The organism is Desulfobotulus pelophilus, from assembly GCF_026155325.1.
Classification (GTDB): Bacteria; Desulfobacterota; Desulfobacteria; order Desulfobacterales; family ASO4-4; genus Desulfobotulus; species Desulfobotulus pelophilus.
The window spans coordinates 173,015-230,685 of the sequence record NZ_JAPFPW010000003.1 but is presented as its reverse complement, the minus strand read 5'-3'; the positions used below and the strand labels follow the sequence as shown (position 1 = coordinate 230,685).

The following is a 57,671-nucleotide window of genomic DNA, read 5'->3' as shown; positions in this document are numbered from 1 at the left end:
GTGGTTATCACTGTCAGCCATATACACACCGCCTGCGCCGTCGGAAGCAAGGGCACGGGGTGTATGGAGCCTTGCATCCAGAGCAGACCCCTCGTCCCCTCCAAATCCTGCCTCCCCTGTTCCCGCAACGGGAGTAAGGGTGCCTGTTCGGGAAAGGTGGAAAATACGGTGAGCGGCGGCCACCCAGAACCCGCCATCATCGGCGGGGGCAAGGGCACTCACACTCCCTGTTTTGGCCAGGGTACGCAGGGCCAGATCAAAATGAATCCCCTTTTCTTCCCTGGCATCCCCCGTGTAAAGGATACGGTTATTGGGGTCGTAGATATGGTGGGCTTCAAAGGACCACCCATTCAGGGGTGAAGCAGGCAACCCTGCGGACAAATCCACCTCATAGGTCTGCGTCATCACAACATCTGATCGTCCGATACGTCCAATAGACCCTCCCGCTGCCCCTACACGGGCAAAGGTCTGGGACCACCAGGTTCCGGGCGGATAATACACCGCCGGATAATGATAATAAACCGTTACCCTGGCGCTGTGATTTCCCACAAGCTTACGTCCGTAAACATCCCTGCCATTCCAGACATAACGCCACACGTCTGGAGAAAGCTCTTCACTGCGCTGAAGATGGCAGCCCGCAACCACCACACTGGCCGTTATATTCTGCAGTGAAGAGGGCAGAACCCCTTCACCCCGCACCCGAACATCCACATAGTTATTCCCAGCACCGGGGCTGCGCAGACTCTGGTAATGCAGGGTATGGGGGGTACCCACCACAGCAATCTCTTCACCAAGCCCCTGTGCCTGCACATCAATGACGCAGCCGGGAGCCTTGCAAAGATCCTTCGGTGGTGGAGGGGGAGGAAGTGTCGTTTCATCGGGCTTCGGCCTGGGCGGTAAAATGGCTTCCTCAGGCGGACCATAGGGCCAGTTGCAATCCCAGGGAGTAAAGTGGGGGATGGGCGTACGCCAGAGGCTCTGCCCTGAACCGTACAGGCTTGCCAGATGACGGAGCTCCGCTTCTTCAAGGTTCATGGCACGGAGGGCCTCCCCATCCGCGGCCTGACCGCTGCCGTCCACATCCAGAACGGCAAGGCCCGATTCTACGGAAAGAATTTTCACCACACGCCCATCACCGGAAGGAATCCAGGCAGCACGCTCCCTGTCATACCAGCCTGCGGGAACAATTCCGCCCACGGGAAAATCAAGAAAGTTTTCAAGGTAGAGATAAACGGGGCTGCTGAAACGTACCTCCTTTGCACCGGCGGCAATGGCTTCATCCAAAGAAAGCTCTGCCGCATAGGTGTATCCCGTTGTGGGAGGAAGTTCACCCGGCATGGCCGCAGGCCCGTTGGAACCCACGGTATATTCTGTGGCGCGTACCTTACCACTGCTCAGGGGACGACGGCTGCCGTCGGGCATCACCAATGCGGCATCAAGGCCGGGGGGAAAAAACAAAGTCGCCTGACGCCTGCCGTCCGCATCCTCTTCCACGCTGCCACGGGCCACCTGAAAGTCCGATGACGGGCCAAAATTCACCTCCGTAACCCGGCCGTCCAGAGGAATCAGGGCCACATCCTCAACAAGGGCATAATCCTGCCACACAGGCTGCACCTTACGCTGGGCCGGAAGGTATCCTTCCTTTTCATATTCCAGCACAAGGGTACTGCCGCCGTTTACAGCAAGATCAAACATGCCATCCCTCCGACTCAGGGTATGACCGTACTTCGGAGCATCCTTGACACGGACCCGAACCCCGGAAAGAACCTCTCCATCGCGGGTAATCGCACGACCGCGGATAACCGCAGCCCTCTCCACCTCAATAGTCCCTGCCAAAACTCCTCGCTGGACAGGATGGCTACCCATATAAAGAAAGCGGGATGCATCAGCAAGGCTGGTGACAACGCCTGCGTCCAGCGCCAAAGCCTGGGTGACGGGATCCGGCGGAAGCCCTCCTTCGCTACCGGGCCGCATATCCAGCACAGGACTCCCGTTGCCAGCCCGGTCTTCACACTCTATCTGTAACCGATCCCCATCCAGCGCATCAATGCGTACACGAAAAGACCCGTTTTCATCCGCCATGGCAGAAAAACGGTTTCCGGTCCGCACATTACGCACATACACCATGGAAAAAGCTTCCACAGCCCCGGCTGCACCGCACACAAGTACCTCTCCATGATCCATAAACTCCATACGGATCCGCTCTTCAACCGGGATATGGGGAGGAACTGTTTTCAGAACAACCTGTCTTGTCAGGTGGGATGTGTTGCCTGCCCTGTCCGTTGCCAGAAGCACTATCTCATTGTTTCCCTCCGTAAGAGTATGCAGGGTTCTGAAAGAATGATTCTCATCCAGCACCAGATATCTGCCGTTAAAACTGACAAGAGATGGCTCATTCACATAGCCGGACACCTCCAGACGCTCCGATTTCATCCAGACTTCTTCTTCGGAGAGTGTCACATGCAACACAGGAGGAACCGTATCCACGGTAAAGGAAAGGGGGTCAGCTTCCAGCAGCATGCCGGAGCTGTCCTTTATGGATGCCTGCAGCCAAAACCTGCCATCCGCAAAGGAATTCTCAGGCCGGCATTCGGCCCAGCCTTCTCCAAATATACAGGCGGCATGGAGGACTCTTCCATTGGCTTTTATTCCTATGGTTTCGGCATCAACATCAACGCCCCTGTCTCCGAAGGAAAAACCCATGGGGCAATCAGGGTCATTCACATAGCTTCCCGGTAAAGGGGAATGAAAAGCCATACCCGGTACAGGGATACGACTGAAATGGACCAGCTCCTGAACAGAGTGACGGCTTCCCATATCTTCCAGAGAAAACACCCTTACGGGATTCCCCGTGCTGGAAATCCGGGTCAGGGCTTTTTGACCGGCTATCCATACAGAAGCATCCTGCCCATCGGCTGTCATAGCCTTGATACGGCCTTCCGCCATCATGCCTGAAGCAGCCACTTCCACCGATATGTCGCCGGACGTACGCATCCGATAAAGCATGTCTTCCGTACTCAGCCAAATCCCGCCGTACCCATCCGGTGATATACTATGGATCCCTTCTGAAAAGCCTTTCTCAACAACAGGATATCCCGAGTCATCGTACAGACTCATCTTCCCAGACCTTGCCACCCAGAGCATTCCCAGACCCTCATCCCAGGCAAGAGAACCTTTTTCCCCACTGCTCCACAAATCCACAAGATCAAGCCCCATGGTCCCGTACCGGTACAAACTTTTCAAACCAAGAATCCAGACATTCCGGTCCGATGGACGTAAGGCAAGGGACAGTACCGTGTCATCAACAGGAATCCTTTCCAGCAAAGAACCATCCATGCCATAATGCCATACGGTACCTCCGCTTCCTAACCAGATATCAGCCGTGGCCAAATCGGCAACCATGACCCAGCCTTCCCCTGCCGGACCGTCTACAGAAACAACCATTTCCGCAAACATCTTACCCTCAAAATCGTACCCCCTCAGAACCCCATCCTTTACAGTCCAGATATGCTCCTCCCGGCTATTCATCGCATAGGCATCCACACCCTGACCATGGGCGAGAGAGAGAACGGTACGACCATTTTCCGCATTCACCAGCAGAACATCACCGGAATTTCTGATCCACAGGCCACTTAGCAGCGAATCCGTATCAAGACCGCTTTCGGAGCCTGTATCAGAGAAAAAACAACCGGCTATCATAACCGCAATGCATACAACAAGACCAAAAGGATTGAATTTTCTCATTTTTTCATTCCCTGCCAGCCATGGTAATTCACGACATCCGAAAAGAATTCTGCAAAATATCGTAACGCCAATCAAAACCAACGGCTGCTTTTTTAAACGGCACACGAAGGGCGGAAGGAGCGGCTACGGCAACACACCCGCTCATCATAATCGTCAACAGCTTTTTCTTTTTTTCTCAAAAATCGCAAGACAGACAAACGGACTAGCAATCTTCGGGCCACCAACAGCAGTCGCGATAACAGCGACATACCCCGCCTTTCCCACCCATCAAAACCAGCGAAAAAAACAACAGTGCATTGACATTTATTGTCGGCTTTTGACAAAAAATGTCAATGCACTGTTAAAAAAAACTCCTAGGCATTCTGGTTTCACCCATGAAAACAAAACAGAACAAAATCATCCGCCATTCATAAGCCAGATCCCGGACAGGCTTTTCAAAAAACGCCACATGGTGAAACATACCGGACCACCCCGGACCATAAGGGCTCCCTCGGTTCTCGGTGGTCAAATAAACGGCTCCAGATCCATTTCTGATTCTGCCACAGATCAGAACCACCCCAATGTCATGGGAAATCCGATCTCTACTGGACAACGCCCCGGTACATCCATTAAAGATAGAGCAGCTGTTGCATCCGCCAACCCACAGAACCAGACCGGAGCCGTCATGAATACAGCCCTCCCCCTCCTCCACATCCACACATCTACCAAGGCCCTTGCTGAAATAATCACCCACATTGAACTTCAGTGCCGGAACCTGCTGGTCATGCCCGCCGTTTCGCATAAAATGCAACTGGCAGCCGAAGAAGTCTCCACCGCACTGCCGGAAAACACCCCCCTTTCCATACAGGTACAGGAAAGGGCCGACCGCATAACGCTCAGGCTTACCTGCCCACCTGTGGAGATGGACCTTGCCGCATTCAACCTTGCCTGGCGGCCGGATCTGGAAAAAGAGGCATCGGGCCTTGGGCTGGCACTGGCCAGCCGGTGGGTAGACTCCTTTTCCCTGGAAAGGGACGGAAGCGGCCGCCTCCACATGCTTTTTTCCGTGGAAAAAATTTTTGCTCAGAACGTGCCTGCTCCACAGCCCCTGAACACTCACAGTTTTTACCGCCTCATCCGGCCAACCCCGGGAACCATGGCTGTCTGCGGACAAAGGCTTTTTCACCACCTGCGGAACAGAGGCTTTACTGCCAAAAACTTTCATCCGGCAAAACTTTCCGCCCTTACGGAAGAAGGACGGCTTTTCGGTGCTCTGGCAGAAACGGAATCCGGACATATCTGCGGTGCCGCCTTCTGTATTCCCGACGAAGGACGCCTGCTTACAGGCTATGGTCCCTTTGTCTTCTCCCACGGAGAAAGGCAACGCATGGCCGCAGACCTGGCCTGTCACTGCCTGGAGCGCGTGGGCCGTAAACCCTTTTCCGGCGTACTGACAAGGCTTTTCGATGAAGACTGTTTCCCGAAAGAATACTTTATCCCTGCGGGCGGCCACTCGGGCTCAGGGAGACGACCAGCCTGGCATTTCCCTCTCTCCGATGATGCGGGCGGCTCCCTCCACTATACACCGGAGATTGCCACTTTCATTGAAGCGGCGGTAAGCACCCAGGACCTGCCAAGAAAAAAAATTCTGATGGAAAAACCCCTTGCTGAAGCCAGAGGCCCCAGTGTATTTTCCACTGCCCTTCACAGAAAAGAAAAAAGAAGCCGCATGCGCCTTCTCATGGGCGGAGAAGACATGGCTTCCAACATTCAGGGCCACCTTGAGTGGCTTCAGAAAGAAGGGATAGAGTTCTGCGAAATGCACCTTGACCTTGCTATACCAGAAGAGGCATCCCTCATTCCCGCCCTCTCCCGACAAAACTTCACACCTGTGCTCCTGCTGCCCGGAGGGGGTGCGCAGGGAGATCTGCTCATACTGGAAACCCGGCTCCATGGGAAAGGAGATCTGGCATGAAAAAACACCCTTCCATGCTGGTTCCCCAGTTCATCCGGGAAATCGATCCGTACATACCCTCCCGCCCCGATCACTATCTGATGGAGGCCTACGACATCCCCGTTCTCCATCGCCTCAATAACAATGAAAATCCCCTTGGACCTCCGCCTGCGGCTCTGGAAGCCATCCGTACACTGAAGCCCGGTGAAATGGCCATCTACCCCAGCGGAGATGCCTTTGACCTTCGCTGCCATATGGCAGAACGGCTCGGCATCTCCCCGGATCAGATCCTCTGCGGCAACGGGGCCAACGAGATCATCCAGTTTGTCATTTCCGCCTATTGCGAAACCGGTGACAACATCATCACCGCAGACAAGACCTTTGCCGTATATGAGTGGGTGGCAGAATTTTCCGGTGTGGAAGCCAGGCTCACGCCCATGAAGAATCACGGTTTTGATCCGGAAGCCATGCTGGCTTTCATGGATGAGCGAACCAAAATTTTCTTCATCTGCAATCCCAACAACCCCACCGGAACCTTCTGGGACAGGGAAACCCTGAAAAATTTTCTGGAAGCCGTGGATGGCAGAGCCATGGTGGTGGTGGATGAAGCCTACTGCGAATTTGTGGACAATGTGGATTTTCCCGATACCCTCGCACTTCTGAGCGAACACCCCAACCTTCTTATTTTTCGTACCTTTTCCAAGATGTACGGCCTTGCAGGCCTGCGTATCGGGTACCTCATAGGCCAGAAAGATCCGGTTTTTGATATTTGCCGCACCCGTATCGTGTATTCCATCAACAGCGCCGCACAGCAGGCAGCCATGGCCGCCTTCGGAGACAAAGAACACATTGCAAAAACCCGCCGGATGGTATGGGAATCCAAATACTGGCTGAAATCCAGACTGACAGCAATGGGGCTCACCGTCATAGCCGGTGAAGGCAACTATATCATCGCAAGACTTCCGTTCAACGATCAGATTGCCTATCGCAAACTGATTCGTAAAGGGTATATGGTTCGCACCATGACGGGATTCCGCTACCCCAACCATATCCGCGTCACCTTACGGGAAAAATCCCTCATGGAAAGCTTTGCCGCGGCTCTGGAAGAAGTGCTGGAGGAAAGGGGGTGTCTGTAAGAACCCGACCTGACTCAGACCGTCTGTACCGACTGAAACAAGTCCCCCCTTTTTCATGGAGAAACAACGTGCAGATCCGAGACATGACAAAAGAAGATTTTACAAGCTTCTGGCCCGTATTCCAAAAAATTCTCAAGGACAGGGAAACCTACACCCTGAATCCGGATATGGACATGGAAGAGGCCCATACCCTCTGGTGTACTCTTCCTCTGGCCTGCTATGTGGCTGCAGAAGGGGAAGAAATCCTTGGCACCTATTACCTCAAGCCCAACGCCGCAGGCCCCGGCGCCCATATCTGCAACTGCGGATACATGATGGCACCACGGGCAAGGGAAAAGGGCATTGCCAGAGATCTCTGCCTCCACTCCCAGGAGATGGCCAGGGCAAAGGGGTTCCGGGGCATGCAGTTCAATGCGGTGGTTTCTTCCAACGAGGTGGCCGTCAGACTGTGGCTGAAACTGGGCTACAGCATTCTGGGAACCGTTCCCGAGGGCTACCTTCACCCTGTGCTGGGGTATGTGGATACCTACATTATGTTCCAGAAACTATAAAAAACGATACAGAAACAGACCAAGGCCCTATGTCACCGCAACTTGCTGTAAAAACATATAAAGGAATCCCAATGGGTTTTCCTGCTCCATCGGCTAAAGCCCCGGCGATGCAAAAAACCGGCTGATCAAGGAAAAAACAGCCACAGTAAACGCAGGATCAGTCAAACCCGAATCATACGGAGAAGCCATGCCCGCCAAAGTTCCCCCCCCATCCCGCTCCCCCATGACCATCGGCCATCCCCTGCCCAGGGGCGATGCCAGAGCCAAAGCCTGCGGCAGAGAACCCTATGCGGCCGATCTCTTTCCGGAGAAGCGGCTTCTGGCCCAGGCCCTGCGCTCGGGCCTTCCCTGCGGACGGCTTCTGAAACTGGAGCTGGAAGAAGCCCGGCAGATTCCCGGTATCGTGGCCATTCTCACGGCCAAAGACGTGCCGGGCTCCAACCGTCAGGGCATCATTCATAAGGATATGCCCGTTCTTGTGGAGGACCGCATCCGCTACTGCGGAGATCCCCTGGCCCTCATCATTGCTGACAACAAAGAGGCCATCCGCAGTGCCATGGCATGTATCCGCATCCATGCCGAACCCTCTTCCGGTGTCTTTGATCTGGATGAGGCCATGGCGGAAAATGCCCCTTTAGTGCACGAAGATAAACCGGGCAATATGCTGGCGAAAGCCACCATTCAAAAAGGGGAGCCGGATTTTAATACCTGCGCCGCCGTGGTGGAAGGCTGGTTTGAAACGCCCGTTCAGGCCCACGGCTTTCTCGAAACGGAAGCCGGTACGGCCTGCCTCCTGGAAGACGGCACCCTCCGCATGGAGGTTTCCACCCAGTCGCCCTTCAGGGATCGTTTTGAAATCAGCCACGCCTTAGGGATTCCCTTTATGCAGGTGCATATCCATGCCCCCTCCTTAGGCGGAGGTTTTGGCGGAAAAGACGGGGCCACCGTGCAGTGCCTCCTCGGCCTTGCGGCCCTGCACTGTCCCGGCCGTTCCGTCAAAATGCTCTGGGAAAGGGAAGAAAGCTTTGTGGCAGGCTACAAGCGCCATGCATGCCGCATGCACTACCGTCTGGGAGCGCTGGCCGACGGCAGCCTGCACAGCCTCCATGCAAAAATCTGGTATGACACCGGTGCCTACGCCCATCTGGGGCCGGAGGTCATGGAACTGGGCATGGAACACGCCGCAGGCCCCTACCGCATTCCCCACACCCTCACCGAAGGCTTCTGCGTCCATACCCATACACCCACGGGCGGTGCCATGCGGGCCTTTGGGGTCTGTCAGGTGAGTTTTGCCTTTGAGTCCATGATGGACATGCTGGCGGAGAAACTGGAGCAGGACCCCCTGGATCTGCGCCTTCGAAATGCCCTGCACCGGGGAGATATCAACGGCGCAGGTGTGCTGCTGGAATCCTCCACCAGCCTTGCCGCCTGCCTCGAAGGCATCCGTAACCATCCCCTCTGGCAGACCCGCAGGCAATGGCAGAAAGAAGCCCCGCCCTTTTGCATCCGGGGAACGGGCCTTGCCGCCGTCTTCAATGCCGCAGGTTACGGAGGCGGGGTGCGGGATGCGGCCATCGCCAAAATCGAGATGGATACCAAGGGTCTCTTCATTGTCCACAATGCCGTAACGGACATGGGACAGGGCAACAGCAGCGCCTTTTTGCAGATTGCAGGCCACATCCTCCGCCAGAGTGCCGAGGCCCTCCGCGTGCGCCAGCCCGATACCCGCAGCGCCTATCCTTCCGGTTCCTCCTCCGCAGGGCGCACCACCTACACCTTTGGAAAAGCCCTCATCAGCGCCTGCGAAGAGCTGGCAAGCCGCCTCATCAACCGGGCGGGGCTCATCCTCTTTCTTCACAATGATGAGGGTCTTGTGCTGGAACCGGGACGGGTGCGGCATGAACCCTCGGGCCGCTCGGTTTCTCTGGAACAGCTCGCTTCCTTCATGAGCCTTGAGGAAAGGGTCTGCCTTGGCCAGTTCATCGCACCGGTCTGCCGGGATGTGCCGGATACGTCCAAGGGCTTTTTCATCGGCTTTCCCCATGTGATTTTCGGCTACGGTGCCCACCTTGCACGGGTGGAAGTGGATACCCTCACCGGCAGGGTGCAGGTGAAGGATTACCTCGCCCTCACCGACGGCGGGGCCGTACTCAATCCGTCCATGTTCGATCAGCAGGTGCAGGGTGGTGTGGCCCAGGGCATCGGCTATGCCCTGTACGAGGATTTCATCACAGAAAAAGGGGTTGTGAAGACCAAAGATTTTACCACCTATCTCATGCCGGGGAGCCTCGATCTGCCGGACATCCTCTCCCTTGCCCCGCCTGTGGAGAAAGAGGAAAGCGGACCCTTTGGCATGAAGGGCATCGGTGAGGTGGCCATGAACGGCCCCCTGCCCGCCATTGCCAATGCCTTGAGGAATGCGGGATGCAGGCGCATCCACAAAGCGCCCATCCTGGCCGAAGCCGTGCTGGGGAGTCTGAAAAAGAGAAGCGCCCCATGAGCACCGTCATTCCTCCCAGAGAGACCCTGACCGTTGAGTTCAAAAGCGACCACAAACGCCTTTCGGATACAGATCTGATTGAGGCCATTGTCTGTCTGGCCAATGCCGAAGGCGGTGACCTCTGGCTTGGCGTGGAAGACGATGGCACCCCCACAGGTCTGCATCCCGAGCATTTTTCCCTCGATGGTCTGGCTGGCCTTGTGGCAGCCCGCACCTCCCCGTCCCTGACAGTGGCCGTGGAAGCCATCGAAATCAAAGGTATCCGGGTGGCCAGAATCCGCGTACCCAAAAGCCCGCAGGAAACCGCCACCCGCAGCGGTGTCTATCTACGCAGACGGCTTAAACATGACGGAACGCCGGAATGCGTGCCCATGCTTCCCCATGACCGCATCAGCCGGGCCAGTACTTTCGGCCTTCTGGACGTATCCGCCCGTCCCGTTGCCGGAGCCACACTGGCGGATCTGGACCCTCTGGAGCGCGAACGCCTTCGCCAGAATGTGGAAACCTTCGGCGGTGACAAGGTGCTGCTGGAACTGGAAGACGCGGATCTCGACGGCGTGCTGGGTCTCACCCATAGACAAGGGGACGGCACCCGGACGCCGACCCTCACAGGCCTTCTCCTGATTGGCCGTGAATCCGCCCTGCGCCAGCTGGTACCCACCCATGAACTCGCCTTTCAGGTCATGGCCCAGGAAGCCGTCAGACTAAACGAATTCCGGCGTTTTCCTCTGCTCAAGGCCCTGGACTGGTTAGAAACAAATTTCAGGCCGTACAATCCGGAAGAGGAAGTGCGCATCGGCATGTTCCGCGTACCTGTGCCCAAGGTGGACATGGATGCCTTCCGTGAAGCGGTGGCCAATGCCCTGATCCATCGGGATTATCACCGCCTTGGGGCTGTGCATGTGCGGCTGGAGGATGATGCGCTGGTGGTCAGCAATCCCGGCGGACTGGTGGAAGGCGTGACCCTCGCCAATATCCTCACCACAGAACCGCGCCCCCGTAATCCCGCCCTTGCCGATGCCCTGAAACGTATCGGTATTGTTGAACGCTCCGGACGCGGCGTGGATACCATTTACCGGGGTATGCTGCGCTTTGGCCGGGCCTTACCGGACTATTCCCGCACGGATGCCCATTCCGTTATTCTGCGCATGCCAACGGGTGCTGCGGATCTGGATTTTCTGAAACTGATTGTGGACGAGGAAAACCGTCTGAACAGCAGAATGCCCGTGGACAGCCTCATCGCCCTGTCCGCTCTGCGGCAAATGAAACGCCTGACCATTGAAGAACTGGCGGGGCAGATCCAGCGGGATGCGGCTTCGGCCAAGAGAACCCTGGAAGCCCTCATAGAACGGGGAATGGTGGAGGGGCATGGCACCACCAGAGGTAGAAGCTATACCCTGTCCGCATCCCTTTACCGGAATGCAGGGGACAAAGTGGCCTATACGCGGCAGGCGGCGTTTTCTGCGTTGCAAAATGAACAGATGGTACTGAACTATACGCGGCAACATGGTGGTATCAAACGCGCGGAGGTGGCGAATTTATGCCATCTGTCAGAGGATCAGGCTTCTCGGCTGCTGAATAAACTGCATAAAGACGGTAAATTAGAAAAGCACGGACAAAAAAGATGGACGTTTTACACCGTATTGGGGCAATGAAAACTATATTTTCTATACGCGGTCTATACGCGGTCTATACGCGGTCTATACGCGGTCTATACGCGGTCTATACGCGGTCTATACGCGGTCTATACGCGGTCTATACGCGCCTACACGCGGTTATGCACACAGAGGAGAAAGGCACCGTGGAAAGCATTGAAACCCTGTGATACTGCCGGGCCGTATCATCACTCCCATAGCTCCTAAAAGTTTCACATGAAAACAGCGGTGTCCACCCCTTCAGCGATAAAGGTCCGGAACGCAACAGACAAAGACAAAAAAAGGAGAAACGACCATGAAACCCATTGCCTTCATACTTTACACCCTCAGCTGCCTTGCTCTGGGAAGCCTGCTTTTTCAAAATAACAGCACTGCCGCCGGATATTGTTCCCAGAAATACTACGATGTGTATGAACTGGGAGCACCTGCCGGATACAAAGCCACTTTCGGTATATCCTTCAAGGAGGGCGTAACCAGAAAAGATGTGATCGTTGACTGGAAAAGCAATCAGAATTTTGTCGTATATATCAAATAGCAAAGTCTGGCCGCTGTCCTTTAAAAAAAGACAGGAAGCAATCCAGCCAAACTTTCCTTCCGGCAAACATAAGAGATAAAAACCATTTTCCCGGAGATATTCCCATGTCAAAACCCCCTGAAAACGCTCCCATCTCCTTTTTTCTGAACGGCAGTCCCCTTTCCCTGTCCGTCGCCCCCGGCCGCAGGGTGGTGGATCTTCTCCGGGAAGACCTTCCGCTCACAGGCACCAAGGAAGGCTGCGGAACCGGTGAATGCGGGGCCTGTACCCTCCTTGTGGATGGCCTTCCCATGCTCTCCTGCCTCATGCTGGCGGCCCAGCTGGAAGGCCGCAACATAGAAACCGTTGAAAGCCTTGAAAAAGATCCTGTGGGAGAAAAGCTCATCACCTCCTTTGAAGAAAAGGGAGCCGTGCAGTGTGGCTATTGCATTCCCGGTATGGAAATGACGGCTCTGGCCCTCCTGCGAAAGCATCCTGACGCAGATCGGGAAGATATCCGCAAAGGCCTTTCGGGAAACCTCTGCCGCTGCACAGGGTATGTGAAAATCCTCGATGCCGTGGAAGATACGGCAAAAACCCTTAAGGCCCCAAAGGAGATGCCATGAACCCCGTTCTCTTTCCCCGTACAAAGGAAATGCTCCTTTCCATGGTAAAGGCGTATCCCGAAGCCCGGTTCATGGCGGGCGGCACGGATCTTCTGGTGGCCCTGCGTCAGAAGCAAAAAGCCCTGCCCCCCCTCATCGGCCTTGAACGCATGGCGGGCATGGGAGATATCCTGAAAGAAGGAGAGGAGATCTCCATTGGAGCCGCCTGCACCCTGAGGGAAGTGGCAAGCCATCCCCTGACCCGCCAGCACCTGCCCCTGCTCTGTCAGGGGGCCGCATCCGTGGGCGGGCCTGCCCTCCGGAACATGGCCACCCTCGGGGGCAATCTCTGCACCGCTTCTCCGGCAGGCGATACCCTGCCCGCCCTCTTCCTGCTCGACGCCCGGCTGGATCTTCTTTCGGAAACGGGTCTGCGCACCCTTTCCATGGAAGCCTTTATTACAGGTCCGGGCCGTACGGCACTGTTACCCGGTGAGCTTTTGCACCGCATCCGCATTTCCATCCCCCAAAACACCCCCATCCAGCACTTTGAAAAGGTGGGCAACCGCAACGCCATGGCCATCGCCGTGGCAAGCCTTGCCGCCCTGATCCGCATGGAACAGGGCCTTGTGACGGAAGCCCGCCTGGCCTGGGGCAGCGTGGGGCCGAAGGTGATCCGCTCTTCCGAAGCCGAAGCCGCCCTCATGGGAAAACCCCTTCGGGAAGAAAGCCTGAAGGAAGCGGCCTTTCACGCCCAAAAAGCGGTGCAGCCCATCAGCGATATCCGGGCCAGTGCGGACTACAGAAAAACAGTGAGCGCCAGTCTCCTGCAAAGGCTGATCCTGTACCGGGATTCTGATGACAAAGGAGAGCAGTCATGACAGCCATGGAAATCCTCAGCGCCTGCATGGAAATCCTTAAAAAAGAAGACCCCGCCTGCCTTGTGGCCATCATCTCCCATACAGGCTCTGTGCCCGGCGATGAAAAGGCCCTCATGCTGGTGAAAGGGGATGGCAAAACACAAGGCAGTGTGGGCGGCGGCGCACTGGAAATGGAGGCCATGGCCCAGGCCAGACAAACAATGGAAGAAGGAAAAGCCCGGCACATGGAAGCCCGTCTCACACCGGAGATGGCCGGAATGCCCTGCGGTGGCAGTGCTTCTCTCCTCCTTCTTCCCCTGAAAAAAGGGGCAGGCCCGGAGCTTTTTCTTCTTGAAAATCTTGTGAAAAATCTGGGGGAAAGGCGTGCCACAGGTTTTCAGGTTTCTTTTTCCCATGAAAGAAAAGAGGAGATGGAAAAGAGATCCAAAGCTTTTCCCTGCCGTATCCGCATTCTGGAAGAAACGCGCTTCTCCATGGAAGAAAACAGCCCCTCCTCATCCGGCAGTTTTTTCATAAGCCTTGAACCTCAGGCCAGCCTCCTGATCTTCGGAGCCGGTCACATCGCCCAGGCCCTCTGTCCCATGGCCCTTGCCGCAGGCTTTGACCCCGGCATCTTCGATGACCGCAAAGACTACCTTGGGACCATCTCCTTTCCTGAAAATGTTCCCGTCCACAGCATCGAAAGTTTTGAGGGCTGCATGGAAGGGCTTTCCGTCACCCCTTCCACCTGGATTCTCATTGCCACCTATGGCCACAGCCATGACCACATCGTGCTGGAACAGGCCTTAAAAACCCAGGCCCGCTACATCGGCATGGTGGGCAGCCGCCGCAAGCGGGAAACCCTTTTTGCCAAGCTTCGGGAGAAAGGTTTCGGGGATGAGGCCATCTCCCGAGTACACTGCCCCGTGGGCCTTGCCATTGGGGCCCAGACACCGGGGGAAATTGCCGTGAGCATTCTCGGGGAAATGATCACCATCCGCAGGAAATCAGGCCTGTGAGGAAAAATGCCCGCCCCCATCCCAAAAGAGACTGTGCGGTTCTTATCCTTGCCGCAGGAAAATCCAGCCGCATGGGCCAAGACAAGGCAGGGCTTCCCTTCGGAAACCGGACTGTGGTGGAGCATCTCATTGCCCTCTACAAAAAGGCAGATATCCATGCCATCACCGTAATCAGCGGAGACAATACCCCTGCCTTGGAGGCGCTGAGCCTTGAAGCCCGCATCCTGCCCAATCCCGCAGCGGAAAGGGGGATGTTTTCTTCGGTGCAAAGGGGTCTTGAAGCCCTTTCTCCGGAAACGCAGGCCTTTTTTGTCCATCCCGTGGATATTCCCTTAGTGTCCTGCCCCACCCTGCTGGCGCTGATGCATGCCATGGAAACCCATCCCCACAAAAAAGCCTTCATCCCCGTTTTTCAGGGAGAAAGGGGGCACCCGCCCCTGCTCCGTGCGGAACTGGTCCCCGGCCTTCTTGCCTTTTCCGGCGAAGGCGGACTCAGAAGTTTTCTCGAAACAACGGCTTTTCTTGAAATTCCCTGTCCGGATGCGGGTATTGTAAAGGATATGGATACACCGGAAGCCTACCAGAGCCTCTTCCTTGTAGAGAGACTTTCCGGCTCCCCCTGTCCGCCCTCCGACAGATCCGCCCATCCATCCCCCACTCCATGAAAGGAAAAAACATGGATCTTCAGATTCGTCTCATGCAGAAAGAGGATGCCCCCGGTGTTGTGGAACTGTACCGGGCCGTGTATGGCGACCATTACCCCGTTGCCAGTGTGTATGACCCCGAAGCCATCCTTGCAGCCCAGGAAGCCGGGGATTTCTTTCGGGTACTGGCCATCCTTGATGGGCGGGTGGTGGGGCAGACAGCCGTTTACCGCTCCGGCCCGCCCAACAGGGATCTCTACGAAGAGGGACAGGGCATTGTACTCAAAGAGCTCCGCAATCAGGATATTCTGGGAAAAACCATGGGCCTTGCCCACAGCAGAATCTATCCGGAAAAAGGGCTGCACAATCTCTGGGGAGAAGGGGTCTGTAACCATGTCTTTACGCATAAAGCGGGAATCCGTCTGGGCTATATCTCCACAGGCATAGAAATTGATCTCATGCCAGCCGATGCCTATGACAAGGAAAAAAGCAGTTCCGGAAGGGTTTCGGCCCTGATCGGCTTTAAAATAAAAGATAGCGAACGCCGCAAGGTACATCTCCACCCCGCCTATGCTCACATCCTGCCCGCTTTCTATGAAGGCCTCAATCTTTCAAGGGATTTTGTTGCGGCATCTTCTCCCCTGACGGATACGCAAAGCAGGGTCACGGAAAGCATCTACGCAGGCGCCGGTGTGGCCCGTTTCACCTTCCTTGAGCTGGGCGGAGATTTCGGGAATATCCTGAAAGAAAAGGAAAAAGAAGCTGAGGATCAGGGCTGCACCGTGATTCAGGTCTTTTTGGATCTCAGCAGGCCGGAGGTGGTTCCAGCCATAGACATTCTCCGCCATCAGGCCTATTTCCTTGGCGGTGCCCTGCCCTGCTGGTACGGAGACGACGGCATTCTCATGCAGAAACTTCTCCATGAACCCAACATTGAAGGCATAAAGCTGTATGGAGAACGGGCGGAAAATATTCTGGCTGCCCTCGTAAAGGACAGGGAGGCCACCCGCAGGGGCTGAGATCTCCCAGACTTTCATGGGGCCGCCAGCCGCCGTATGGACCAGATCCAGAACATTCCCATGGCCGGAAGCAGGGCAAAAAGGGAAAAAAGACCGGCATAGGAGACGCCCGCTCCAAGGAGAAATCCTGCCAGAAGCGGCCCCATGAAAAAGCCTCCGTCCATGGCAAAGAGCATGAGATTGCTGTTCATCCCTTTGAGATGCAGAGGGGAGATGTCAAACATGAAGGCATTGAGCTGGGGCATGAGAAAGCCGATGACCATGCCGTAAAAAAGGGCCAGCCCCAAAACCAGAACAGGCACTGTGGAAAGGGAAAAAAAGCAGAGACTAAAAGCCAGAAGACAAAGAAAAGAAAGCAGCATCCCGGCCCGGTTGATGCCGTCCATAAATTTTCCGCAGAAAATACGCACCAAAAGGGTGGCGGCCGTTGTCAGGGTGAAAAAAAGCCCCGGATTGGAAGCCCCCAGACGCAAAAGATGATCCTTCATGTAAAAAAAGACCATGGTAGTTGCCGTAAAAACCAGAAAGTTCACCCAGAGAAGGGGGAGAACGCCGGGATGCTTCAGGCCTGCAACCATATCCTGAAATCCCGGCTTTTTCATGGCTTCAGCGGGCAGACTCACCCATCGTTTCTTCAGACGGGAAGAAAGGGGAAGAAGAAGCAGGAGGGCGGCGAGAAAAAGGGGGGCACCCAGTACGTAAATCCTCACCTCACTTCCCGCCCAGGGCAGAAGCCTCTCCATCAGAGGCGGCAGCAGGGCGTAGGGAAGAAGGGTCATGACCGTAAAAATCCCAAAACCCTGACCGCTTCTTTTTTTGGGGATCAACAGCACCAGCACATGGATCACTGCGGAAACCAGCAGCACAAAACCCAGACCATGGCAGATTCTCACCAGAACCAGATAGCGGATATCCTGAGCAAGGGCATATCCCCCAAGGGAAAGGGCCAGAATACCCAAGCCCAGCCCCATGATTCTGATGCCGTTACGGGGAGAAATGAAGGTGCTGACAAGGGGCCTCAGGGCAAAGGCCGTAAAGGGCTCCAGACTGATCAGTACCCCGCGCCACACCGCAGGCACGCCTGCCTGCTCCAGATAGGCATTGAAGCCGTAAAACATGGAGATGTTGCAGAAGGCAAGAAAGGCAATGAGACTTAAGATGATGAACTCAAAAGAAAAAAGAGACTGCTCGATGGATGCTGAAGATGGCATGGGCAGACCTTTCCCATTATTGAAAGCAACTGTATCAACCGGAAGCAGTGACTCTGCGTCCCTTTTCCCCGAATGCGGACAATCTCAGGCCTATACTTTTTCTCGCCAAAGAAAACAATACCAGCAGAAAAATCGGGCTTTGCGAAACCGCGGCCCAATGCACCACCAGCAAACTCCATGGCCGCCCCGGCTTGTCAATATGTGCCCGGCCTGCTAGATTCCCTCTGCCGGGCCACAGACCCTATGGCAACAGACCGCTGCTGCACCGGCAAACCCAGCCTTGATTGCTGAAGCAACAAGGCTCCATCCGGCAGAAAACATGGCCCCATACAGGGCTGCTAAACCCCATGAATGGAACAAAAAACAAGGTGGCTGGGATACGGGACGCAAAAACCTGCCACCCAATAGCCTGCAAACAAACAAAAACATTTGCTGCGGACAGGCCATTTTCACCACAGTTCCCTCAGCAGCGGGCAATCGGGTCATAAGGTCCCACCATGCCCGCATCCATAACCATTGTAAGGACCTCCCATGAATCTTTCCAGGGCTCAGCAGGATGCCGTTGTCCACAAAGACACCCCTGCCCTAGTCATTGCCGGAGCCGGTTCCGGTAAAACACGCACTCTGACAGCCAAAATCGCCTACCTGCTTGAAAAAGGCTTTTCTGCGGATCGCATCCTTGCCATCACCTTCACCAACAAGGCTGCCGAAGAAATGAAAACAAGGCTGATCCGGCAGACAGGTCTTTCTCCGGACAACTTCCCTTGGGTCCGCACCTATCATTCCGCCTGCCTGCAGATCTTAAAAAAGCATGCAGAGCGGGCCGGATATACATCACCTCTGCAAATTCTGGCGGGATATCAGCAGCAGAAAACCCTGCAGGAAATCCTGGTTCGGCTGAATATAGACAAAAAAGAGACTTCACGGCTTCAGTATAAAATATCCATGGCCAAAAACCATGGGAATCCGGAAACCTTCATCCAAAATCTGCCGGAAATTGAAAGGGTTCAGACCCTTGAAGTCTACCGCCAGTATGAAAAAACCCTGCAATCCATCAATGCTGTGGATTTTGACAATATACTTCTCAAAGTACGGGACATGCTCAGGGACCAGAAAGACATCAGGGAAACCTACCGGGAACTTTTCCAATTCATCCTTGTGGACGAATATCAGGATTCCAACAACCTTCAGGAGGAACTGACAAGGCTCCTCCTTGGTCACGGCAATCTCTTCTGCGTGGGAGATGACTGGCAGGCGGTGTACGGCTTCCGGGGCAGCAATGTCAACCACTTTCTCCGTTTTAAAGAAACCTATCCCGATGCCAGACTCTTCCGGCTGGAAGAAAACTACCGCAGTGCCGATGAAATTGTTCAGGCCGCAGGTGCCTTGATCCAAAACAACCCCCACCGCATGGATAAGCACTGTTACTCCGAAAAAATGGGAGGTACGGTGGAACTTTATTATTTCTACAATGAAAATGAAGAAGCCAAGTGGACGGGAAGAAAAATAGCCAAACTGGTACAGGGCGGCGTTCCTCTGGATCGGATTGCGGTGATTTACCGCACCAAGTTCTGCTCCCTTGCCTTTGAAAAAGTGTTCCGGTCCATGAACATCCCCTACCGCATGCTGGGTTCCAAAGGCTTTTTTGAACGAATGGAAATTCTGGATATCAATGCCTACCTCACAGCTGCGGTCTTTCCCAAGGATGACGCCAGCTTCGAACGTATTCTCAATACACCCAAACGGGGAATCGGACCGGCCATGGTCAAAAAAATGCAGCAGGTTCGCTCCTCCGGAGACAGTCTTCAGGATGCAGCCCGCCATCTTTTGGGAAAACGCATGCTTACCCCCAAAATTCACAGTGCTCTGGAAAATCTCATCGGTATTCTGGACAGCATCCGGGACATGACACCGGACACGGCCATACGGGAAATTCTTGCCCGCAGCGCTTATCTGGATTATCTGGAGCAGCTTTCCAAGGCAGACAAGGGCGATTTTACGGCACGCCAGGAAAATATTGAAGAACTGATCTATACAGCAGGGCAGAAAGAAAACCTTGTGGCCTATCTGGAAGAAGCGGCCCTGGTAAGGGAAGACAAAGAAGAAGATGAGGAAAAAAAAGGACGGGGAGTCAATCTTGCCACCGTCCATGCCAGCAAAGGACTGGAATTTCATTCCGTGTTCGTGGTTGCCTGCGAGGAAGAACTCTTCCCCCACTGGAAATCCATGCAGTCGGCAGCAGAACTGGAAGAAGAAAGGCGCCTGATGTATGTAGCCATGACCCGGGCGGAACGCTGCCTTTTTTTAAGTGCTTCGGAATTCCGCCGTGGCAGACCCTCGGAATCCAGCCGCTTTCTTGCGGAAGTTCAGGCCGTTATAGCTAGCTGAAAGAAGTCAGCTTTACGCCCGTTTACAAAAAAACAACCTTTGTGCATTGTCGCACAAGGGTTATTTTTTTCTTGCATCCCTTTAAAAAAGGGCGTAAGGTTACTTCATTATTGTTTGCAGCACCACAGACTCGGCCAGAACTTAAAAAGCCCGACCGTAGCCTGCGTGCGCTGTCCGTTTCTCTACCCTGAAAGCCGGTATCCGGACGAAGGAAACGTGCTGCCATGCGTCGTTACATAACCGACCTCCTACTTATTCTTCCTCCCATCTCCCATGCTGTTCCCTGTCTTCACGGTCCACCCTGCATAGCCACCTGAACCGATCTACGGATCAGTATAGCCATATCCAAAAACACCTTGCAACAAGGGCTAAAAGCCAGCTTGTATCAGAACCTGTATTTTAGCCGCGTACAATATGCCATGAAACCGGGAACTTGGAGTGCTTTCTTCAGCCTCCCTCCAACCATGGAACAGCAGTGACAACAGAACAGCCCATACCCGTTCTGATTCCTGTTTTTCTCTGTATTTTTACTGCGCCGCCCTCCGCTATTCAGCAAAAGACGACGCACCACCTTATTTTACGTTTTTTGAAACCGGAGGTTTTTCCGATGAAAAAGCATCCTGTCATTTCCTTTCACGCTTTTCAGCCCATGCACCCGCTGAATGCCCTGAGCAGAGGCCTTCATGACCTCCTTCACCCTTATGAAATCGGCAATAAAGACGAAGCTGGTAAGCGTGAGGCAGTACTTCGACAGAAGAGACGGGCTCAGAGGCTCAACGTTATCTCCAAAACTCTCTTCTGAATGCATCCTGCTTTTTTCTGCCGGGGTTACACATCGTAAACCCCGGTTGGGTTGTATCTACTGTGGCCTTTTTTCATTTTCCCATACGCAAAGAAGGCCGCAGGTTCAGCTGCGGCCTTCTTCATTATAGAAGCCTCCATCAAGGAGACGTTTTCTTTATATAATTACCCTATGGGGAGGACAATCCGGCCGAACTGTTCATTCAAAACCTCGGCCATGGCCAGATAAATGGCGCTGATCCCGCAAAGGATACCTTCAAATCCGGCAATACGGCCAATGATATCTGACCCCGTAAAATCTCTGGCTGCCAGCAGAAAAAACAGGATGGTAAGACTCAGAAAAACAAACTGTAAACCACGGCTTGCCACCAGTGTTCCAAAAAACATGAACAGGGTAAAAACGCCCCAAAGCAGCAGATACCAGGCCATATAACCGTGGGGGGTTGGATCTGCCCAGCCCATCTTGGGCATCACCATCAGAAACACCAGGGTAAGCCAGAAAAGGCCATAGGATGTGAAAGCTGTGGTTCCGAAGGTATTGCCCTTTTTAAACTCCATAACCCCCACAATAATCTGTGCGGCACCACCATAAAAAAGGCCCATGGCCAGTATCATGGCACTGATGGGGTAAAACCCCGCATTGTGAATGTTTAGTAAAATGGTCGTCATACCAAAACCCATGAGGCCCAAAGGACCGGGGTTCGCATACGCCTTCTCCATTTCTTTTCCTTTCTTTCTTTTTTAAGAAACAGTTGAGGTTCTGCCGGTATGGGTCACGGCGCCATCGGTCCGCCCACGCAAAGCAATGCGTATACGGTGTTAAGGGCCGGTGGTGGAGGATCCGTACTACGGCTAAATGAGCGCTCTCTAGCACGGCTCAGGCAGGTTCTCAAGCAATATCTTACAGAGAAGGCAAATATTTTTTTAAAAGATTTCAGCTGGATGCCCTTTTGCCATAAACTCGTATTCTTAGAAAAAGAGACAGACCGGTCATAAAAACCACGTAATAAAAAAAGCTGGCCCCAAAAATCCACCCAGCACCGTTTGTGCCCAGGAACCCTCTTTCAGCGGTTCAACCCTAAAACAAACCGTGCCACCACACTGACAGGCCGGGCCTTTATTCAACGCAAGACAAGACCCCGTACCGGCCCTGCCCTCCAAGCTCGCCAGCGATAACGAAAAGAGCCCCCTGCCGGTATACGACAGGGGGCTCTTTTCCAGACTTAAAACTCATGATCCCAGATGGCCGTACCACCGCCATCCAGGGTTCTTTTCTTAAGCAGCTTCCATTTCAGCACAGTTTTCAACATTCTCACACCTGCGGGGAGGACGCAGCAATACCGTCAGGACCCCCCCCATGATGCAAAGAACGCCACAAATGGTGAAAGCCAAAGCAAAATTCCCCATTCCCCCCATCACCCCGCCCAAATTGGGTCCCAGAAGGGCCCCTGCACCATAGGCAAGGAAAACCAGGGGATAATTGCGGCCCACATTCTGAGAACCGAAGGTATCTGCCGTAAGAGTGGGGAAAAGGGAGAGGGTGCCTCCAAAATTAAAGCCAATCAGGGCAGCTCCAATGTAAAGAAGCATGGGGGTTCCAGCCATGTAGGTAAAGGCCATTACCCCAAGACCCTGGGTAAAAGCCAGAATAATCAGAGAGTTTTTACGGCCAAGGATATCGGAAATACTTCCCCATGCAACACGGCCAAGGGCATTGGCAATGGAAAAAAATACGGCCATGGCCGTTCCGGCAACGGCAACGGCAGAAGCTCTGTCCATACCGTTATTCATTAAAGCTTCCATGGGATAGAGCTGCATCAGCCCTATGCTCATCAATCCCGCACTGGCCAGAAAAGCAAAGGTGAAAAAAATCATCCAGAACTGAGGCGTTTTCACCATTTCGCCCGCACCATACTCGACGCCAGCAACCTGCGTACTTCCCGCTTCACCGGTTTCAGGGACATATCCTTCCGGAAGCCATCCTTCCGGAGGAAAAACCATAAAAAGACCACCAATGGTTACAAAGACGGCAAAAAGCACACCAAGAATTACAAAGGTGGTGGGGAGACCGAAATTGGCAATCAGATTACCCGTTGTTCCAGCCAGCTTCACCCATAACATAGCTCCCAGGCCAAAGCCCGCCACGGCAAGGCCGGTAATCAGCCCCTTTTTATCGGGGAACCAGCGCATGCCTACGGCAATAGGGACCACATAGCCGACACCAATACCCGTACCGCCGACAATCCCTATGAAAATAAGGAGCATCCAGAAATTTGTCCCACCGAAAAGACCGGCAATAATATAGCCGGTACCCAGAATCAGACCGCCCAGAATAGCCATCTTGCGGGGGCCTACCACGTTCAGCTTAAAACCGGCACCTACCATGGACAGGGCATAGGATACCAGAGCCACGGAAAAAACAACCTGGGTCTGCGCAGCCGTCCATCCGGCTTCCTGCAACGCACCCGTAAAAACGGACCAGGCATAAATGGCACCCAGACACATCTGAACCATGACAGCTCCCATCACAACGAGCCATCGGTTCATCACCTTCTCTTCCATCATACACTTCCTCCTTCAAGATGCTGTCGCCCCGGCTCTGACACCGGCCGGATGAACTTCCGGCATCGATACCAACGGGGATATTGTCGTCTTGGGTGTGGATTACAATACTTTTTATTCTTACATATGTTCCGTCAGCACTTCTTTCTTCATGGTTACCCCATTTTCTGCAGCTACAAAACGGAGCACACGGAATATCGGGCCCCTTCTGGACTGTCGGAACCCTGCAGGAACTCACCAGGATTCTCCAGGCAGCGTCTCCTAGGCAGAATCCCATTGATCAGCCCCCTGGAATCAACCAGGTTCCGAATCTTTCATGTATCAAAAAAGAATTTTTATTGAAAATGAAAGAGCCTGTCAATGAAAAAGCCTCTGACCTGCTTCCCATCTCCACCACAGTGAGAAATTACAGCACTCCGAGCATTTTTTTATTTACCACCAGGGCGATAAAAGAAAGAATGTATCATTGATAAATCTGGCAAAAGGCCCTCTGCAAGCAAAACCTCATTGAAAGACCACCATGCGGCAACCTGTTTTTATCACTCTCTTCTTTTCTGTATTCATTGCCGTTACAGGCGTGGGAATCGTTGTCCCCCTCCTGCCCGTATATGCCCATGATCTTGGTGCTTCCGGCCTGGCCATCAGCCTTATATTCGGTGCTTTCTCCATATCCCGTACCTTCCTGCTGCCATTTTTCGGCCGCCTTTCAGACAAAAAAGGCAGAAAACCTTTTATCGTGGCCGGACTCTTCTGTTACGGACTCATATCCCTTCTTTTTGTTGCCGCGCGGGGAATCAATGACCTCATTGCCATCCGCTTTCTGCATGGCATAGCCTCAGCCATGGTCATGCCAGTGGCCCAGGCTTACATAGGTGACATTACCCCCAAGGGCAGGGAAGGATTTTTCATGGGCATGTTCAACATGTCCATGTTCACAAGCTTAAGTCTCGGCCCCCTCATCGGCGGCATTCTCAGCACGCACATGGGGATGCACTGGGCCTTCATCGCCATGGGCATCATGGCTTTTACGGGCTGTATGGCCAGTCTTGTCTGCCTGCCTCCCCTTGGGAAAGAACGGTTCAATAATCAGAACCCCTCCGCCTATCCATGGAAAGCCTTTGTCACTGACCCAACCTTTGCCGGTATCTTTTTTTATCGCTTTGCCTATACCTGCGGCATCGGCATAATCTGGTGTTTTCTACCCCTGCTGGCCCATATACGATTTCAGATGACAAGTGATGTCATTGGCGTGCTGGTCATGGCAGGTATTTTTGTCAGCGGCCTTTTGAATATCCCCATGGGATGGATGGCCGACCGTTACAGCAGAAAAGGAATGGTTCTTACCGGAGGGCTGCTCGTTGCGGCCGGCATGGGAACCATAGGCATTGCAAACGGATTCATGGAACTCCTCGGGGGAATCATTCTGTTTGGTATGGGTGGCGGCATCTCCGTCCCTGCCATAACGGCCATGGCCGTAACCATAGGGAAACAGCAACAGGCCATGGGAGGCGCCATGGCACTGCTTACCATGGCCCACAGCATGGGTATGCTGGCAGGCTCCCTTGCCGCAGGAATAGCCATGGATTTTTTCAGCCTTGATACAGCTTTTCCCATGGCTGCCATCTTTCTTGTCATAAGCCTTGCCCTCACCCTGCTGCTCTTCCGGATCAGGAAAAAACAGACAGAATCTTCCATAAAAAAATGAACAACCCCTCATTGGGAGACATCTTTTTTCTGGCCTTTAATCCATTTTAAGTCTATAGGTTATGATATATCAGTCAAATGAAGCCATTTTTAGGGAAACAATTGTAAACAGCGTTCCCTTCAAACAACGCTACTACCAGACCTACTTCCTGCATTCTCAAAGAAAGGACATCCCATGCACCGACTGACCATGCGCCCTTTTTCCAACGGAAGCCTCTTTCTTCTTCTCCTGCTTGCGGCCATACTGACCATGCCATCGGCCTCTGTGGCCGGAGATGCCAAAGGCTATGTGGCTCCCCCCGACGGCACCGCAGGCATTCTCATCTATGCACGGCACCGAACGGGAAACGAAGCCTATAGAAATGGCCAGCGAACAACTCAGGATGCTGATTTTGATATGAATCTGCAAATATTCAGACCGGTTTATTACAAAGAAATCAAAGGAGTCATGACTTCCGTACAAGCCTTGGTTCCCTTCGGAAACATAACGCTTAACGGAACATCCGCGTCCGGCCTCATGGACCCTACCGTTCTTTTCGGGATCTGGCCCGTCAATGATCCGGACAACAAGCTCTGGGTTGCCTTCTCCCAATGGTTTCAGGCACCCCTCGGCGACTATGATGCCGCAAGAACCCTGAACCTTGGAAAAAACCGCTGGGCCTTTAAAACTGAAGCATCCCTCACCAAGGGCTTTGGTAATTTCTACTTTGATATTGTACCCAGCATTGAATTCTACACGGATAACGATAATTTCGGGGCTCTGGGGCAAACGGAAAAAACGGACCCTCTCTTTCGCCTGGAAACCCACTATTCCTACGACTTCACACCCTCCTTCATGCTGTCCCTCGGACACTACTATGAAAAAGGAGGCGAAACGGAAGTTGGCGGCATAAATCAAAAGAATGAAAAAGACAACCACGCCCTGCAGCTCACTCTGGGCTTTCGCCCCGCACCCAAGCAACAGATTCTGGTGCAGTACTGGAGGGATGTGGACGTAGAAAGCGGAATCCTCGGCCATCAGTTCGGACTGAGGTACTTTTTTGTTTTCTAAGATGCTGCCAGACGCCCGGCAGAGACAACAGAGCCTGGCTTGACTGCAGGCAGAATCATAAATCTTGACAGAGCTTTCTCTTTATACCATACATAAGAAATGAATATGAACGCCTTCCATACCTTCTTTTTTTACTTTAGGAACTTTTTGGGTGCCTTTACCTGCGCCTGGGGTTCCTATGAGGGTGGACTGGCCTAGCAAACGATCCGCCTATCAGAAACATACTAAGGACCGCAGGCAAAAGCCGGCGGTCTTTTTTTCTTTCAGACCACCGGACTGCCTCCATACACAGTAAAAGGAGCAAGATCATGCAACTTGGCAAGCAGGTTCGGCTGGAACGCATTTTCGACCGCAACACCCAAAAAACCATCATAGTGCCCATGGACCACGGCGTCACCGTTGGCCCCATACCCGGAATGATCGATCTCAGGGGGGCTGTCAACAAAGTGGCCGAGGGAGGAGCCAATGCCGTTCTCATGCATAAAGGCCTTCCCCGCCGTACCCACAGAGGCCATGGTCGGGATATCGGTCTTATCCTCCACCTTTCCGCCAGCACCAGCCTTTCTCCATCCTCCAATACCAAAACCCTTGTCTCCACTGTGGAAGACGGCCTGCGCTTAGGGGCCGATGCCGTATCCGTTCATGTCAATGTGGGGGATGAAAACGAAAGGACCATGCTGCGGGATTTCGGAGAAGTCAGTACAAAGGCCAACGAATGGGGCATGCCCGTTCTTGCCATGGTCTATGCCAGAGGTCCCCGCATTGCCGATGAAAACCATGTGGATGTGGTCAAACACTGCGCCCGTTTAGGAGAAGAGCTGGGTGCGGATGTGGTAAAAGTGGCCTATACGGGTTGCCCCGAAACCTTCCGGCAGGTAGTGGATGGCTGCTGCATTCCCGTGGTCATTGCCGGAGGTCCTAAAATGGAAAATGATACCCAGATTCTACAGATGGCCTTTGACGCCATGCAGGCAGGAGCCGCAGGGCTGTCCCTTGGCAGAAACGTATTCCAGCATGAAAACCCCACAGCCCTTGTCCGTGCACTATGCGGTATTGTGAACCAGGGCATGGATGTGAATACGGCCATGTCCCTGCATCTGAGCTGACAGCAGGACGAACGCCAGCCCGGCCAAAACATGCGGGCTGGCGGATCGCCCCGCCGTACTGCACCGCAACAAAAAATCTTTACCTTTTTATTCCGCCACACTATACTATTGATTCTTCTTCCATCCGAATATAAATTCCGGCTCCCTTCATGTCCCGGACATACCAGCGTGCTATCAAAGCCGGAACCAGACAAGCAAATTTCAAACTGCGTACAAGCCTGCACTGACTGCCACCGCCCGCCGCCCCAACGTCCTGTGAACCGCCCCTGGAGGATGCCATGGCTTTTTCCCTGCGCCAGAAATTTATGATTCCCACACTGCTTCTTTTTGCCTTTGCTCTCATCATCCTTTCCGCCATTGCCTATGGAATGGCCAGAAAAGCCCTGATTTCACAAAGCGAAGAACACCTTGCCTTTGTTGCCCGCAGCACGGCCAGTCAGATCAGCCAGTGGGTCAGGGAAAGACGGCGGGATGTGGAAAATTACAGCATCAACCCCTTGCTGCTGCAGACCATTCTACAAGGAACCACCAACCCTGATCTGATCATGGAAAGCTCGGCCTATCTCCGGTCCATACAGGACAGCATGGAGGGACAGTATGAGCTCATTGCCCTCACGGATACCACCGGCAGGATGCTTGCCACGTCCGATGGCAGCCACGAAAGAAACATCCATGTTTCCGACAGAACATATTTTCAGCAAAGCATGAATGGTGAAACAGCTGTTTCCGATGCCATCATTTCCATGGCTTCGGGAAATGCCATCTTTGTCATATCCACCCCCGTACGTCAGAACAACAGAATTATCGGCGTTGTGTTATGCGGGATCAGTCTCGCCATAATGGACAGTATTTTTATCCGTCCCGTTGAGGTTGCCGCCGATGGCTTCATATGGATTGCCAACAGCCGGGGCGATATTCTCGTCCATCCGGACAGGCAAAAAATACTCAGGGAAAACGTTGGGAATCAGCCCTTTTTTCTCCATATGAACCGGGAAAAAGAAGGCATCATGGACTACGGCTACAACGGCGAAACCGTCACAACAGGTTTTCATCATATAGAGGCCCAGGGCTGGATGCTGGCCGCCTCCGTTCCCAAGCACAGACTTCTTGCTGATGTCTCAAGGCTCGGGGGCTGGTCAAGCTTCCTGACTCTGTCTGCCCTGATGACGGCGTCCGTTCTGCTTTTCATCCTCACGGGTCCCCTGATCCGCAAACTCAACCGGAGTGTCCAGACCCTGAATGAAACATCTCTGCATGTTGCCGAGGCTTCTGCAGAACTTTCCGCCGCAGCCCAGAGTCTTTCCGATGGGAACAACAGCCAGATCAGCAGCGCCCAGACCATCAGCCGCTCCATTGATGAAATCAGTCTCCGCACCCGCACCGTTGCAACGCATACGGAAGAAGGCAACCACCATGTAGAGGATGCCTCTCGGGAACTGAGCTCCGCACACAGCTCCATGGATACCCTGATCACAGCCATGGAGGGTATTGCCCTCGCCAGCCAGAATACCGTAAAAATCATCAAAACCATTGATGAAATAGCTTTTCAAACCAACCTTCTCTCCCTGAACGCAGCGGTAGAAGCGGCTCGGGCCGGAGAAGCCGGAGCAGGCTTTGCCGTGGTGGCGGAAGAGGTAAGAAGCCTTGCCATAAAATCAGCAGAAGCGGCCAAAAGCACCACAGAACTGATCCATACAACGGTAAACGATGTGGAAGAAGGCATGAAAAAAGTTCATACAACCGGCCGGGAAGTCGGACATTTACAGGAAAGGATGGGAAAAATACGCAGTATAATGGCTGAACTCAGGGAAAACGCTAAAGAAAATGCCGAAAGTCTTGAAAAAGCGGCACAGCACATCCGGACCATGGAAAAAAGCACCGCAGACAATGCGGCCAATGCCGAAGAATCCGCTGCCGCATCCGAAGAGATGAATGCCCAGGCAGAACAGCTGCGGTCCATTGCAGCCGACCTGGCTTTCACCTGCAACGGAAAGGAGGCCGAATAGCGCCCCCCATGCCATATCTCCCCCCGGCCTGCCCCTTCTTCAGTCTCCCGGAATGGCGTAACCAGCATCTTTATGGAAAACAATCAGCGCCGCCGTGGTGGAGGTGGGATGGAATTCACCCGCCCCTGTCAGGCTAACCCCCAGATCCTTCGCCGCAAGAAGACCATGGATCACCCTGTTTTCTTCAATGGCAATGCCCGGATACCCCGGAGAATAACGGCATCCCTTTTCTGCTCCCGCAAGTATGGCAAGCCTTGCGTGCAGCATACTTGCAAGATCTTCGGCAATGCGGTCAGAAAGCCCCTGAAGAAGATGGGCACTTTCCGTATCCCCTGACTTTTTAAAATGATCCACAGCCTCCATGGATAGGGGACCTGCCGTAGCAATCTGCAAGCCCACACAGTCCCGGACACCACCTGACAGGGGCCTTACAAAATCCGCCACACAGAAAATATCCTTTTTACCGGAACCGGTCTGCATCTCCGTAAAGATCCGGGCCACCTCCCTCTCAGGATTCTTGGGATCAAAAAGAAGAATATACTGCCCCTCACTGTTGGCCGGGAACAGTGCCACGCGGCCAGAGGGTTTGACAAGGCCTTCCTGCTCAGCCTTGCTTATCCATTTTTCATAGAGAGACTCCCCATCCTGCCGGCCCTTTCCCATCTTCCAGTTCAGGGAAAAGAGACTTTTTTTGCGGATGTTCACGGCAGAAGGGGAAGGGCTCAGGGTTTCGGATAAAAAAGATGAAACTGCAGGGCCTGTTTCAAAACGAACCTTACGCCTTGGAAGACTTGCCAAAAGCACCGATTTTTCTATGAATTTTTCCTGCCCGGAACGCCATGCGGCAAGAAGCTTTTCCCGGTTCACTCCAATCACCGAATCCCGTCTTGATGCAATCAGTCCTTCCATGAGATTCACACTGTCCATGGCGGTCTGGCAGTAAAAGACATCGGGCTTGATATTGTCCACATCATCACCACCCCGCAGGGCAACGGTGGCGGCATGGCGCAGGTTTACAGGCGCACCGCCCACAAAGACCGGTATGGAAAGCCCCGCCTCATCCATGCGTTTGACCACAGAAATCATGTGATTGGCCGTCTGCACCAAAAGGGCACTCATACCAATGGCATCGGCCTTTTCCCGTATGGCCGTTTCCACAAAGGCATCCACAGGAACCTGCACCCCAAGATCAATCACCCGGAATCCGTAATTTTCCAAGAGGGTTTTGGTAAGATCCTTTCCGATGGAATGTACATCCTGATAGACCGTACCCATGACGATGGTGGCCTTGTAGGCATCCTGAACGGCACCTTCGGCCATAACATTTTCGAGAAATCCCATCACCGCCTTCATCACATCCGCAGCCTTCAGAAGATGGGGCAGCGAAGCCTCTCCGGCCGCAAAACGCTCTCCCAGCACATTCATGGCCTCCATGAGATAATCACTGATCAGGGCGAGGGGTTCATGGTCTTCCAGAGCTTTCACCGCATCCTGCACAATGCTGTCCTGATAGGCAATCTCCATACCCTTCCATCTTACCGTACCGGCTTCCCGCTTCTTGAAACCATCCTTGATTTTTTCACGGAGGGTCTCCGCAGGAGAAAGGCCCTCATAGGAAGAACGCCTTTCTACCCTGCGGCCCTGCTTTAGTTCGGCTATGTCCTCAAGGAGAGCATAGGCATCCATGTCCCTTTCCAGCACCACCTTCCGGCCAAGGGCATAGTCGGAAGCGTCCAGACTTTCCACCGGAGCGTAATGGTTGGGATTGACAATGGCCGCATCGAGCCCCTTTTTTCTACCCTCATCCAGAAAGACAGAGGTCAGCACCAGACGCATGTAGGGCTTCTTGGCAAGGCCGTTTGTGAGATTGCTCACACCGATGGTGGTCATGATACCGGGATGGGCATTTTTAATCAGGGGAATGGATTCCAGGGATTCCAGGGCAAAATTCATGCCCTCTACGGATTCCGATCCAATGGGAAAGGCATTGATGTCAACGAGCAGCTGGCCCGCCCCCACACCATGGGGAGCAACGGCCTCGACAAGGCGGTCCGCAATGGCCTTTTTTCCCTCCCTTGTCTGGGCAGGACCTTTGTCATCCGCCGCAAGGGCAATATAAAGGGGATTGTGAAAGGCCGTATGGGTGCAGATAAAAGCAGCCTTGGACATGCCTTCATGGCCTTCCATGGAAATGGAATTGATCAGAGGTCTTCCGGGATAGGCTTTCACGGCGGCAATCAGCGCATCCGTATCAAAGGAGTCTATGCACAAGGCCCCTGGAAAATCCACGCAAATACCCTGAATCACTTTGGGCAGCACGGTTTTTGTGTCCACAATATTGGAATCCATGCACACATCCAGCACCTCACAGCCCAGATCCTCCAGCTGCTCCCGAACCACCTCCTCCAGAGCATCCATATCCAGAAGACCATCATGCTCCACCGCATCCCTCACCTTTTTAGAACCCCGTACATTGAGGCGTTCGCCAATGCGGATCAGTCGGGAATCGCTATCCAGCAGCACGGCTTTGGAAGGGCCAGCCAGCCAGACACCGCCTTCGGGCTTTCTCTCCTTCGGCTTTCTTCGGGCTGCCTCCTGAGCCACGGCCCGGATATGATCCGGCGTGGTGCCACAGCACCCCCCCACAATATTCACGCCATAGGTATCCATGAAACGGGCCAGATGGGCAGCCAGATCTTTAGGAGACTGGGGAAATACGGTTTTGCCGTCTATGTTTTCGGGCAGGCCCGCATTGGGCAGCACGGAAAGGGGCAGAGGGCTGAAACGGGAAAGCTTTGCCACCGTTGGCTCCATGAGATCCGGCCCGATGGAGCAGTTGATGCCCAGAGCATCAATGCCAATGCCCGAAAGGGTGACAATCACCGCATGGATGTCTGTTCCGAAAATCTGCATACGGCTGTGGGCATCCACCGTCACCTGGCAGATAATGGGAAGGGCAACTCCCCTTTCCGCCATGGCTTTTTGGGCGCCGGATACGGCGGCTTTCAGCTCCAGCATGTCCTGCTGGGTTTCAAAAAGCAGTACATCCACACCACCGTCCACAAGGCCCTTCACCTGCACCCGGAAATTTTCCTCTATGCTTTCCCAGCTTCCCCGGTGAAGATCCGCTTCCGTGGGGGAAAGTACAAAGTTGGAAGGGCCCATGGAGCCAACCACAAAAAGGGGGCGACCATCGTAATCAGGCGAAGCGGCATGAATCTCTTTGGCCTCCTTTGCAATGGCAGCGCCCTTAAGACTCATCCAGTAGGCCATGTCTTCCGAAGACAGGGTATTGAGGTGGATATTTTCTGGAATTCCTTCAAAGGCAAGCGTATCCAGACCGGAAAAATCAAATTCCTCGAGGCGCAGAGGACTGGCTCCGAAGGTATTGGTTTCCACTCCGTGGGCTCCGGCCTCAAAATAGGCCAGATGAATATCCCGAAGGGCATGCGGCCTTGAAAAAACCAGCATATCCGAAAGCATTTCATAGGATTCACCGCCAAAATCCGCTGAGGTCAGGCCAAGGTTCTGGATCATGGTACCCATGGCACCGTCTAAAACAAGAATATGGGATTTCAGGGCTTCAAGAAATGTCATGACTTTCCTTTGCAATCAAAATGACGGAAATATCCTTGCAAGAACCCAGAAGAATTACCATATCCGGATCCTTTGATCTATGGCTTTCTCCACTGCACGGAAAAAAAACACCCTGTCGCCAAAAAACAAAGGGAATGCTTTTTCTTTTACCCCTGCCATGGTAAGTAATAAGTTCTTATCATACATATCCAACCGGAATACCCGCAACCCCTTCTGCCAAGGAAAGCCATGATGTATCTGGACCTGGTCCTCAATCTTGCGCTTCTCATAGCCCTGAGTGTCCTTTCCGGCTTTATATCAAGACGCTGGCCCCGTACAGGCCTGCGCGGATCCTGGCTGCAGGGATGTCTCTTCGGAACTGCTGCCGTTATCGGCATGCTCAAGCCCCTTGTTCTCGGTCCGGGGCTCATTTTTGATGGCAGATCCCTCATGGTCAGCCTCTGCGCTCTGTTCTACGGCCCCCTTGCAGCTATGATTTCAGCACTCATGCCCATCCTTTGCCGCATACAACTGGGAGGTACGGGCACATTCACGGGTATTCTCGTGATTCTTTCTTCCATGGGAATCGGACTTTCAGGCTACTTCTATCTCACAACACGAAAAACCATTCCATCCACCACCTTTCTTTTCCTTTTCGGACTGGTGGTCCACCTTGTGATGCTGGGCCTCATGCTCACCCTTCCCAAAGAATCCATGTGGCTGGTCCTCCAGAAAATGGCCCTCCCTATCCTGCTCATCTACCCCGTTGCCACCCTTCTGGCAGGTAAGGTGCTCACGGAGCAGGAAGTCTCCGCCCAGTCCCTTTATGATCTTGAAAATGCCAAAAAAAATCTGGACACAACGCTGCAGTCCATTGGAGACGCCGTGATTGCCACCAACCTGAAGGGCCATATCACCTTCATGAATCCTGAGGCGGAAAAACTCACAGGCTGGACATCCCGGGATGCCATACCCAAACCCTTTACGGACATTGTTACCCTCATCCATACAAAAAACCGGGAACCGGTGCCTAACCCCGTGGGAAAAGTTCTTCTCAGCAAACAAACAGAAGGACTTGACCACCATACCATCCTGATCAGCAGGGATGGAACGGAACGACAGATCACAGACAGTGCCGCACCTATTTTTCAGGATAAGGAAATACTGAAAGGAGTGGTTTTTGTTTTTCGGGATGTAACGGAAGAGCATCTTGCCATGGAAAAACTCATGGCAAGTGAGGCACTCCTGCGCATGGCAGGACGAATGGCCCGAATGGGAGGCTGGTCTGTGGATATGGAGACAGACACCATCTTCTGGTCCGAAGAGGTGGCCCTTCTCCATGGAATGCCACCGGGATTCTGTCCCTCCCCTCAGGAAGGCATCCGCTTTTACGCACCAGAATGGCGGGAAAAAATCAAGGCTGTCTTCATGGCCTGCCAGACCCATGGCCTGCCCTATGATGAAGAAATGGAAATCATCAATGCCCGGGGAGAGCGGGTCTGGGTGCGCACCACAGGAGAAGCCATCCGGGACACCCACGGTAAAATTATACGCGTTCAGGGAGCTTTTCAGGATATCAGTGAGCACAAGAAAACAGAAAACGAGCTCAGCTCCCAGGCTCTTCTTCTCCGCGAGATGGGCAGTATTGCCCGGATCGGTGGCTGGGAGTTCGACCCGGATACGGGAAAAGGAAGCTGGACCCATGAAGTGGCGCGCATTCACGATCTGGATCCGGAAGAAACCACATTTCTTGAAAAAGGCCTGTCTTTTTATACGGAACAATCCCGCCAACGAATAGAAAAGGCCATCCGGAAAGCCCTTTCCCGTCAGCAGCCCTACGACCTCACCCTGGAAATGATCTCCGCAAAGGGAGCCCGGAAATGGGTCCGCACCATTGGTCAGCCCGTTGTACAGGACGGCCGGGTGGTTCAGCTGAGGGGAACCTTCCAGGACATCACCCTTCAAAAAGAATCCGAGGACGCCCTTCTGGCCAGTGAAGAAGATTATCGCAGGCTTTTTGAAGACCACTCAGCAGTCAAACTCATCCTTGACCCGGATACGGGGGCCATAGCCGATGCCAACCATGCCGCAGCCAATTATTACGGATGGTCCAGAGATGAACTGAAAGCCATGCACATGCACCAGATCCATATTCTTCCTGCTGAAAAAATGCGGGAAGATATGGAATCCGCGCAGCGCCAGAACCGGACTCATTTTGAATTCCAGCACCGGCGGTCTGACGGCAGCATCCGGGATGTAACCGTATTCGCAAGCCGTATACGCATCAAAAACAAAGACTATATTCACTCTATCATACAAGACATCAGCGAGAGAAAACGCCTTGAACATCAGTTACTGCAATCCCAAAAACTGGAATCCATTGGCAGGCTTGCAGGCGGTATTGCCCATGATTTCAACAACATGCTTGGAATCATCATCGGACACAGCGAACTCTTGGAAAAAAAGCTGGATCCTTCCAGCAACGAGGCGCAGGATCTTAAGGAAATCAAGGCAGCAGCCAACCGCTCCGCGAATTTGACCCGACAGCTTCTGGCCTTTGCCCGACAGCAGACCATCAATCCGCAGATTCTCAACCTCAATCAGGTAATTGAGGGGATGCTCAGGATGCTGCGCCGCCTTATCGGAGAAGGTATTGATCTTCGCTGGCACCCCGGTGACAATCTACGGGCCGTCAAAATGGACCCCAGCCAGGTGGATCAGATTCTTGCCAATCTTACCATCAATGCCAAAGACGCCATATCCGATATCGGGCTGATAACCATTGAAACAACCAACGTCCGCTTTGATGAAAGCTATTGCCAAACCCATGCTGATTTTCTGCCCGGAGACTATGTCATGCTGGCGGTGAGCGATGATGGCTGCGGCATCGAAAAGGAGATCATTCCCCATCTCTTTGAACCCTTTTTTACCACCAAGCCCCAAAATGAGGGAACGGGCCTCGGCCTTGCCATGGTCTATGGCATCATCCGTCAGAATCAGGGATTTATCAATGTGTACAGCGAACCGGGTCAGGGGAGCACCTTCCGCATCTACATCCCCGGAGAAAAGGATGCCATGTTGCCCAAAACCATGGTCCGGGAAAAACCAGCCCCCGGAGGAGAGGAGTGCATTCTTGTGGTGGAAGATGAACCCGCCCTTCTGCGACTGACCTCACGGATGCTGCAACAGCTTGGCTATACAACTCTTTCAGCGGCCGGTCCCGCGGAAGCCCTTATGCTGAGCCGGGATCATACAGGTCAGATTCATCTACTGCTTACGGATGTCGTTATGCCGGAAATGAACGGCAGGGATCTCGCAGAAAAACTGACCCAGCATTATCCCCAGATGAACTGTCTCTTCATGTCAGGGTATACGGCCAATGTCATTGCCCACCATGGTGTATTGAAGCCCGATGTCCAGTTCATACAGAAGCCTTTTTCCATCAAACAACTGGCAGAAAAAATCCGGACGGCCCTGGGCCAGTAACGGATTCTTACCCACATATTGCCAACACTTTCATTCTCTGTAAGGAGCCCGCCCATGGATACCATTCCTTCCCGTCCGGCCCCTTTTCATTCCATGCTGTTCCGCATCAGTGCCTTTGTGCTGATTCTTTCCACCGTACTTCTGGCTCTTCTGGGAAGCTGGCAGTATGCTGCCGCCAAAAAACGATTTGAGCAGAGTCTTGAAAAGGATGCGGATCTCATCATCGACAGGCTGGTGCAAACCCTGCGGGACCCTTTATATAATATTGATATGATCCAGGTGAATGCCACCCTGCACTCTGAAATGAAAGACACCCGGATTCTTGCCATCGGCCTGAAAGAACCGGAGCTCAAAGAAGGCTATCTTGTCTGTATCGGCCGAAACCCCAAGGGAGCATCCATCCCTGTGGACCGCCTTCCTGAATCAAAGAATTTCATGCGGGAACGGGGCGTTATCCATAATGGCGAGCTCATGGGTGAAGTCACCCTGCTGCTGGACCCCGCCTTTTTTCAGGATGGTCTCAGACAGATCATCCAGGACCTTGTGCTGATTGTACTGATTCTCGACCTGCTCCTTTTCATCACCCTTGTTTTCACTTTGCGAAAAATAGTAGTACTTCCCTTGCATAAGCTCATTGCGGCGGTGCAGGATGTGGCCCAGGGAGAAGGAGACCTCACCCGTCGTATTCCTGTGGAGGCAAAGGACGAAATGGGCATTCTGTCCCGATGGATGAATACCTTTGTGGACTCCCTCGAGATCAAGGCCAAGCTGGCCCGTAAAGTAGCTGACGGGGATCTCACCATAAGCGTACCCATTTTATCGGATCAGGATACTCTGGGTCAGGCCCTGTCCACCATGGTCCGCAGGCTTGCCAGGGCAGCTTCGGAAGTTCGCTTTGCCGCCCGCCACAGTGTGGAGGCAAGCCGGGATGTTTTCACCATATCTGCCCGCCTCAATGAGGGAACCCTGAAACAGGCCAGAGCAGCGGAACATCTGGCCACCCGTATGCGAGAAATCAGCCTCGCCGTTTCCCGCAACCTGGCTACGGCCAGAAACACGGAGGACGCGGCCTTTAAGGCCGCAACCAAGGCCGATGCCAGCGGAAAAGCAGTGGAAGACGCCTCCCGTGCCATGAACGACATCATTCAGCGCATCGGTATTGTGGAAGAAATTGCCCGCCAGACCCATCTCCTTGCCCTGAATGCTGCCATTGAAGCGGCCCGCGCAGGAGACCATGGCCGTGGCTTTGCCGTGGTTGCCGATGAAATCCGGAAACTGGCAGAAAAAAGCCGGGAGTCCACCCTTGCCATCGGGAAGGTGGCAAGGGATGGCAGCACCGTTGCACGGGATGCCAGAGAGCACCTTCAGGCACTGATTCCCGAAATCAGAAGCAATGCGGACAGGGTCAAAGAAATCCGTGCAGCCAGCGATGAACAGGCCGATGCCATTGGGCAGGCCACAAAATTTCTGGGTGGACTGGAAACGGTGGTGCAGGAAAATGCCAAATCTGCCGAACAGATGGCCCTTGCCTCCCAGTCCCTTAACCGTATTGCGGATCAGCTGGAAAGTCAGGTGCAGTCTCTGCAGATAAAAGAATAGGGTGTTTCCCTTTTTGGCGGGCTTGTTGACAGCAAAGGAGCTTTTGCCTATGTATGGCCTGATCGGGCAGATTATCCGCTGCTTCACACACCCGGAGTCTTGACTTCATGCGCTTTTTTTCCATATTTTTCATTTTTATATTCTGTACCACCGCCCATACCACCCCTTTACGGGTTGCCCTGCTGCCCATTCCCGATGCCCTTCCCTTTCATGTGGCGGAAGCCAGAGGCTACTTCAGGGAAACAGGCGTGGAGGTAGAAGCCATTTCCGTTGCCAGCGCCCTGGAAAGGGATCAGCTCATGCAGGCGGGCAGAATTCACGGCATGATCAATGAAATGGCAGGAACAGCCCTTTTCAACCGGGATCAAACCCGTATGCAGGTGCTTCAGATTGCAAGGCGTCCCATGGGAAACTCCCCTCTTTTCCGTATTCTTGCCAGCCCGGGAAGCCAGCACAGCAACCTTAGGGAACTCAAAGATGTTCCCATCGGCATCAGCCGCCATACCATTATTGAATACCTGACAGATCGCATGCTCAGCCATGCAGGTCTTCAGCCGGAAGAAATCCGTAAACGCTCTGTGCCATCCATCCCCGAACGGTTTCAACTCCTGATGCAGGGCCGTCTTGAAGCCGCTGTTATGCCTGATCCTCTGGCTTTCAGTGCCATGCAGCAAGGTGCCAGAGAGCTGGCCAATGACCTGACCAGCACCTTCGCCAGTGCCAGCGTCATCAGTTTCGACAGCCGGACTGTCCGCGAGGAAAGGGAGAAAGTCCGGACCTTTCTGAATGCATGGAACCGGGCTGCCATGGATATCAATGAGAATCCCGAAGCCTTCCGGGACATCTTTCTGATCAGCGTGCGTACCCCTGCGGACATACGCCAGACCTTTCCCATCCCCCCTTTCCCCGTTGCCGAAATCCCTTCTCAAGAGCAGTGGGATGATATGATGAACTGGATGGTGAGCCGGAGTCTCCTTCTCACTCCCCTCCGCTATCACGACAATGTTTCTGACCTCCAGCAGGAAGAGCCCCTGCCATGAGCATGGTTCATATCCGTCATCTCTCCTTCGGGTATCCGGGAAAGCCACTTTTATTTGACAACTTCTCCCTCGAAATCGAGAAGGGAGAATCCTGGGTTATCATCGGCCCCTCCGGCTGCGGGAAATCCACCCTTCTCTCCCTTATGGCTGGCCTGAAAAGACCCCGGCAGGGAAGCATTGAAGTGGAAGGGAAACAGCTGCAGCGCCCCCGTCCCGAAAGTGGACTTGTTTTTCAGGACCATGGGCTGCTGCCATGGGCCACCATACGGGCCAATGTTTCTCTGGGCCTCCGAATCCGGCGTTTTTACGGCTCAGACGGTCGCCACACACCTGCAAAATGGCAAAATGGCAATGAAAAACCCCAGGCAGAAACCATGGATCTTTGGTTACAGCGCCTGGGACTTGCGGGCAAGGAACATTGTTATCCGGCCCAACTCTCAAGGGGCCAGCGCCAGAGAGCCGCCATTGCCCGCACACTGCTCATGGAACCGGATCTTCTTCTGATGGATGAACCTTTTTCCGCTCTGGATCCTCCCATTCGGGAAGAGCTGCAGGAGCTCATGGCAGGCCTCGGCCGGACTCAGGCCATAACCCGCATAACCGTAACCCATGACATCCCTGAAGCCGTCATTCTGGGAGAAAAAATTCTTGTGACCACACTGAAGGTAAACAGAGCTCCCACCATTCTGGCAAACCCCCTTGCCAAAGATGAAAAACCCAGAAATCATTATGGTTTCAACAAAATGTGCCAGAGAGTACGACAAGCCATGGGGGAAAGTACATGAAAGCGTCACGGTCTGGTATTCTGGACCCACTGCTGGGGCTGATCACCCTTCTGCTGTTCTGGCAGCTGGCAGCCCTGGCCATGGGAAAACCCATCCTTCCCGGTCCTGCCACCGTGCTTCCGCTGTTTTTTCAAAACCTTTTCGGTGATCTGGGCCTTCATTTTCTGGCCAGTGCGGCAAGGGTGATACTGGCCATTGTCATGGCCGTATGCACGGCGGCTCCTCTGGGACTCATCCTCGGCCAGGCCCCGAGAATCAATGCACTTTTTTCACCGGTGATCACCATTTTATACCCCGTACCCAAAATCGTTTTTCTCCCTGTCATCTATGTGCTCATGGGTATCAGTGATATTTCCAAAATATTTCTCATTTCCCTCATTCTTTTTTTTCAGATTCTGGTGGTGGTGAGAGATGAGGCAGCCAGCCTGACCCCGGAGCTCATTGCTTCCGTCCGGTCCCTCGGCGCCGGGAGAAGAGCCCTTTTCCGTTTTGTCTATCTGCCCGCTACCCTGCCCGCCATTCTCACGGCACTGAGGGTTTCCGTGGGAACAGCCGTTGCCGTCCTTTTCATTGCGGAACAGGCCCTTACCCAGTGGGGACTGGGCTATTACATTGTTGTGGAAACCTACCAGATTCTTCTCTACCCGGAAATGTACACAGGTATTCTGGCCATGGGACTGATGGGAAGTCTGCTGTACGGCCTGATCCGTATCATTGAAAGAAAACTGGCTCCCCATCTTTTCATCAAGGACATGGAATGAACACCCTTTCACAAAAAGAAGCCTGGATACTGGCCACCCGGCCCCAAACCCTGCCCGCAGCCCTGGGGCCTGTCATTCTGGGCATGGCAGCGGCCGCCAGCATGGGAAAATTCCATCTTCTTTCGGGTCTTCTTGCTCTGGTCACAGCCCTTCTGCTACAGATTGCCGTGAACCTTGCCAATGATTATTTCGATGCAAAGGCAGGCCATGATAATGACAGGCGTATCGGCCCCCTGCGGGTTACCCAGAGTGGTCTCATTGAGGGGAAAAAAGTACTGCTGGCCATGGCTCTTTGCATGATACTGGCCTCTTTTTCCGGATCATACCTCATTTACCGCGGAGGCATTCCCGCTCTTTTCATAGCTTTTTTTTCCCTTATGGGCGTTCTGACCTACTCCGCAGGCCCCTTTCCCATGACTGAAAAAGGACTGGGTGAAGCCGCCGCTTTTCTCTTTTTCGGACCCGTTGCGGTCTGCGGTACCACATGGGTCATGGCACTGACCTTTTCCCCCACAGCCCTTCTGGCCTCCCTGCCCGCGGGCATGCTCATTGCCGCCATTTTATCCGTAAACAACATACGGGACATTGAAGGCGATGCCGCTTCCGGCAAAAGAACCCTTGCCGTACGTATAGGCCCCATGGCCAGCCGCTATTGTTTTACAGGCCTTGTGGCAGGCGCCTATCTCTTCCCCCTCATCATAGCCATCAGAAGCAATATCTGGATGCTTCTGGCAATGATCTCTTTTCCCAAGGCCATTGTAGTCATCCAGTCCCTGTGGCATATGGATGGACGTCTTTTAAATGAAGTTCTCGCCCATACGGCCAGGCTATCCTTTTTCTTCTGCCTGCTTTACGCAGCAGCACTGGTGATCGGACCGTAAGAAGGAAAAAACCGTTCCGCAGAGCCGTGCACAGATACAATCGGCTTTAACCAAACGGATACCCTTACCCCGGCTTCTTTACGTGAAACCGGTCATATCCAAGGAAACCCTATGCTTGTCTTTGATATTCCCGGATTCGGAAAAGTGGAAGCACAGCACCTTGTTCTTGATTACAACGGAACCCTGGCCGAAAACGGACAACTCCTTGATGGAGTTACCAGTCGCCTGGATCAGCTGGCAAAACGGCTCAGCATTCATGTCATTACTGCCGATACCTTCGGCTCTGTGGCAAAGGCCCTTACAGGACTTCCCCTCCACATCGTTACCATCCCGCCCGGGAATCAGGGGGTGGCCAAAAAAAACTATGTGGAAAGCCTTGGACAAGCCCAGGTCGTTGCCATGGGCAACGGCCGTAATGATGCTCTGATGCTGGAAAAAGCCCGCATCGGCGTCGCCATTCTCATGAAAGAAGGTGCATGCAGTCAGGCTCTGATGAATGCTGATCTTATCAGCCTTCATATATGTGATGCCCTGGACCTTCTGCTGAACCCTCTGGGCCTGACGGCAACCCTGAGAGAATGAAAGGATGACTCCATGATCCCCCGCCTTTTCATGCTTGCTGCCCTTGTATGCCTTATCCTTGCCCTGCTCACACTGACTCCCTGGGCTTCCGCTTCCAAAGAATGTCTTTTCGGCTACAAGGCCTATTGCTCCTTCACACCGGGAAGCACCTTCATTCTCGGTATGATGGCCTATATTTTCCATGACATGGCCCGCAAAATGAAACACCGGCAGGAATAGGTCCTTCCGGGGAGGCTGTGCTGCCGCCCCCTCTGCCATGCTGAAGCCTTGACTCCTGCCGTATCCCTGTGTCATTTTCCAGAGATACGTGGACGAACCCGCAACTGTGCCCCTTTCCACCTCAAACGGCAGCAGAGATTCTTGCAGGTCAAAACCATTATACAAACATTCCATTCAATCCTTTACATCCCCGCCTCCCGGCAGGAAGGAGCCCCATGACAGCAGCATTCGTTACCATTGACCCGGACCGATGCAACAAGGACGGCATTTGTGCAGCAGAATGTCCCGTAAAGATTTTAGGTTTCCCTGGCAAAGGAGAAATGCCCGCCCTTGTGAAAGGAGGAGAAGTCCTCTGTATTCGCTGCGGACACTGCGTTTCTGTCTGCCCCACGGCAGCCATCCGTCTTGAATTTCTGACTCCGAAAGACTGTACCCCCGTGGATACCCATCTGCTGCCCGATGAAAAGGCCACAAGGCATCTGCTTGCCACCCGCCGGTCCATCCGCAATTACAAAAAAGAGCCTGTGGACAAAAGCCGCCTTGAAGAGCTGGTTCAGACGGCAAGCTGTGCGCCAACGGGCCATAACAGCCGCTCTGTTCAATGGCTCATCATTCACGACACGGATGAGGTACGTCGCCTTACTGCCATGGTGGCAGACTGGATGCGCTACATGATCAAAGAGCAACCTGCCATGGCCAGGGCATTTCATCTGGAAGAAACGGTGGCAGGCTTTGATCTCGGTCTGGATGTGATCTGCAGAGATGCTCCGCACATTGTGGTGGCCTGTGCCCACAAGGCGGCTCCAACAGCAGCCATTGACTGCGCAACGGCCCTGGCGTACCTGGAAGTAGCCGCTCCTTCCATGGGTCTGGGTACCTGCTGGGCCGGCTTTTTCAACATAGCGGCCACCTTCTGGCCCCCACTGAAAGAGGCGCTGAATCTGCCCAAGGGCGTCAGCAACCATGGTGCCGTACTTGTGGGAGTACCCCGTTTCCGCTACCACCGCATTCCTCCCAGACAGGCAGCCGCCATCACCTGGAAATAACCGCTCCACATCACCATAAAAAAAAGATCCGGGGAAACCACTGTTTTCCCGGATCTTTTCTATTCTATGGATGGGACATACCGAAAGGGCATTTCAACCGATACTGCCGTCTCCAACGGGCTCCAGGTCCAGATCCCCTTCAAGACGGGAAACAACCACAGCGCCGGTGGCATCACCCATCACATTCAGCGTTGTCCGGGCCATGTCCAGAATTCTGTCCACCCCGGCCACAAGAGCGATACCTTCCATGGGCAACTGAACCTGCGTAAACACCATGGTCATCACCACCAGAGCCGCCGAAGGAACGCCCACGGAGCCGATGGAAGCCAGAATGGCTATCAGAAGAATGCTGAGCTGAGAAGCAAAGCTCAGTTCAATCCCGTAAATCTGTGCCACAAATACCGCTGCCAGCCCCAGATAGATAGCCGCACCATCCATATTGATGGTGGTACCCAGCGGTATGGTAAAGCTTGAAATCTGCCTGGGAACACCGAGTTTTTCCGTAGCAGCCATGTTGGCAGGCAAAGCGGCCGCACTGGAACAGGTGGAAAAGGCTATCAACAGAGGCTGGCTCATCACTTTAAAGAACGTTACAAGGGGAAACTTGCCCGCACCTTTCAGAAGAGGCAGGTAGACCACACACACATGAATCAGCGCGGCAACATACATGAGAACGATGAGTTTCATGAGCGGCAGCAAAACTTCTATACCGCTGTTACCAACCGTATAGGCTATCAGGGCACAGACCCCATAGGGAGCATAGTGCATGACAGCTGCCGTAATGCGAATCATCACCTCATTGCCCACTTCAAATATTTTCAAAAGGGGCTTTCCCGTTTCGCCCAGGCTGGACAGGGCAAAACCAAAAAAAATAGCAAAGAAAATAATCTGCAGCAGCTTCCCCTCTGCCAGTGCCTGAACAGGGTTGAGAGGAACAATATTCAGAAAAGTCTCCAGCGTTCCAGGCGGTGTCACCTCCCTTGCCTTCAACCCTTCCAGGGAAAGGGTGAGGCCTGCTCCGGGCTGGAATACATTGGCAATAATGAGGCCAATGAAAACAGCAATGGCTGTGGTTCCTACATAATAAATAATGGTTTTTACGGAAACCCGGCCAAGCTTACTCAGATCCCCCATGCTGGCGGCACCCGCCACCAGTGAAATGAACACAAGGGGCACAACAATCATACGAATCAGACGAATAAAAATATCACCAAAGGGTTTTACCCATGCGATATCCCAACCGCCCATCTGAAAAATGAAACCCAGCAGAATACCTGCGGCAAAACCAATACCCATTTTTGCCGGCAGGCTCATTTTTTTCTTTTCTTCTGCCATCCCTAACCTCCTGTCCGTTCGTTAATCGGTCTGCAGACCTATTCAATCAGGTGCAATCCGTTTTCACCTTTTTCACGATGGCTTCAGCCAGTATCTGCGATGCATCCAGCAAAGGCACTTTCACTGCCAGACTTTCTGAAATAACAGAAAGCTCCGTGCAGGCCACCAGCAGCAGTTCTGCCCCCTCTCCCACAAGGCTGTCGGCTGTTTCCTGCAAAATCAGACGGACCTCCTCTCCGTATACACTGGTTTTGATTCTCCGGATGGCTCCCATGAGCCCTTTCTGGACCGCCGGAGGAGGAGCCAGCATCTCTACCCCTTCTGCGGCAAAGCTCTGCTCATAAAGCTCCAGATTCAAAACTGCCGTGGACGCCATCAGGCCCACTTTTTTCAAATTTTTATTCCGGATGAGGCAGGCCTCCACCGCCATATCCACCATATTCAGAACAGGTATGGATACGGCCTCCCGTATATCGCTATAATAGTGATGTGCCGTGTTGCAGGGCATGGCGAGAAAATCCACCCCCCATGCCGCCAGCTTCTGCGCCATTTCCCGCAGACAGGGGGCAGGACTTTCTCCCCCGCCTTCGATCAGGGCACGGATTCGCGAAGGCACTTTGGGGTTGTTGTCCACAAGCATCCGAATATGATCCCTGTCATCTGCAGCAGAAGTAGCCCGTATGACCCTTGCCATCAGATCCACCGTGGCCTCCGGCCCCATACCGCCAATAATACCCACCACTTTTTCTCCCATGGCCACCTCTTTTCTGTCCCTTAAAAAAAATCCCGGAAAACTTGCTGTTTAATGCGAAGCTTTCCGGGATCCTCTTTTTCACTCTGCCACTTCTTCCAGCCCAAGGATGGGTCTTGTGTAAGCATACAATGCCGGCGAGCCTCCCGTATGCACATACAAAACATTTTCACCTTTTTTAAAGTAACCTTTACGGCAGAGACCGATGAGACCGGCAACGGCCTTGCCCGTGTAGACGGGGTCAAGCAGTATGCCTTCAGTTCTGGCCATCATGGTTACCGCCTCCACCATCTTCGCATTGGGCACGGAATACTTTGGCCTCCAGTAATCGCCGAAGGTGACAACGGACTCCCTGGAAATATCCTGCTTCATTCCCAGTCTCTCGGCCGTTTCCAGAGCGACCTGGTGCACAATGGGATCCTGATCTTCGGGATCACGGCTCACCCCAACACCCACAACAGGAATATTCAGGTTGCAGCCAATAAAACCCGTCAGCAGGCCCGCGTGAGTTCCAGAAGAACCCGAAGCCACGCAAAGCTGATGGATGTCAAGTCCCTTTTCAAACAACTGCTGCTGAATCTCCTGTGCACAGGCCACGTAACCCGTGGCACCAATGGCATTGGAACCGCCACCGGGAATCACATAGCCCCTGCGGCCATCCGCTGCCAGCTCTTCCGCCACCTTACCCATGGCTTCCGCCATGTTGGTTCCCGCCGGCACAACCGTAATTTTTTCAACGCCCAGAAGGTTAAACAGAAAGTTATTGCCGGAAGCTTCAGGATTGTAAGATCCGGGCACCCTTTCCTCCAGAACCAGGCGGCACTTCAGCCCCTCTTTCACGGCCGCAGCCAGGGTAAGGCGGCAGTGGTTGGACTGAACAGCTCCACAGGTAATAAGAGTATCGGCTCCCTGGGCCATGGCATCGGCCACAAGAAACTCCAGCTTTCGGGTCTTGTTGCCCCCGGATGTCAAGCCAAGAAGATCATCTCTCTTAATATAAATGTTGGGACCACCCACTGCTTCCGTAAAACGGGGCAGAAATTCCAGAGGAGTATGACCTTCGGTGTAACGACGGCGGGGAAATCGGGATAGATTCATCAACAGTTCTCCTTCTTTTACGTTAACGGGCAAGAATCGCTTCTATTTCGATACGGGCATTTTTGGGCAGGGCTGCCACCTGAACAGCGGATCGTGCAGGTAGAATCTTATCAAAATGCCGTGTATAGACTTCATTCACTGCCGCAAAATCATTCATATCCGTTAAAAAAACTGTCACCTTAACAGCCCGGTTCAATTCCGTTCCTGCAGCCCTGGCTATGGCCGAAAGGTTTTTCAGGCACTGATGGGTATGGGCGGCCACATCGCCTTCAACAAAATCACCCGTTGCAGGGTCCAGGGGCAACTGGCCGGAGATAAAAACCAGGCCTCCGGCTGTTACGGCCTGAGAATAGGGACCGATGGCCGCAGGAGCTTCCTCGGAACAAACAGACTCCGGTACAAATTGATCTTTCATGATTTCCCTTTCGGATCATTGCCTGCCGATCAAATACGCTGCATATCCTTTTCCGCCTGCATTCTTTTCAAATAATTGTATACCGTATATTTTGAAACACCCATGAGCAGAGCCACCTGATCAATGCCCCCCTTGATTTTGAATACACCGCTGGCATCCAGCTCCTTTACGGTTTCAATCCGCTCTTCCATGGTCATGGTGGCCGACTGTTTGCCAATTTTAGCTTCTGCCTGCTCAAAAAGGGTCTCTATGGTTTCCACAATGGAACCGGAAAAGGTTTCCATCTTCTCCTGCCCGCCTATGCCCGGAAAAAGCCCGGTAAACATTTCAAGGGCATGAACGGCATTGCTGTAATCCGTTGTGTCAAAATTGATACAAAAGGCCCCAATCACCTCGTTACGGCTGTCCCGGATAAAAACCGTACTGGACTTCAGCGTCCGGCCATCACGGCTGGTAGTTTTATAGTTGTGCCGGTCTTTTGCCTCCGATCCTTCCCTGTACAGTGCTTTCAAGACCAGATCCGTTACCGGACCTCCCACTTTGCGTCCCGTAACACTGCCACTGATATGGCGAATGGACTGACGGGGCTCGGACAGATCATGCAACACCACTTCAAAATTTTTTGGAAACATAGCCGTAAAAGCCTCTGCAATCTGTATGAGCATTTTAAAGAGGTATTCTTTCTCATCCATTTTTTTCATTTCCTTTCCACACTGTTTCCGTACAAAATATTTACTTTTCCGGGGACAAAGTCAACAAATTTTTGTTGAAGTATTACAAAAAATTTAAAGCAACCCTTATCCATCCCGCTCAGAATAAAGGGCCTTCCTCTTTTACACAACAGAAAGGGTGATCGCCTTCCGGTGACCACCCCCAAACAACCCACCCACTACCTGTACCAACCAATCAGATGAGGTCCTCTTCTGATTCGTCACTTCGATATTTTCGATTCCAACCCGTAAAAACGGAAAAAAGCAACACGGCCAGCAAAGCCCATGAGTAGGGATTATAAAGGGCAGAGCTGATGGGAGGAGCTGCAATGCCATAAGCCTCAGAGGAGCTTATTATGGCAGCATACCAGGCAGCCACAACGATATGCCATGGCAGGGTGAAAAAAACCGTGCATACGGCACAGTCCATGAGATTGGCACGCCGCGCAGCGGCCAGCTCAAACTTTTCCCCCATGGGCCGCACAAGGGATGGCCCCACAAGGAGCTCAGCGGGCGCATTGGCCGAAATGGGTATGGATGCGAGAATGGTAACGCCAACAATAAAAAGCTCCGCCTGCCGTACCGAACTTACCACCGCCTGCTCCGCAAAGCGCAGGATACGCTTCATGATACCGCTCTCTATCAAAATCTGTGTAACGGCAAGAATCAGAATGGCAAAAATAATCGCCCCCACCACGCCATTGATGCCATCCTCTATCAGGCCCGTTGAAACACCCCGTTTCGATGGTATGCTGAAAATGGCAGAGAGGGTTGTACTGCCTGTCATCATTCCGATTACCGCAGCCGCCAGATTGCCATAAATTAAAGACTCCACAATATGACGCTTCATAAGGGCCGACACCACCACAACAACCAGAGCCATCAGCATCAGAGCTCCAAAAGGATCCATCTGCGCCTCTATTTCCGGCAGGGGATGAATATGGCCCCCTCCTCCAAAAACAAGAAAAATTACCCCGGCAATGGATGCGGCTGCCATGGCCAGAGGAAAACGGCTTCTGACAACATTGCGCATAGTCGCACCCTGTGTATAGGCTGAGACGATGGTCGTATCGGATACCGGCGCAAGATTATCCCCGAAGGCAGCACCCGACAATATGGCCAGCCCCAGCATGACAGGATCCGCACCCAGAAAATAACCAGCTGGATATAAAACAGGGGTCAGAGCTATACAGGTTCCCGTACTGGTTCCCGTACCCAGAGCAAACAGCATGGCGGAAAGAAACACCATCAGCGTAAAGACTGACTCCTGAGCACCCGTTGTCATGCCCAGCCACAACAGCCCCTTAACCAGCCCACCGGCCACCATCAGCTTTCCAAAAACACCGGCAAAAAGCCAGGCTGTAACAATAACAATGCCCGTATCATTACCGATACCACGCATGGCTGCACGGCAGTACTCTCCCTTGTCTCTGGCAAAAAACAGCCCTATGGCAAGGGCCAGCCAGGCACAAGCCCAGAAAGGTTTCGTTCCTCCCCTCTCTGCCACGGAAAGCCACACAAGACCAACCATGAGGATAAACAGGGGAATCATCCCTCCGGCTATCCCTCCCCTCATCTCAAGACGCGCTTCTGTCATTTCCTTTATATCAGCCATTTTCTGCCTCCTCTGGTTAAGGAAAAACACGGGAATATCTGGAGAAAAGATGAGTCTTCATCTCTTCATGAATCCCTGGAAACCGCCGATTACAGTCTCTCTCCTCCGCACATACACTGGAGATGGGAATCGTGGAATGGATGTAACTGAATACCTAGCCGGTCAGAAAAACAGCGTCAACAATTTTTTGTTTAACATTTAAAAAATTTTAAGACTCCGACCCAACCGCCTACTATAAAAGGAAAAAAACGGGATTAAAAAACAATAAAAATGCCTGCAACCTGGTCTTTCAATCCAGATTACAGGCATCATCGGCCTGCTTGCTGCCGCTTCTGTCTTCTACGTGCATTCAACAGGATATGAATCTACTGATGCAGCCTATCATGCCGGTTCACAACAGGTCTGCAGAGGCCTTCTTCCCGGTAAAATAGCCTGTCACCCCCATTTCAAGAACCCATATTCTCCATCCGATTCCCTCTTTTTGCAAAATCTCCCTCGCCCGCCTGCTCCGGTTGTGGGTATTGCATATGAGAACCATGGTCTCCATATCTTCGCGGGCTTTCAGCAACTTTCCCACATGGCCTGCATGTGTTTCAAGATAGGACAAAGGAATGTTCACCGAACCCGGTATATGAGCCCGCCGGAACTCCGCCACCTCCCGCACATCCATGAGCAGAACCCCGGGCATCTCCGCTTCCATCAGATTTCGCAGGGATTGCTGGGAAATCCAGAAATCCTCCGATGGCTGCGTACAGGAAAGGCTGGGCATTAAAATCAGTATAGCCATAAGAAACCAGAACAAGGGCACGGAAAGCTCCCTTCCCATCCTGTGATACCCCCTCCATGCATTGCGTTTTCTTGACATTCCAGACATCCCTTCACTAAGATACGCAGATTTTATGCAAAGACCCCACATGGAAGAGGAGGCATCCATCTTGATAACCAGATTCCAGATTCGGACAACAGGCTTTGCCATCTTCCTGCTGTTTGCCCCGCTCTTTCTTTATGCCAATCCCGTGCTTTATGTTCCTCAGGCAAGCCATACCTTTGAAACGCTTCCCGAGGGCAGCACCATCCAGCACAGATTCCTCCTGAAGAATACCGGCAGCAGTGAACTGCGCATACTTCGGGTCGACCCCGGCTGAGGCTGCTCCGTTGCCTCTTTTACGGGGCGCATCCCTCCCGGCGGAGAGGGACACCTTGATGTCCGTATACAAACGCTAGGCTATGCGGACAGAACCCTTGTACAGATCATACCCGTTCAGACCAATGTTCCGGGCCAAAAAGAAATTCGCCTTGAAATCCGAGGATTCATCCAGTCTTTTGCAAAGATGGAACCACCCCTTATCCGACTTCAGGGCAGCCCCGACGCAACCATCTCCCGTGACCTTACACTGACACCCTTTACAGAATACCCCTTTACGGTAAAGAGTATCCGTGCTCTCAGAGGTGAGGATTTTCAATTCTCCATTACACCTTTGAAAGATGGCCGTCCCGGTTATCTCATTCAGACGCACAATACCCGAAAAGAAGCGGGCAGGTATTTCGACACCCTGGTGCTTACGATTGACAGCCCCATACGGGAAGAACTCAGAATCCGGGTACTGGGAGACATCCGCCCTGCATCCGAAAAACAGCCCTGACAGGAAAACCATGATACAGTTCAGAAATATCCAGGCCGTTGCCTTTGACTGTGACGGAGTGATGATCAACTCCACGGAAGCCAACCGAACCTATTATAACACCCAGCTTCAGGCCTTCGGCCTGGATCCCATGACAGATGCGGACTTTCACCATGTCCACATGCACACCGCGTCCGAAGCTATCCGGCACCTTTTTGAGGGACGGGTTCCTCTGGATCAGGTGAAAGAAAATCTGCAGCATTTTCACTATCCGGACCTCTTCCCCCTCATGATTGAGGAGCCCCACCTGAGAAAACTGCTGAAAAACCTTCGGCCACACTACAGAACCGCCGTGGCCACCAACCGCTCCAACACCCTACGGCCTCTGCTCGATTATTTTGATCTTACGAAGTATTTTGACAAACTGATCACATCCATGGATGTGGTCAGGCCCAAACCCCATCCGGACATGCTCACCGCCCTTGTAAAGCACTTCGGCCTTTCTCCTGAGAACCTTCTTTACATCGGAGACTCACCTCTGGATGCCCGGGCCGCTTCGGAAGCAGGCTGCCATTTTATCGGCTATGGTGCAGAAGATCTGGGAGCCGAACTCCACATTCAGACCCTTGACAGGCTGCATGATTTTCTTTCTCCCTGAGACATCCTACTGATTGCCGAAACCATTCTGATCTCCGCAATCCGGGCAGACCCAGGTGATACCGTTACAGGAAAGCCCCCAGAAATTCTCGTCCATACAGGTCTGGCAGATCCGCAAGCCACAGCGGCAATGCCACACGAAAGGAGCTGTTGCACGACACCAGTGGCAGGGTTCCATGCGTGCCTTTTTACGACGTTCCCGGTATCCGGTACCCTGGCCCGGCTTTCTTTCATCTACAGAGTCTGGCATGTTCCACCTTAATACATTTATCCATAATCACATCCATACCGGCCTCGGTAAGCCTTGCCGCAGCCTCCCCGTTCTCAACCCCCAGCTGCATCCAGACTACTCTGGGCTGCAGGGCAATGGCCGCGTCCACATGCCCTGCCACATCTTCTGACTTCCGGAATATGTCCAGGATATCCACCGATCCCTTTACAAGGTCCTCGATTGTTTCCTCAACGGCCAACCCCAGTATTTCACCCCCGGCCGGGTTCACGGGAATCACTTCATACCCCGCATCCAGAAGATACCGCCCTACTTTATTGGAATCCCTCTCCGCCCTGGGGCTCATACCCAGTACGGCTATGCTCTTTGTTTCCTGCAGAGCCTTGCGGATATCCGCATCCTGTTCCAAAATACGTCCCTTACGCATGGTTTTTCTCCTTTCTTGTCCTTTCCAATGCCCCATGGTACAGATCAGTCTCCATGGGTATCCCCACAGGGAACAAGCACCAAACTCTTTTAAGGAAACAGGGCCATGACTGCACCCACCCTTTATCTGATAGACGGTTCCGCCTACATTTACCGAAGCTACCACGCCATCCGCAACCTTTCCAGCAGCAAAGGCGAACCCACCAATGCCACTTTCGGTTTCACCCGTACCCTGATCAAACTCATGGAAACCTGCCAGCCCGTTTATGCAGGCGTTCTCTTTGATACCAGAGGTCCCAATTTCCGCCATACAATTTATCCGGACTACAAAGCCAACCGCCCGCCCATGCCCGAGGATCTCTCCTGTCAGATACCCCGCATCCATGCGGTCAGCGAGGCGCTGGGCCTTCCCATTCTTTCCATGGAAGGCTGGGAGGCCGACGATCTTGCTGGCACCCTTGCCCTGCAGGCCGGTGAGGCCGGTTTTCAGGTGGTGCTTGTAACCGGAGACAAGGATTTTCTCCAGCTGGTGAACGAAGGCACCCGGATTTTCGATCCCATGAAGGACTCCTGGAGCGATGAAAACACCCTCAAAGAGCGTTTCGGATTTGATGCCCGGGGTATTGTGGACATGATGGCCCTCATGGGTGACAGCTCAGACAACATCCCCGGTGTTCCAGGTATCGGGCCTAAAACAGCCACAAGCCTCATTGCCCAATATGGCAGCCTTGAAAAAGTCTATGAAGCCCTGCCACAGATAGGCAAAAAAAAGCTGGTGGAGAATCTCATCCAGAACAGAGACAAGGCCTTTCTGAGCCGCAGGCTGGCGGCCATCGACCGCAACGCCCCCGTGACCTTCAGGCCGGAAGAATGGCTGAAAAAACCGGCCGATACCCCAAAGCTGACTTCCCTTTTCCGGGAACTTGACTTCCGCCAGCTGGAGGAACAGTTTGCCAAAGAGACCCCGCCGCCACCACGGACGGCAACCAGAGAAAAAGACTACCGGGCCGTTGTCTCCGTGCACCAGCTGAAAGAGGTGGTGGCCGCCATCCGAGACGCAGGAATCATGGCCTTTGATACGGAAACCACAGGCCTGGATGCACTTTCCGCTCACATGGTGGGTATCGCCCTGAGCTGGCAGGAGGACAGGGCTTCCTATATACCTCTCCTGCACGCGAAAGACAGTTTTCCGGAGCAGCTCTCCCTTGAAGAAATACGGGAAGATCTGCAGTCTCTCTTCTCCGATCCGAATATTATCAAAGTTGCCCAGAATCTTAAATATGACTGGACCATCCTCTCCCAACACGGCTTTTCTCTGGAAGGCCCGCTTAAAGACACCCTTGTGGCCAGCTACCTTCTGGACCCCACACGGAGCAGCCACAGCCTTGACTCGCTGACTCTGGATCTTCTGGGACACAAAAATACCCCCTACGGAGAAGTCGTGTCCGCAAAAGGAATGGGATTTGAACACGCATCTTCAGAAAAAGCCGTTCCCTATGCCTGTGAGGACGCGGATATGACCCTTGCCCTCTGGCGGAAACTGGAGCCAGAGCTCATGGGAAAAAGTCTGGTCTCCCTTTTTGATACTCTGGAGATGCCCCTTGTCCCCGTACTCATGCACATGGAGAACAGAGGCATCCGTGTGGATACAGACCGGCTGAAAGAGCTTTCCATAGCCATGGAAAAAGAACTCCACACCCTTACGGAAGAAATTCACTCTCTGGCAGGAGAGTCCTTCAATATCCATTCACCCCAACAGCTGGGACGGATTCTTTTTGAGGTCCTCGAACTCCCAGTACAGAAAAAAACCAAAAAGAAAACAGGATATTCTACAGACGTATCCGTGCTGGAGACTCTGGCATCCCAGCACCCCCTGCCTGCCAGGGTTCTGCGTCACAGAAGCCTCGCCAAACTCAAAAACACCTATGCCGATGCCCTTCAGCAACTGGTTTCTCCCGTTACAGGCCGCATCCATACCAGCTTTAACCAGGGCGTCACAGCCACAGGACGACTCTCCAGCTCCAGCCCCAACCTGCAGAATATTCCCATCCGTACCGCCGAAGGCCGGGAAATCCGTAAGGTTTTTATTCCGGAAAAAGGATGGCGGATGATGGCCGCAGACTACTCCCAAATCGAACTCCGTCTCCTTGCCCACTATTCGGAGGACCCCATTCTTAGGGAATCCTTTGAAAAAAATGAAGACATTCACGCAAGAACCGCTGCAGAAGTTTTTCAGGTCCTTCCTGCATTCATTACAGAGGAGCTCCGCCGCCAGGCCAAAACCATCAATTTCGGCATCATGTATGGCATGGGCCCCTACAGGCTGGCGGGAGAACTCGGTATCAGCCAGAAAATGGCCAAAACCTATATCAGCCATTATTTTGCCCGCTATGCCGGTGTGAAGGAGTTTATGGAAAAAACAGTGGAAGAGGCACGGGAAAGGGGCTTCACCACCACCCTGCTCGGCCGCATACGCCCTCTGCCGGACATCGGCAGCCCTAACCACAACCTCAGACAAATGGCCGAACGGGTTGCTGTCAATACCCCCATACAGGGATCTGCTGCCGATCTTCTCAAAATGGCCATGGTCCGGGTGGACCATGCACTGCGGGGAAAAAAAATGGCCACCCGTATGCTTCTGACCGTGCATGATGAGCTGGTTTTTGAGACTCCGATAGAAGAAGCCAGTGAGGCCGCCGCACTGATCCGCCAAATTATGGAATCGGTGGTACCCTTAAGGGTGCCCCTTCTCGTCAATCTGGCTTCAGGGGATAACTGGTCCGAAGCCCACTGATGCTCCCTTGCGCCCAGCCTGTTCCAACCCGGTGTCCTCTCCCATGCAGGGAAAGGTCACCGGGTATCCAAACCAGCATCACACCACGGAAAGACTCATCCGCAAAGAAAAGATCCCGGACCTTACCCTTTCACCGGGAATCGTCATCGCTTCTTATCATTTATTTCTTAGGAGCTTCCGGGAAAGAATTTTCCCGCACCGCCTCGGATACGGTTCTGTATACATTTTTGAACAAATCTTCAAAGCTCCCTGGAGAAACCCTTCCCACCTCAATAAACTTCACCATCACTTCCTTGGTAGTACGCAGAATCTGTTCTTCCATAGCTGCCATCATCTCTCCCTTTTCATACAATCCGATACAAGCAGGATCTCTTTCTTTTCATCAGACTGAACCAGACCGGAACAATCACCTGAAGTTTGTACATCAGATCTTTCAGGCCCTGCATTCTGCCGCCTGCTCCCTTTCGCCTTGATCCATACAATTTTCATGACAGGACGGGGGCAAGCCCTGTTCCAGCCCAAAACCCTTATGGACAAAGCCTTTCTGCTTCGCTATCATACAAGAAACAATGTTTTTCACTCCTGCTGCCCTGATCATAGCAAAAAAATAAAAAGAATATGCCGCTTTCACCGAATTCGGGCACATTCTTACACAGATAGTGGTCGTCATCCACCCTTGGCCGTCATCCTAACAGAGTGCACAAACCATACGAAAGAACAGGGACCATTCAGACCATGGCTGCCATGATTCCCATTCCTTTTTTACAGTCCAGAACGGCCCGCATCCTTGCGGAAGCGGCCTCCAAGGCCAGGATAGCCATTCTCCTTGCCCAGACTGATCCCAGCGATAAAGGTCGCATCCTATACCTGAACTCCCACATGGAAAAACTCTGCGAAAGCAGCGGCGAGTACCTGATGGCCAACCACAGGATGAACGACCTGCTCTGCCAGAATAATACGGGGCAGAGGATACTGCGAACCCCATCCGGAAAAAACATTCCGGTGGATGTGGTAACCTGTACCATTCCCATAGAAACACCGCCCCCGCTGCTGTACTATATCAGGGACATCAGCGAACAACTGCATACGGAACGTCAACTCAAAGGCTACAGCGAAAACCTGGAACGGATGGTCAGACAACATACCCGCAAACTGTCCACCACCCTGGAAAGCCTGAAGGAAACCCAGTCCCAGCTCATACAATCAGAAAAAATGGCCTCCCTCGGCCAGCTGGCTGCGGGTGTTGCCCATGAAATCAATAATCCTCTGGGTTTTGTCAAAAGCAACCTTGGCACCATACGGGATTATTTTGAAGATCTTTTTGAAGTCATTGATGCCGCAGAAATTCTGGAAAACAATCTCACCTCCGAAGACGCCAGAAAACGGGCCATGGATACCCTGACCCGTATACGCACCCGCATTGATCTCGATTTTATCCGGGAAGACCACCGCGCGGTCATTAGCGAATCCCTCGAAGGCATGGAGCGTGTCGCCCGGATTGTTGCCGATCTCAAAAATTTCTCCCGGACGGAAAGTCCGGATGCAGAATCTACGGACATACAGGAATGCCTGGAATCCACGTTGCATATTGTGTGGAATGAAATCAAGTACAAGGCAGAAGTCATCAGAGATTTTGAACCCTTGCCCCGGGTTCTTTCCTCACCCCAGAAACTGGCCCAGGTTTTCATGAATCTTCTGGTAAATGCTGCCCAGTCCATAGAAAAACAAGGGACCATACACCTGCAGACCCGCATTCTCGAAAACAGCATCATCGTGGCAATTACGGATACGGGATCCGGCATACCCGACCACATTCTCCCCAAAATCTTTGACCCTTTCTTCACAACCAAACCTGTGGGTAAGGGAACAGGCCTTGGCCTGAACATCTCCTACAACATCATGCAGCAACTGGGAGGGGATATCGACGTGGACACCACGCCCGGTGAAGGCAGCACCTTCCGTGTCCACATCCCCCTGCGCGAGCCATGACCTCCCTTTTTTACCGGAAGGACACCATCTATGGATATTATTGTTGCCGAGGACCATCCCGTTTCCGCCAAGCTGCTTGAAAAAATTCTGTTGCGGGCCGGTCACAATGTCTACCTCGCCGAAGACGGTGAGGCAGCATGGGACATGCTTTGCAAGCATCAGGCCCGCATGATGCTCACGGACTGGATGATGCCACGGCTGGACGGCCTTAGTCTCTGCCGCCGAATCAGGGAAACCCCCCCATCATCATCCTATGTATACCTTGTCCTTCTCACCGCAAGGGATGGCACAGCCGATATCCTTTCAGGATTTGAAGCCGGGGCTGACGACTACATTGCCAAACCGGTCAACCCCGATGAACTGATGGCCCGTATTCGGGTTGGACTCCGCCACCTGAGCATGGAAGACCGCCATGAAAAAACTCTCCGCCGCCTCATGCGCAGTGAAAAAATGGCCTCACTGGGACAACTGGCCGCAGGCATGGCCCACGAAATCAACAACCCCTTAAGTTTTCTGGCAAGCAACCTGACAACCCTGGAACAATACAGCCAGAAAATCTACGGCTTTTTCCAGTCCCACAGGAGCCTGACCCCCTCCCTTCCTGCGGAAAACGAATTTAAAGACAAAATTAAATCTCTGGAAAAACAGTATGATATCGCTTATATTCTAGAAGATATGGAACCTTTGATTACCGAATCCGGGGAAGGTATTCAACGTATCCACCAAATTATCGAAGACTTGCGTATTTTTACCCATCCCGGCAGTATGCAGCCTGAGCCCGTGGATATCCATCAGTGCATTACCATCAGCCTGTCCATGCTGGCCCAGAAAACCGGAGCCTCCATTCCCGTAGAAAAAAACCTGGCAGAACTGCCTCCCTTTTCCGGTTTTTCCAACCAGCTGCAACAGGCCTTTTTAAACATTGCGCTCAATGGTGTGCAGGCCATGGATTATCAGGGATCCCTTTTCATTCAGACAGAGGCCAGTGATTCCCACATTCTGATCCGTTTTCAAGACACGGGAACGGGAATAGATCCGGAAATACT

At 53.2% G+C, this 57,671-nt stretch carries 45 protein-coding genes (2 of these 45 running past the window's edge); 30 read left to right on the top strand and 15 right to left on the bottom strand.

What is annotated here, in order from left to right:
• Nucleotides 1–3,744: the 5' end (the start) of an RHS repeat-associated core domain-containing protein gene (locus tag OOT00_RS04735; protein WP_265424147.1), read on the bottom strand. 4,686 nt of this gene lie to the left of the window's left edge; the window shows 3,744 of its 8,430 coding nt (coding positions 1–3,744); it begins with the start codon at nucleotides 3,742–3,744; the stop codon falls past the left edge of the window.
• 664 nt (nucleotides 3,745–4,408) lie between these two features.
• On the opposite strand from OOT00_RS04735, the gene OOT00_RS04730 reads away from it, so the two are divergent.
• From OOT00_RS04730 to OOT00_RS04680, 11 genes are all read left to right on the top strand, one after another.
• Nucleotides 4,409–5,698, top strand: a complete 1,290-nt coding sequence (locus OOT00_RS04730; protein WP_265424146.1) for a hypothetical protein — start codon at nucleotides 4,409–4,411, stop codon at nucleotides 5,696–5,698.
• The gene (gene hisC / locus OOT00_RS04725; RefSeq protein ID WP_265424145.1) at nucleotides 5,695–6,813 is read left to right on the top strand and encodes a histidinol-phosphate transaminase; all 1,119 of its coding nucleotides are present in this window, start codon (nucleotides 5,695–5,697) and stop codon (nucleotides 6,811–6,813) included. Before OOT00_RS04730 ends, hisC begins: the two co-directional genes overlap by 4 nt.
• Before the next feature lie 68 nt (nucleotides 6,814–6,881).
• Complete coding sequence (locus tag OOT00_RS04720) at nucleotides 6,882–7,364, top strand: GNAT family N-acetyltransferase (protein WP_265424144.1); 483 nt, start codon at nucleotides 6,882–6,884, stop codon at nucleotides 7,362–7,364.
• Between the two features lie 187 nt (nucleotides 7,365–7,551).
• Complete coding sequence (locus OOT00_RS04715) at nucleotides 7,552–9,864, top strand: xanthine dehydrogenase family protein molybdopterin-binding subunit (RefSeq protein ID WP_265424143.1); 2,313 nt, start codon at nucleotides 7,552–7,554, stop codon at nucleotides 9,862–9,864.
• Nucleotides 9,861–11,519, top strand: a complete 1,659-nt coding sequence (locus OOT00_RS04710) for an ATP-binding protein (protein ID WP_265424142.1) — start codon at nucleotides 9,861–9,863, stop codon at nucleotides 11,517–11,519. The genes OOT00_RS04715 and OOT00_RS04710 overlap by 4 nt, the downstream gene beginning before the upstream one ends.
• A 295-nt stretch (nucleotides 11,520–11,814) precedes the next feature.
• Nucleotides 11,815–12,054 (top strand): hypothetical protein, encoded by a 240-nt coding sequence (locus OOT00_RS04705; protein ID WP_265424141.1) that lies wholly within the window; start codon nucleotides 11,815–11,817, stop codon nucleotides 12,052–12,054.
• A 104-nt stretch (nucleotides 12,055–12,158) separates the two neighbouring features.
• A complete protein-coding gene (locus tag OOT00_RS04700) occupies nucleotides 12,159–12,659 on the top strand; it encodes a (2Fe-2S)-binding protein (RefSeq protein ID WP_265424140.1) in 501 nt (166 codons plus the stop codon).
• Nucleotides 12,656–13,519, top strand: coding sequence for an FAD binding domain-containing protein (locus tag OOT00_RS04695; protein ID WP_265424139.1), 864 nt, complete (start codon nucleotides 12,656–12,658; stop codon nucleotides 13,517–13,519). Before OOT00_RS04700 ends, OOT00_RS04695 begins: the two co-directional genes overlap by 4 nt.
• Nucleotides 13,516–14,517, top strand: a complete 1,002-nt coding sequence (locus tag OOT00_RS04690; RefSeq protein ID WP_265424138.1) for an XdhC family protein — start codon at nucleotides 13,516–13,518, stop codon at nucleotides 14,515–14,517. Before OOT00_RS04695 ends, OOT00_RS04690 begins: the two co-directional genes overlap by 4 nt.
• A complete protein-coding gene (locus tag OOT00_RS04685) occupies nucleotides 14,514–15,182 on the top strand; it encodes a nucleotidyltransferase family protein (protein WP_265424137.1) in 669 nt (222 codons plus the stop codon). Before OOT00_RS04690 ends, OOT00_RS04685 begins: the two co-directional genes overlap by 4 nt.
• 11 nt (nucleotides 15,183–15,193) lie before the next feature.
• Complete coding sequence (locus tag OOT00_RS04680) at nucleotides 15,194–16,180, top strand: GNAT family N-acetyltransferase (protein ID WP_265424136.1); 987 nt, start codon at nucleotides 15,194–15,196, stop codon at nucleotides 16,178–16,180.
• Between the two features lie 14 nt (nucleotides 16,181–16,194).
• On the opposite strand, the gene OOT00_RS04675 is transcribed toward OOT00_RS04680, so the two are convergent.
• The gene (locus OOT00_RS04675) at nucleotides 16,195–17,391 is read right to left on the bottom strand and encodes an MFS transporter (protein WP_265424135.1); all 1,197 of its coding nucleotides are present in this window, start codon (nucleotides 17,389–17,391) and stop codon (nucleotides 16,195–16,197) included.
• 531 nt (nucleotides 17,392–17,922) lie between these two features.
• On the opposite strand from OOT00_RS04675, the gene OOT00_RS04670 reads away from it, so the two are divergent.
• Nucleotides 17,923–19,779, top strand: a complete 1,857-nt coding sequence (locus OOT00_RS04670; protein WP_265424134.1) for an ATP-dependent helicase — start codon at nucleotides 17,923–17,925, stop codon at nucleotides 19,777–19,779.
• A gap of 966 nt (nucleotides 19,780–20,745) precedes the next feature.
• Here OOT00_RS04670 and OOT00_RS04665 read toward each other — a convergent pair.
• Both OOT00_RS04665 and OOT00_RS04660 read right to left on the bottom strand, forming a co-directional pair.
• A complete protein-coding gene (locus OOT00_RS04665; protein WP_265424133.1) occupies nucleotides 20,746–21,300 on the bottom strand; it encodes an acetate uptake transporter in 555 nt (184 codons plus the stop codon).
• 555 nt (nucleotides 21,301–21,855) lie between these two features.
• Entirely contained in the window at nucleotides 21,856–23,145 is a 1,290-nt protein-coding gene (locus OOT00_RS04660; RefSeq protein WP_265424132.1) for an L-lactate MFS transporter, read from the bottom strand.
• Nucleotides 23,146–23,662: 517 nt separating this feature from the next.
• Between OOT00_RS04660 and OOT00_RS04655 the strand changes: the two genes are divergently transcribed.
• The 4 genes from OOT00_RS04655 (at nucleotide 23,663) to OOT00_RS04640 (ending at nucleotide 29,009) form a co-directional block, all read left to right on the top strand.
• Nucleotides 23,663–24,847, top strand: coding sequence for an MFS transporter (locus tag OOT00_RS04655; protein ID WP_265424131.1), 1,185 nt, complete (start codon nucleotides 23,663–23,665; stop codon nucleotides 24,845–24,847).
• Nucleotides 24,848–25,021: 174 nt separating this feature from the next.
• Nucleotides 25,022–25,897, top strand: a complete 876-nt coding sequence (locus OOT00_RS04650) for a transporter (protein WP_265424129.1) — start codon at nucleotides 25,022–25,024, stop codon at nucleotides 25,895–25,897.
• Between the two features lie 308 nt (nucleotides 25,898–26,205).
• A complete protein-coding gene (locus OOT00_RS04645; RefSeq protein ID WP_265424128.1) occupies nucleotides 26,206–27,003 on the top strand; it encodes a 2-amino-3,7-dideoxy-D-threo-hept-6-ulosonate synthase in 798 nt (265 codons plus the stop codon).
• Nucleotides 27,004–27,281: 278 nt separating this feature from the next.
• Entirely contained in the window at nucleotides 27,282–29,009 is a 1,728-nt protein-coding gene (locus OOT00_RS04640) for a methyl-accepting chemotaxis protein (RefSeq protein WP_265424127.1), read from the top strand.
• Between the two features lie 39 nt (nucleotides 29,010–29,048).
• Here OOT00_RS04640 and OOT00_RS04635 read toward each other — a convergent pair whose 3' ends face one another.
• Complete coding sequence (locus tag OOT00_RS04635) at nucleotides 29,049–32,606, bottom strand: homocysteine S-methyltransferase family protein (RefSeq protein ID WP_265424126.1); 3,558 nt, start codon at nucleotides 32,604–32,606, stop codon at nucleotides 29,049–29,051.
• Between the two features lie 228 nt (nucleotides 32,607–32,834).
• Here OOT00_RS04635 and OOT00_RS04630 point away from each other — a divergent pair, with 228 nt between their 5' ends.
• From OOT00_RS04630 to OOT00_RS04590, 9 genes are all read left to right on the top strand, one after another.
• The gene (locus OOT00_RS04630) at nucleotides 32,835–36,071 is read left to right on the top strand and encodes a PAS domain S-box protein (protein WP_265424125.1); all 3,237 of its coding nucleotides are present in this window, start codon (nucleotides 32,835–32,837) and stop codon (nucleotides 36,069–36,071) included.
• Nucleotides 36,072–36,125: 54 nt separating this feature from the next.
• On the top strand, nucleotides 36,126–37,670 hold the full coding sequence (locus OOT00_RS04625; RefSeq protein ID WP_265424124.1) for a methyl-accepting chemotaxis protein: 1,545 nt from the start codon (nucleotides 36,126–36,128) through the stop codon (nucleotides 37,668–37,670).
• 107 nt (nucleotides 37,671–37,777) lie between these two features.
• Entirely contained in the window at nucleotides 37,778–38,710 is a 933-nt protein-coding gene (locus tag OOT00_RS04620) for an ABC transporter substrate-binding protein (protein WP_265424123.1), read from the top strand.
• On the top strand, nucleotides 38,707–39,495 hold the full coding sequence (locus tag OOT00_RS04615) for an ABC transporter ATP-binding protein (protein ID WP_265424122.1): 789 nt from the start codon (nucleotides 38,707–38,709) through the stop codon (nucleotides 39,493–39,495). Before OOT00_RS04620 ends, OOT00_RS04615 begins: the two co-directional genes overlap by 4 nt.
• Nucleotides 39,492–40,256 carry an ABC transporter permease gene (locus tag OOT00_RS04610; protein WP_265424121.1) on the top strand — a complete coding sequence of 255 codons (765 nt, stop codon included), beginning with the start codon at nucleotides 39,492–39,494 and terminating at the stop codon, nucleotides 40,254–40,256. Before OOT00_RS04615 ends, OOT00_RS04610 begins: the two co-directional genes overlap by 4 nt.
• On the top strand, nucleotides 40,253–41,137 hold the full coding sequence (locus OOT00_RS04605) for a 1,4-dihydroxy-2-naphthoate polyprenyltransferase (protein ID WP_265424120.1): 885 nt from the start codon (nucleotides 40,253–40,255) through the stop codon (nucleotides 41,135–41,137). The genes OOT00_RS04610 and OOT00_RS04605 overlap by 4 nt, the downstream gene beginning before the upstream one ends.
• Nucleotides 41,138–41,248: 111 nt before the next feature.
• Nucleotides 41,249–41,719: an HAD family hydrolase gene (locus OOT00_RS04600; protein WP_265424119.1), complete on the top strand. Its 471-nt coding sequence runs from the start codon at nucleotides 41,249–41,251 to the stop codon at nucleotides 41,717–41,719.
• A gap of 12 nt (nucleotides 41,720–41,731) precedes the next feature.
• Complete coding sequence (locus tag OOT00_RS04595) at nucleotides 41,732–41,938, top strand: hypothetical protein (protein ID WP_265424118.1); 207 nt, start codon at nucleotides 41,732–41,734, stop codon at nucleotides 41,936–41,938.
• Nucleotides 41,939–42,153: 215 nt separating this feature from the next.
• Nucleotides 42,154–42,984 carry a nitroreductase family protein gene (locus tag OOT00_RS04590; RefSeq protein WP_265424117.1) on the top strand — a complete coding sequence of 277 codons (831 nt, stop codon included), beginning with the start codon at nucleotides 42,154–42,156 and terminating at the stop codon, nucleotides 42,982–42,984.
• Nucleotides 42,985–43,077: 93 nt separating this feature from the next.
• Here the strand turns inward: OOT00_RS04590 and OOT00_RS04585 are convergent, their stop codons facing one another.
• From OOT00_RS04585 to OOT00_RS04555, 7 genes are all read right to left on the bottom strand, one after another.
• Nucleotides 43,078–44,319, bottom strand: coding sequence for a dicarboxylate/amino acid:cation symporter (locus OOT00_RS04585; RefSeq protein ID WP_265424116.1), 1,242 nt, complete (start codon nucleotides 44,317–44,319; stop codon nucleotides 43,078–43,080).
• Between the two features lie 46 nt (nucleotides 44,320–44,365).
• Nucleotides 44,366–45,073 (bottom strand): cysteate racemase, encoded by a 708-nt coding sequence (gene cuyB, locus OOT00_RS04580; RefSeq protein WP_265424115.1) that lies wholly within the window; start codon nucleotides 45,071–45,073, stop codon nucleotides 44,366–44,368.
• A 78-nt stretch (nucleotides 45,074–45,151) separates the two neighbouring features.
• Nucleotides 45,152–46,168 carry a D-cysteate sulfo-lyase gene (cuyA, locus tag OOT00_RS04575; protein WP_265424114.1) on the bottom strand — a complete coding sequence of 339 codons (1,017 nt, stop codon included), beginning with the start codon at nucleotides 46,166–46,168 and terminating at the stop codon, nucleotides 45,152–45,154.
• A gap of 22 nt (nucleotides 46,169–46,190) precedes the next feature.
• Nucleotides 46,191–46,583, bottom strand: coding sequence for a RidA family protein (locus tag OOT00_RS04570; protein WP_265424113.1), 393 nt, complete (start codon nucleotides 46,581–46,583; stop codon nucleotides 46,191–46,193).
• Nucleotides 46,584–46,612: 29 nt separating this feature from the next.
• Nucleotides 46,613–47,275, bottom strand: a complete 663-nt coding sequence (locus OOT00_RS04565; protein WP_265424112.1) for a helix-turn-helix transcriptional regulator — start codon at nucleotides 47,273–47,275, stop codon at nucleotides 46,613–46,615.
• 214 nt (nucleotides 47,276–47,489) lie between these two features.
• Nucleotides 47,490–48,908, bottom strand: coding sequence for a Na+/H+ antiporter NhaC family protein (locus OOT00_RS04560; RefSeq protein WP_265424111.1), 1,419 nt, complete (start codon nucleotides 48,906–48,908; stop codon nucleotides 47,490–47,492).
• A gap of 391 nt (nucleotides 48,909–49,299) precedes the next feature.
• A complete protein-coding gene (locus tag OOT00_RS04555; protein WP_265424110.1) occupies nucleotides 49,300–49,773 on the bottom strand; it encodes a rhodanese-like domain-containing protein in 474 nt (157 codons plus the stop codon).
• A 70-nt stretch (nucleotides 49,774–49,843) separates the two neighbouring features.
• On the opposite strand from OOT00_RS04555, the gene OOT00_RS16180 reads away from it, so the two are divergent.
• Both OOT00_RS16180 and OOT00_RS04540 read left to right on the top strand, forming a co-directional pair.
• Entirely contained in the window at nucleotides 49,844–50,551 is a 708-nt protein-coding gene (locus OOT00_RS16180) for a DUF1573 domain-containing protein (RefSeq protein WP_268815281.1), read from the top strand.
• 10 nt (nucleotides 50,552–50,561) lie between these two features.
• A complete protein-coding gene (locus OOT00_RS04540) occupies nucleotides 50,562–51,188 on the top strand; it encodes an HAD family hydrolase (RefSeq protein WP_265424107.1) in 627 nt (208 codons plus the stop codon).
• 6 nt (nucleotides 51,189–51,194) lie between these two features.
• On the opposite strand, the gene OOT00_RS04535 is transcribed toward OOT00_RS04540, so the two are convergent.
• Together OOT00_RS04535 and OOT00_RS04530 are read right to left on the bottom strand one after the other, a co-directional pair.
• Nucleotides 51,195–51,437: a hypothetical protein gene (locus tag OOT00_RS04535; RefSeq protein WP_265424106.1), complete on the bottom strand. Its 243-nt coding sequence runs from the start codon at nucleotides 51,435–51,437 to the stop codon at nucleotides 51,195–51,197.
• Nucleotides 51,418–51,843, bottom strand: a complete 426-nt coding sequence (locus OOT00_RS04530; RefSeq protein WP_265424105.1) for a CoA-binding protein — start codon at nucleotides 51,841–51,843, stop codon at nucleotides 51,418–51,420. Before OOT00_RS04530 ends, OOT00_RS04535 begins: the two co-directional genes overlap by 20 nt.
• Before the next feature lie 105 nt (nucleotides 51,844–51,948).
• Between OOT00_RS04530 and polA the strand changes: the two genes are divergently transcribed.
• Entirely contained in the window at nucleotides 51,949–54,636 is a 2,688-nt protein-coding gene (gene polA, locus OOT00_RS04525) for a DNA polymerase I (protein ID WP_265424104.1), read from the top strand.
• A gap of 160 nt (nucleotides 54,637–54,796) precedes the next feature.
• Here polA and OOT00_RS04520 read toward each other — a convergent pair whose 3' ends face one another.
• Nucleotides 54,797–54,967 carry a hypothetical protein gene (locus OOT00_RS04520; protein ID WP_265424103.1) on the bottom strand — a complete coding sequence of 57 codons (171 nt, stop codon included), beginning with the start codon at nucleotides 54,965–54,967 and terminating at the stop codon, nucleotides 54,797–54,799.
• A gap of 404 nt (nucleotides 54,968–55,371) precedes the next feature.
• Here OOT00_RS04520 and OOT00_RS16175 point away from each other — a divergent pair, with 404 nt between their 5' ends.
• Nucleotides 55,372–56,625 carry an ATP-binding protein gene (locus OOT00_RS16175; RefSeq protein WP_303649847.1) on the top strand — a complete coding sequence of 418 codons (1,254 nt, stop codon included), beginning with the start codon at nucleotides 55,372–55,374 and terminating at the stop codon, nucleotides 56,623–56,625.
• Nucleotides 56,626–56,655: 30 nt separating this feature from the next.
• A protein-coding gene (locus tag OOT00_RS04505; protein WP_265424102.1) for a sensor histidine kinase crosses the window boundary here: on the top strand, nucleotides 56,656–57,671 show its 5' portion. Its footprint extends 172 nt past the window's final position; the window shows 1,016 of its 1,188 coding nt (coding positions 1–1,016); it begins with the start codon at nucleotides 56,656–56,658; the stop codon falls past the right edge of the window.

Bases quoted from the DNA above. Each gene is read 5' to 3' on its own strand.
- OOT00_RS04730 (WP_265424146.1), top strand. From the start codon at position 4,409: ATGAATACAGCCCTCCCCCTCCTCCACATCCACACATCTACCAAGGCC.
- hisC (WP_265424145.1), top strand. From the start codon at position 5,695: ATGAAAAAACACCCTTCCATGCTGGTTCCCCAGTTCATCCGGGAAATC.
- OOT00_RS04715 (WP_265424143.1), top strand. From the start codon at position 7,552: ATGCCCGCCAAAGTTCCCCCCCCATCCCGCTCCCCCATGACCATCGGC.
- OOT00_RS04710 (WP_265424142.1), top strand. From the start codon at position 9,861: ATGAGCACCGTCATTCCTCCCAGAGAGACCCTGACCGTTGAGTTCAAA.
- OOT00_RS04705 (WP_265424141.1), top strand. From the start codon at position 11,815: ATGAAACCCATTGCCTTCATACTTTACACCCTCAGCTGCCTTGCTCTG.
- OOT00_RS04700 (WP_265424140.1), top strand. From the start codon at position 12,159: ATGTCAAAACCCCCTGAAAACGCTCCCATCTCCTTTTTTCTGAACGGC.
- OOT00_RS04695 (WP_265424139.1), top strand. From the start codon at position 12,656: ATGAACCCCGTTCTCTTTCCCCGTACAAAGGAAATGCTCCTTTCCATG.
- OOT00_RS04690 (WP_265424138.1), top strand. From the start codon at position 13,516: ATGACAGCCATGGAAATCCTCAGCGCCTGCATGGAAATCCTTAAAAAA.
- OOT00_RS04680 (WP_265424136.1), top strand. From the start codon at position 15,194: ATGGATCTTCAGATTCGTCTCATGCAGAAAGAGGATGCCCCCGGTGTT.
- OOT00_RS04675 (WP_265424135.1), bottom strand. From the start codon at position 17,391: ATGCCATCTTCAGCATCCATCGAGCAGTCTCTTTTTTCTTTTGAGTTC.
- OOT00_RS04670 (WP_265424134.1), top strand. From the start codon at position 17,923: ATGAATCTTTCCAGGGCTCAGCAGGATGCCGTTGTCCACAAAGACACC.
- OOT00_RS04665 (WP_265424133.1), bottom strand. From the start codon at position 21,300: ATGGAGAAGGCGTATGCGAACCCCGGTCCTTTGGGCCTCATGGGTTTT.
- OOT00_RS04660 (WP_265424132.1), bottom strand. From the start codon at position 23,145: ATGATGGAAGAGAAGGTGATGAACCGATGGCTCGTTGTGATGGGAGCT.
- OOT00_RS04655 (WP_265424131.1), top strand. From the start codon at position 23,663: ATGCGGCAACCTGTTTTTATCACTCTCTTCTTTTCTGTATTCATTGCC.
- OOT00_RS04650 (WP_265424129.1), top strand. From the start codon at position 25,022: ATGCACCGACTGACCATGCGCCCTTTTTCCAACGGAAGCCTCTTTCTT.
- OOT00_RS04645 (WP_265424128.1), top strand. From the start codon at position 26,206: ATGCAACTTGGCAAGCAGGTTCGGCTGGAACGCATTTTCGACCGCAAC.
- OOT00_RS04640 (WP_265424127.1), top strand. From the start codon at position 27,282: ATGGCTTTTTCCCTGCGCCAGAAATTTATGATTCCCACACTGCTTCTT.
- OOT00_RS04635 (WP_265424126.1), bottom strand. From the start codon at position 32,606: ATGACATTTCTTGAAGCCCTGAAATCCCATATTCTTGTTTTAGACGGT.
- OOT00_RS04630 (WP_265424125.1), top strand. From the start codon at position 32,835: ATGATGTATCTGGACCTGGTCCTCAATCTTGCGCTTCTCATAGCCCTG.
- OOT00_RS04625 (WP_265424124.1), top strand. From the start codon at position 36,126: ATGGATACCATTCCTTCCCGTCCGGCCCCTTTTCATTCCATGCTGTTC.
- OOT00_RS04620 (WP_265424123.1), top strand. From the start codon at position 37,778: ATGCGCTTTTTTTCCATATTTTTCATTTTTATATTCTGTACCACCGCC.
- OOT00_RS04615 (WP_265424122.1), top strand. From the start codon at position 38,707: ATGAGCATGGTTCATATCCGTCATCTCTCCTTCGGGTATCCGGGAAAG.
- OOT00_RS04610 (WP_265424121.1), top strand. From the start codon at position 39,492: ATGAAAGCGTCACGGTCTGGTATTCTGGACCCACTGCTGGGGCTGATC.
- OOT00_RS04605 (WP_265424120.1), top strand. From the start codon at position 40,253: ATGAACACCCTTTCACAAAAAGAAGCCTGGATACTGGCCACCCGGCCC.
- OOT00_RS04600 (WP_265424119.1), top strand. From the start codon at position 41,249: ATGCTTGTCTTTGATATTCCCGGATTCGGAAAAGTGGAAGCACAGCAC.
- OOT00_RS04595 (WP_265424118.1), top strand. From the start codon at position 41,732: ATGATCCCCCGCCTTTTCATGCTTGCTGCCCTTGTATGCCTTATCCTT.
- OOT00_RS04590 (WP_265424117.1), top strand. From the start codon at position 42,154: ATGACAGCAGCATTCGTTACCATTGACCCGGACCGATGCAACAAGGAC.
- OOT00_RS04585 (WP_265424116.1), bottom strand. From the start codon at position 44,319: ATGGCAGAAGAAAAGAAAAAAATGAGCCTGCCGGCAAAAATGGGTATT.
- cuyB (WP_265424115.1), bottom strand. From the start codon at position 45,073: ATGGGAGAAAAAGTGGTGGGTATTATTGGCGGTATGGGGCCGGAGGCC.
- cuyA (WP_265424114.1), bottom strand. From the start codon at position 46,168: ATGAATCTATCCCGATTTCCCCGCCGTCGTTACACCGAAGGTCATACT.
- OOT00_RS04570 (WP_265424113.1), bottom strand. From the start codon at position 46,583: ATGAAAGATCAATTTGTACCGGAGTCTGTTTGTTCCGAGGAAGCTCCT.
- OOT00_RS04565 (WP_265424112.1), bottom strand. From the start codon at position 47,275: ATGGATGAGAAAGAATACCTCTTTAAAATGCTCATACAGATTGCAGAG.
- OOT00_RS04560 (WP_265424111.1), bottom strand. From the start codon at position 48,908: ATGGCTGATATAAAGGAAATGACAGAAGCGCGTCTTGAGATGAGGGGA.
- OOT00_RS04555 (WP_265424110.1), bottom strand. From the start codon at position 49,773: ATGTCAAGAAAACGCAATGCATGGAGGGGGTATCACAGGATGGGAAGG.
- OOT00_RS04540 (WP_265424107.1), top strand. From the start codon at position 50,562: ATGATACAGTTCAGAAATATCCAGGCCGTTGCCTTTGACTGTGACGGA.
- OOT00_RS04535 (WP_265424106.1), bottom strand. From the start codon at position 51,437: ATGCCAGACTCTGTAGATGAAAGAAAGCCGGGCCAGGGTACCGGATAC.
- OOT00_RS04530 (WP_265424105.1), bottom strand. From the start codon at position 51,843: ATGCGTAAGGGACGTATTTTGGAACAGGATGCGGATATCCGCAAGGCT.
- polA (WP_265424104.1), top strand. From the start codon at position 51,949: ATGACTGCACCCACCCTTTATCTGATAGACGGTTCCGCCTACATTTAC.
- OOT00_RS04520 (WP_265424103.1), bottom strand. From the start codon at position 54,967: ATGGCAGCTATGGAAGAACAGATTCTGCGTACTACCAAGGAAGTGATG.
- OOT00_RS16175 (WP_303649847.1), top strand. From the start codon at position 55,372: ATGGCTGCCATGATTCCCATTCCTTTTTTACAGTCCAGAACGGCCCGC.